We start from the raw sequence: 46,419 nt of genomic DNA on the forward strand, positions 1-46,419 counted from the left end.
GAGAGCTCCTGGCCGACGAAGCGCGAGAGCCCGGTCGTGGGCGCGGCCTCGATCGGCTCGACCGCGGCACTGCCGCCGGAGGCAATCGCCGCCGGGAAGCCGGTGGTGCGCACGGTGATGATCTTGATGGCGTCCTTCGACTGCACGGTCGCCAGCGCATTGCCGGCATAGATCGGCCGGACGAACGTGTCGGGCGAGACGACGGCCGAGATGTCCGAGAGCTGCGCCACGTCGAGGAGCGCCGCCACGCGCGGCATGAAGTTCTTGCCCGACGTGGTCGCCGGCGCCAGCACATGGCTGTAGCCGGGCGCGAGCTTGACGACGAGGGCGGCCAAGTCCTCGGCCAGGCGATGCTCGTAGATCGGTGCCTCGGCCAGCAGCACCTTCGCGACACCGGCGATCTGGGCGGCAGCGTCGGCCGCGGGCCTGGCGTTCGAGCCGGCGACCAGCACGTGGATCTCGCCGCCAATCTTGGCCGCGGCAGCAACCGTGTTGAGGGTCGCGGGCTTCAGTTCCGAGTTCGCGTGCTCGGCAATGACCAGAATTGCCATCAGATGACCCTCGCCTCGTTCTTCAGCTTGTCCACGAGCTCGGCGACCGAACCCACCTTCTTGCCGCCCTGGCGCTTCGGCGGCTCCTCGACCTTGAGCGTCGTGAGGCGCGGCGCCACGTCGACGCCGAGTGCCTCGGGCGTCAGCGCGTCGATCGGCTTCTTCTTCGCCTTCATGATGTTCGGCAGCGAGGCATAGCGCGGTTCATTGAGGCGCAGGTCGGTCGTGACCAGCGCCGGCAGCTTCAGGTCCACGGTCTCGAGGCCGCCGTCGACCTCGCGGGTGACCGCGACCGTGCCGTCCTTCAGATCGACCCTGGACGCGAACGTGCCCTGGGCCCAGCCGAGCAAGGCCGCCAGCATCTGGCCGGTCTGGTTGCTGTCGTCGTCGATCGCCTGCTTGCCGACGATGACCAAGGTCGGGCTCTCCTTGTCGACGATCGCCTTCAAGAGCTTCGCGACCGCCAGCGGCTGTAGCTCCGCATCACTCTGGACATGGATGCCGCGGTCGGCGCCCATGGCGAGCGCGGTGCGGATCGTCTCCTGCGCCTGGGCCGGGCCCATCGAGACCGCGACCACCTCGGTCGCTTGGCCCCCTTCCTTGAGGCGCACCGCCTCTTCGACGGCGATCTCGTCGAACGGATTCATCGAGAACTTGACGTTGGCGGTCTCGACCCCCGTCTGGTCCGCCTTCACCCGGACCTTGACGTTGAAGTCGACCACCCGCTTGACGGCGACGAGAACTTTCATCGGGCAAATCTCCTGGGTGAAGGCGGTTGCGATCTGGTCATTCGCGCCAGACGAGCTCGCGCGACAGGTCGATCAGGCTCGTGCGCCCCGCGAGCGCCAGGCTGCGTTCGGTCTCGGCGCGCAGGATGTCGAGATAGCGGCGGGCCCCATCGGCGCCGGCAATGGCGGCACCATAGAGCACCGGACGGCCGACGAGCACGGCCTTGGCACCGAGCGCCAGCGCCTTGACGACATCCGAACCGCGCCGGATGCCGCTGTCGACCATGACGGTGAGCCGGCCACCGACCGCATCCGCGATCTCGGGCAGGGCGTCGGCGGTGCCACGCGAGCTGTCGAGCACCCGGCCGCCGTGGTTCGAGACGACGATGCCGTCGAGCCCGAGCGCCGCCGCCCGCTCGGCGTCCTCCAGCCGCTGGATGCCTTTGAGCACGACCGGTCCCCGCCACCGCCGCCGCAGCTCGGCGATATCGTCCCAACCGAGATCCGCCGCCACATCGACCCGATCCGACGCCGGCGTACGCGTGACCTCCGTCCGGAACTCCGGCGGATAGTGCGCGAAGCTCGGCAGACCGTTCCGCAGCAGCATCTTGAGCAGTACGCCGGTGAGCCAGCGCGGATGGGTGAGCACGTCGAAACCGGCCCGGACGCTCGGCCGAAGCGGCAGGCCGAAGCCGTTGCGCTCGTTATATTCCCGGTTGGACGACACCGGACAGTCGACGGTCACCACCAGCACCCGAGCCCCCGAAGCCTGTGCGCGGTCGACAAGGCCATAGGAGAGCGCCCGGTCTTTCCAGACGTAGAGCTGAAACCAGATGTCGCCCCCGGCCTCCGCCACGATCCGTTCGATCGGCGTCACGGATTGGGTCGAGACGCAGAATGGAATGCCCATCTGCGCTGCGGCCCTCGCCACGGCGACCTCGCCGTCGAGCCAGACCAGCCCCGCCATCGCGGTCGGCGCGACAATGGCGGGCATCGCCAGAGCGCGGCCGAACAGCTCCGTGCGGATCGAGACCGTCGAGACGTCGACCAGCACCGACGGCAGCAGCTTGAGCGCATCCCAGGCAGCCCGATTCACATCGAGCGCCACCTCGTCCTCAGTGCCCCGATCGATATATTCGAACAGGCCGCGCGGGAGGCGGCGACGCGCGAAAGCTCGGAGGTCAGCATGGTTCAATGGCTTCCGATACAAATTCACCTCAGGGAACACGCGCCAGGCGCAGCCGCTTTGATTATTTTTGATACGACGTATCATTATTTTCGCCGACACCATAAGTCAATGCCGCAGCCCATTCTCGGGCAAAGCGCGGGGCGAAACTCATCCGCCCCTCAATTGCGATAATAATTTTCGCGACCTTATATCGAATTGCAAATCGCTGTATCGAATTATACGATGATGGAATCGACCGAGTGGAGGCCCCATGGAACGCGAGCATTATGACGTCATCATCATCGGCGGAGCGCTCTGGGGCGGCAGCACGGCGTTCCATCTGCTGACCCGCGAGCCTAACCTGCGGATCTGCGTGATCGAGAAGGACGCGAGCTATAAGCAGTCGTCGTCCAGCCTATCGGTCGCCGGCATCCGGGTGCTGTTCTCACAGCCGGAAAACGTTCTCATGTCCATGTATGGGCATGAGTTCTATGGAGATTTCGGCAGGCTGACACAGGTTGACGACACCATCGAGGCGCTGCATTTCGTTCATCAAGGCTACCTGTTCGCCGCCAACACCCCGGAGCAGGCGCGGGAGATGGAGGAGAACTACCGGTTCCAGCTCGGCATGGGCTGTGAGGTGCTGCTGCTCGACGCCAAGGGTGTGTCGGAGCGCTTTCCGTCGCTCCATACCGACGACATCCTCTGCGCTGCCCACAGCCCGAACGACGGCTGGATCGATCCCTATGGCGCCCTGATGGGCTTGCGGCGCAAGGCCAAGTCCCTGGGCGCCACCTATATCGAGGACGAGGTCGCTGCGATCGAGCGCCGGGGCGCACGCGTCGAGAGCGTCACGACGACGGGCGGCCGAACCCTGACTGCCGACTGGGTCGTCAACACTTGCGGCGCCTGGGCACCGTCGGTCTGCGCCATGGTCGGCATGAAGGTTCCGGTCGTGCCGCTGCCGCGCATGCAGTTCTATTTCGAGACCCAGGCCAAGCTCGAGCCATTGCCCCTGACCCGCGACGGCGTCGGGCTGGGCTTCCGCCCCGAAGGCGTCGGCTACACCAGCGGCATCACCAATCACGCGGCCGCCGGCGAATTCTGCTGGGACGTGCATTACGAGCATTTCGACAACGTGATCTGGCCGAAGCTCGCGACCCGCGTACCGGCGTTCGAAGCGCTCAAGGTGAAGAACGGCTGGGCCGGCCACTATGCCCAGAACATTTTCGACGGCAACATGATCATCGGCCCCTGGACCGGGGAGCTCGAGAACTTCCTGATCGCTACAGGCGATTCCGGCCATGGGCTGCAGCACGCGCCGGCGGTCGGGCGGGGCTTGGCTGAGCTGATCCTCGACGGGCGCTTCTCGGCCATCGATCTCACGGCCTTCACCTACAAGCGCGTCCAGGAGAACAAGCCCTACGCCGAGCGCGGCTTTCGGGCCTGAGCCTCAGGTCCGGGCGAGCGTCTCGGCGACGAGACGCAGCCCGCCTTCGAACAGGCGTCGGCTGGCGCTCGTCGTCTTGAACGCCGCATGCGCCGTCAGCGTGACGTTGGCAAGCCCACGGAGCGGATGCGACGACGGCAACGGCTCCTGGTCGAAGACATCGAGAGCCGCATGCCTGAGCCGGCCGGCCTCAAGCGCCTCGATCAAGGCCGCTTCGTCCACGAGTGCGCCGCGAGCGGTATTGACCAGGATCGCGCCGGGCCTCATCAGGCCAAGCCGGTCAGGTCCAAGGAAATGCCGCGTCTCTGGGGTCAGGGCCAGATGGAGCGACAGCACGTCGGCGTGGGTCAGCACGTCTTCCAGCGGCAGGAACCGGCACGGCAGCCCGGGCACCGGGCCCGACCGGTTCCAGGCGACGACGCCCATGCCGAAACCAGCCGCCATCTTCACCAGTTCCGACCCGACACCGCCGGTGCCGACGATGCCGAGCGTCAGGCTCGCGAGCTCGAGCCCCTCCATCGTGGTCCACGCGCCGGCCCTGAGTGCCCGGTCCATCGGCGCGACCTCGCGACAGGCCGCGAGCGCCAGCGCGAAAGCATGCTCGGCAATGGACCGGTCGCCATAGTGGCGCACGGTCAGCACCTCGATGCCGCATCGCTCGGCGGCGGCGAGATCGATATAGTCGGAGGCCCCGGTGCCGAGGAACACGATGGCCTTGAGACCCGGGCAAGCCTCGAGCACGGGTGCGGCGATCTTCGCGCGGCTGACGAGTGCGATCGCGACCGAGCGCAGCCGCCGGATGAGCTCGTCACCGTCCGGGTCGCCCTCGTAAATCACGAGCTCCGGCACGATGGCGTCGAGCCCCGACGCCAGTAGCCGGGCGTTCGTCGAGTGGCAGTCGATATAGCCCGCGACCGGTGCCGGACGTGCTCCGGTCAACTTTTGTAGCTCGCGTCTTTGCGATCCATGAGGCGGAGCAGCGCCGGCCATTCCATCGTGCCGCGAGGCCGATCGTACCGCTGGTATTGCTCCGCCGTATGCTCCGCGATTTCGGGGGCGACGCAGAGAATCTCGCCGCCAGTCGCCATAGTCTTGAGCTGCAGCTGGCAGGCCTGATCGAGGTAGTACATCAGATAGAACGCTTCGGCGATCGTGCGGCCGGTCGTCAGCAGACCGTGATTGCGCAGGATCAGCGCGCGGTGCGGGCCGAGATCGGCCACCAGCCGCTCGCGCTCGGCGAGGTCGAGCGCAATGCCTTCATAGTCGTGATAGGCCAGCCGATTGTAGAATTCGAGCGAAACCTGGTTCAGAGGCAGCAGCCCCTCGCGTAGCGTCGATACGGCAACACCGGCGTGGGTATGGGTATGGCAGACGCAAACGGCATCCTCGCGCACCCGATGGATCGCGCCGTGAATGACGAAGCCCGCCTCGTTGACGGCGTATTCGGTCGGCTCGACGATCTTGCCCTCGAGGTCGATCTTGACCAGGCTCGACGCCGTAACCTCGGAGAAATGCAGGCCATAGGGGTTGATGAAGAAATGGTCGTGTCGGCCGGGCACGCGTGCTGAGACGTGGGTGTAGACGAGATCGTCCATGCCGAAATGCGCGATGAGCCGATAGCAGGCGGCCAGATGCACGCGCGTCTCCCATTCATCGAGCTCAGGCAGCTTGTCGGGCGCGCGAAAGGCAGGCTGGTTCATCAACACTCTCCCCAATCGGGATAAAGACGATTTTCAGTCCTGGCCCACACGCATACGCGCCTCGAGATAGGCGCCGTAACGCGTGAGCGAGTAAGAAACCGCGAAATAGATCAGCGCCACGAAGACGTAAACTTCGATGTAGTAGTCCGACCACTTGCCCGTCTGGATCGCGACCTTGGCCGAGGCCATCAATTCAAACAAGCCGACGATGACCAGCACCGACGTATCCTTGAAGGTCGAGACCAGTTGGTTGATCGTCGCGGGCAGCGCCTTGCGGAACGCTTGCGGCAGAATGACCAGCCACCAGCCCTGCGACGGTGTCAGGCCGAGCGCGCGGGCTGCCTCGCCCTGGCCGAGGCCCACGCTTTGAATGCCGGCCTGCAGGATCGTTGACTGATAGGCGGCGAAGAACAGAGCGAAGCCCAGGATGACGCGATAGACGTTATCGGTATTGAGCCAGCCAGGCAGCACGAAGGGCGCGAAGATCGCGGCACCGAACACGACGGCCAACAGCGGAATCGAACGGATGAAATCGACGACGACACCGGCGAGGAAGCGGAGCACGCGGTCATCCGAGCATCGCATGATCGCGAGGAGAACCGACAGCGGCATGCCGATGATGATCGTCGCGGTGTAGATAAAGAGGGTCAGCGACAGTCCGCCCCATCGCTCGGTCGTGACTTCGCTGAGGCCGAAGACGCCACCCTGCATTAGAACGATGAAGACGGTAAACCCTGAGATCCAGATGCCGATCAGCCATTTGGCCCGCCAAAGCCGTGGCACGCAGCTCGCGGCCACCATGGCCACGACGACCAGGCAGGCCACGAGCGAGCGCCATTGCTCCTCGTAGGGATAGAGACCGAACAAGATGAGGCGATAGCGGGCACCGATGACCGCCCAGCACGCGCCGCTCGCTCCACCGCACGGGTCGGCGCCGGCATCGCTCCAGGCACTATCCCAGAACGCCCATTTCCCGAACAGCACGAGAAGCCACAGGAGAAACGCGGCTGCCAGGATGCTGATGCCGACGTTGAGCCAACTCGACAGGAAGCCAAGGCCGGCAGGACCGCGCTGCATCGGGGGCCTGTCACGAAGCGAAATCGACAGCGGACCGATCATGCGCGCCCGCCTGCCGGCTGCCGGCCGATGCTGCGGGCGCCTTTGAGGGCAACGCGCGCATTGAACCAGTTGATCATGAGGCTCAGGCAATAGTTCACAACGAGATAGAGCCCGACCATCACACCCAGCATCTCGAACGTATGGCCGTTCATGTTGATGCTGTTGGACGTGATGGCGAAGAGGTCCGAATAGCCGATCGCGGCGCCGAGCGAGGTGTTCTTCACGGTGATGAGATACTGGTTGCCAAGCGGCAGCACGATTGCCCGAAGCCCGAGCGGAATCCTGATCTTCCAGTCGATCATCCATTCGTGCAGGCCGAGCGCCCGCCCTGCCTCCACCGGCCCGCGGCCGATAGATTGAATGCCGCCGCGCACGATTTCAGCGACATAAGCCGTGCCGAGCACGCTCAAGCCGATAAGGACCGCGGCGAACTCGGCCGGAACGCGCAAGCCGTTCTCGAAGCTGAAGCCATGCAGATGGGGCAGTTGGATCGTAACGGGCGCCCCGAACCAAAGGGTCAGGGCCACGATCGCCCCGGCTGCGGCAGCCAGCACGGTCCCGCGCCCCCGCCCCAAACGCCGGCCAAGAGGCGAAGCGGCGATGAGCATCGCCATCAGTATCAGGCCCACCGCAAGGCAGAGATTGCCGTTGGTCGCCTCGAGGCCGGGCAGATAGATTCCGCGATTCGAGATGAATGCACCTCCCGGCAGCGGGACGGCTCGCCGCTCCTGCGGCAAGTGCAGGATGATCTGGTACCAGAAGACGATCTGCAGAATGGACGGCACGTTGCGGAAGATGTCGGTGTAGAGCCGGCAGCCGAACGAGATCACGAAGTTGCGAGACAGCCGGCCCAGCCCGACGAGGAAGCCCAGGATCGTGGTCACCACGATGCAGACGAGTGCCAGCACCAGCGTGTTGAGCAGGCCCAGCAGGATCGTCCACCAATAAGGATCGCTCGCAGCGTGGGCGAGCGGTGCCGCCGAGATATCCCAGCCGGTCGGTTGGCCGAGGAATGCCCAGCCATAGACCATGCCCTGCTTCTGCAGGCTGTCCGCGACCTGGACAGCGGTACCGATTACGAGCGCCAGGAACAGCCCGACAGCCGTTGCCTGGAGAATGAACCGTCGGACATTGGTGTTGGAAAGAGAGACGACCATTCACCCGCTTCCACTCGTTCGATACGCCTGGGTACGCTCGAGGCAATTTCGGTCCGGACCGCCTAGTCGAACAGCGGCGCGTAGAGCAGCCCCCCTTTGTTCCACAGCCGGTTCAAGCCGCGTGGCAGTTGATAGGGCGACTTCGCGCCGAGGCTGCGTTCGTAGATTTCGCCGTAGTTTCCGACGCTCTTGATGACGTCCACCGCCCAGGTCTCGCGCAACCCGAAGCGCGAGCCGATGCCGGGAAGGATCCCGAGCAGGTGGCCGATGCGCGGATCCGTGCTCTTGCGCATCTCGTCGACGTTGCTGCTGGTGACCCCTAGGTCCTCGGCCTCGATCAGCGCGGCCGTCACCCAGGTCACCAGGATTTTGAACTTCTCGTCGCCCTGCCGCACCATCCCGGAAATGAGCTCGTTGGTTAGCAGGTCTGGCAGCAGCACAGTCGACTCAGGGTCCTTCAACCCCTTCGCGCGGAAGGTCGCGAGCCCCGGTCCCCAGCCAGCGAGCACGTCGCAGCGGCCGGCGGCAAAATCCTCACGCGCCTTGTCGGTCGTCTCGGCGCCGAGCACCTTGTAGGTGACGTTTTTCGAGCGCAGGTAGTCGAGCGCCACACGCTCCCCCGTCGTGCCCGATTGCGTACAGATCGTGGCCCCGTTCAGTTGGGACGCGTCGGTGACGCCAAGATCCTTCTTAACGATGAACTGCGTGCCCGCGAAGAGATACGGCAGCGTGAAATCGAAGCCGAGCTCCGTATTCCGCTGCAGCGTCCAGGTACTCACCATGAAGGCGATATCGATATCGCCTGACTGCAAGGCGGGCGTACGCTGCGGCCAGCTCAGCGGCACGAAGGCAGCCTTGTCGGCCGAGCCGAAAATCGCGACGGCAAGGGCGCGGCACATGTCGGCATCCATGCCATGCCAGTTGCCCTTGTCGTCGGCTTCGAAAAATCCGAGGTAGCCGCCCGAAGGATAGCCGCACAGCAGTTTGCCGCGCTGCTGGATCTTCGCGATGGTGGGGCTCTGGCTCTGCGCATGGGCAGCACCCGCGCAGGTCAGCATGATGATGAAGGCGCACAGATTCTTGAGAAACTTGCCCATATCCCTCACCTCTTTCGAATTTGCGCCCCTCAGCCGTCAAGCCGAACGATCATCGGAACGATCGCAGCAATGTAAGATACGATGGATCAAATTACAATACGATGATGAACGCGCCCGAGAAGCATCGCGTGCCGCGGCAAATCCGCGCAAATCCTAGAGTATTAAGGCATGGGATTGCTCGAAGCATGACGCGACCGCGCTTGCGGCCGGCATTGGCGAGCCCGGATGAGCGCACATAACATCTCACCGTATCTATATGCGATACGGCCTGTGCGCCGTAGATGCGAACCAGCTCCATTTGGCACGGGAAAGCCACGCTAATAGGCGGCCGCGATGCCGAGCCTCGGCCTTTCGCCCTACGGCGCGTCGCTCGCTGTCGCCGGGTAGCTTCCACCCAGTACGCGCGTCGCCTGCTCGGCAATGGAGATGGCGACGGCGCCGACCCGGTCGAAATCGGACTGCGGCAGGGTAACTGAATCGCTGGTCAGCACGACCGAGCCGACCGGCAGCGCCCCTTGGCCCCAGACGGGTGCCGCGATGCTGCTGATCCGAGCGGCAGCTCCACGTTGCGAGCAGGCGAAGAGCCGCTGGCGGGTCAGCCTCAGCTCGTCGCGCAGTTCCACCGCCGAAGCTCCATCGCCCGCTCCGTTCACCAGGTCGGCCAGCACGCCCTCGATCTGCGCCTCGTCGAAGAAGGCCAGGATCGCCCGCCCGCTCGCGGCGGCATGCATCGGAATGCGCTGCCCCGGGTCCGACGAGTTCGGTCGCCCCTTCTCGCCGTCGATCTTGTCGAGATAGATGATGTCCGGATAGTCGGCCCAGGCGAAATAGGTCGTGAGTTCCGAGCTTTTCGCGGCATAGCGCAGAATCGGATGAATGAGCCGCCTCACTTCGTTCTGCGCAATGACCCGCGAGCCGAGCTCCCAGATCCGGAGCGTCGGCTTGTAGCGGCTCGTATCCGCCGTCTTCTCGATATAGCCCTCCTCGAGCAGCGTCTGGAAAATGCGCTGCACGGCGCTCTTGTTGAGCTTGATCTCGCGCGACAGCTCCGAAATGCCGCGCGGCGTATCGGAAAGCGCCAGCGACTCCAGGATTCGAAGACTCTTGCGAAGGGTTGTGCTCATAGATGCCTGCTACTGGAGCGGTGAAACGATGCGGAAACCGCCGAGACGGGCAAGTCACTCGACCGCCCGTCGTCAACCGTCCCGTATTGATATACGATACACACACGCCTGCACGCGACATAAATGGCAGCCGGCGCGCGATCGGCCTACCGTCCCGGCAGCGTGTCTACCGGCACGACGTAATTGAGCGTGAGCCGGCCGCCGTCGACGTAAAGCGTCTGGCCCGTCACGTACGACGCATCGCTGCTTGCCAGAAACGAGACGACGGAACCGATTTCGTCGACCTCGCCGCAGCGCCCCATCGGCGTGCGCGACAGGATCATCCGGTAGGAATCCTCGTTCGACAACACGCCGCCCCGGGTCAAGTCGGTCAGGATGGTGCCGGGCGCCACGGCATTGACCCGGACGCCCTTCGTCGCGAGCGACAGGGCGAAGATTTTGGTCAACTGGTTGATCGCGGCTTTGGAGACGCCGTACGGCACGCGCGTCGGGATCGCGAGCTCGGCCTGCATCGATGACATGTTGACGATGGCGCCACCGCCCTTGGCGACCATGAGTCGCCCGGCTTCCTGGCAGCCGAACAACGTGCCCTTCAAATTCACCGCCATGACCCGGTCGAACTCTTCCTCCGTAAGATCGAGCGGGTCGGCGGCGACCGTCGTCGCGGCATTGTTGACCATGATATCGACCGTGCCGAACCGTTCCACGGCCTTGGCGATCAACGCCTTGACCTCGGCCTGGGAAGCAACGTCGCAAGCGACGCCGATTGCCGTCGCCGCATCCGGGTCGAGTTGCCGCGCGGCCTCCGCGACCTTGGCCCCGTTGATATCGGCCAGAACGACCCGCGCACCCTCGTCGTGCAGGCGCTGAGCGCAACCCAATCCGATACCCTGAGCCGCACCGGTGACGACGGCGACCTTGTCCTTGTGACGCATCCTGCTGCTCCGCTCGGTTGATCGTCTCACATTTCGACACGAAATATCTCACTCGTGTCGATATAAGACCATATCGAAAGCGCATCGCGGCCCTCGGAATCGACAGTGCCTGGCCGTGAACTCAGGCCGAACCTATTAAAAATCCGCAGAATTTCGGGAAGAACGCCATCGATCAGCCCCCACCTCCATCTCGCTTGACACGACCTGTCACCTCAATAAATAATACGTCGTATTGAATATCGAACCGACAACGAGCGCACAAAGCTTCGCCGCAGCGCCGAGATCCGCAAAAAGGGAGTTCCCATGACATCCGACATGCCATCGCTGCCGACCGGCGCCTGGGAACTGCCGGAGGAGCTTTCGCTTCTGCAGGAGACGGTCGCCCGGTTCATGCGGGCGGAGGTGAAGCCGATCGAGGACCGACAACCGCACGATTGCTACGAACTGCCGGCCGAAGATCTCGCCGTCCTGCAGTCGAAAGCCAAAGAACTGGGCCTCTGGTGCCTGGCCTCGCCGCAGGCCTATGGCGGCGGCGGCGCAGGGCTGCTGGCGCAGGTGATTGTCGCCGAGGAGGCGGCCAAGTGCCGGATGGGCGCCTATGTCCCAGCCTGCGGCGCCTTCGGCATCGACCCGCCGAGCGTCATCTGGCTCGGCAATGCCGACCAGATCAGTCGCTACGGCGTCGCCGGCATCGAGAAAGGCAAGAAATGCTTCGTCGCCATCTCCGAGGCGAGCGGCGGTGCCGACCCGGCACGCTCAATCCGGACACGGGCCCAGCGTATCGGTGACCGATACGTCATCAACGGCACGAAGATGTGGATCACTGCCGCCGGTAAGGCCGACTGGGGTCTGGTGTTCGCCCGCACCGGCGAGGCGAACGACCGCGGCGGCATCAGCTGCTTCATCGTCGATCGTGACACGCCGGGCATCAGCGTGCGCGAGATCCCGGTCATCCGCTCTTATGCCCCGTTCGAGGTGCATTTCGAGGAGGTCGAGGTCCCGGCCGAAAACCGGCTGGGCGGGGAGGGCGAGGGCTTCGCGGTCTGCCAGAAGTGGCTGGTCCACGCCCGGGTGCCCTATGCCGCAGGCGTCATCGGCGTCGCCCAGGAGGCACTCAGGCTCGCGATCGACTGGGTGAAGCAGCGCCAGGTGTTCAAATCGACGCTGTCGGAGAAGCAGGCGATCCAATGGATGATCGCCGATTCCGAGATGGAGCTCAGGGCCGCCCGGCTCCTGACCTACCAGGCGGCCTGGCGGGCGGATCTCGGCCACGACATCAAGCTCGAAGCCTCGATCGCCAAGGTGACCGCGACCGAGACAGCCGGGCGCGTCATTGACCGCTGCGTCCAGATGTTCGGGGCGCTCGGCGTCGCCAAGGAACTGCCGATCGAGCGCTGGTACCGGGAGCTGCGCATCAAGCGCATCGGCGAAGGCCCGTCCGAGGTCCAGCGCATGGTCGTCGCCCGCCATCTCCTCGGCAGCCGGTAAGGCAATCGCCATGGCCATCGATTTCACGCTCGAGGACGGCATCGCCGTCATCACCATCAACCGCCCGGAAAGGCGCAACGCGCTCGATGCCGAGCACTACGCCGCACTTTCCGAGGCCTGGCAGCGCGTCCGGGACGATGACGCGATCCGGGTGGCCGTCATCACCGGCGCCGGCGACAAGTCCTTCTGCGCCGGCGCCGACATCAAGTCATTCGTCGGCCGGGACGTCGAGCTCGCCGAATTGTGGCTGACTCAGAAGGGCCAATTGCTCAATCGCGGCCTCGAAATCTGGAAGCCAGTCATCGCCGCGGTCAACGGCGCTTGCGTCGGCGGCGGCATGACCCTGCTGCTGGCGACCGACATCCGCGTTGCGGTCGAGGGCGCTGTCTTCTCGGTCGCCGAGGTCAAGCGCGGCATCATCGCTGCCAACGGCGGCACGCAGCGCATCATGCAGCAGCTACCCTACGCGATCGCGATGGAGATGTTGCTGACCGGCGAAAGCATCGATGCCGAGACGGCGCTGCGCTGGGGCCTTGTCAACAAGCTCGTGCCAGCCGCGGACCTGCTGAGTGCTGCGCTCGACTATGCCCGCCGGATTGCGGCCAACGCGCCACTGGCGCTCCAGGCCGCCAAGGAACTGGCGATCCGCTCGCGCGACATGGATCTGCCAACCGGTCTTCGGATGGAGCAGCTCGTCAACCGCATCCTGCACCATTCCGAAGACACCGCCATTGCGAAGGCCGCTTTCGCCGAAAAGCGCCAGCCGCAGTTCAAGGGACGGTGACCCGCGATGTCCGACCCAGCCGCTCTCCCGCCCAACGCCCCGCCGCTCGCCGGCATCCGCGTGCTTGACCTGACGCAAATCTACAACGGCCCCTATGCGACCTTTCTGATGGCGATGGCCGGAGCCGAGGTCATCAAGGTCGAGCCGCCGGGCGGTGAATTCCTGCGCCGGCGCGATGCGAGGAGCGGCGCCGGCGTGCCGTTCGCTATGCTGAACGCCAACAAACGCTCGATCTCGCTCAACCTCAAGGCCCCGCGCGGCCGCGAAATGCTGCTGGAGCTGGTGCGCCAGGCCGACGTGCTGGCCGAAAACTACGCGCCCGGCGTCATGGACCGCCTGGGACTCGGCTACGACACCGTCCGCGCCGTCAACCCGCGCATCGTGTATGCCTCGGGCAGCGGCTATGGCAGCCATGGTCCCTATCGCGACTATCCCGCCATGGACCTGACCGTCCAGGCCATGTCCGGCGTGATGAGCATCACGGGCTTCCCTGAGAATCCGCCGGTCAAGTCCGGCGCCGCCCTCTGTGACTTCTTCGGCGGCGTCCATCTCTATGGCGCCATCACCACGGCGCTCCTGCGGCGCGAACGGACCGGCCTCGGCAGCCGGATCGAGGTCGCGATGCTGGAGGCAGTCTATCCCTCACTCGCGTCCAGCATCGGCATGACCTACGGCGAGCGAGATGACATTCCGCTGCGCACCGGCAACCGGCACGGCGGCCTCTCGCTCTGCCCGTACAACGTCTATCCGGCCAGCGACGGCTTCGTCGCGATCATCTGCAACAACGATAAGCATTGGCTGAACCTGGTCGACGCCATGGCGCGCCCCGACTTGAAGGACGACCCGCGCACCGTAACCATGCGCGACCGGGTTCACCATATGGCGGCGATCGACGCGATCATTGCCGACTGGACTTCGTCCCTGTCGCGTACCGAGCTGTTCGACCGGCTCGTCGCCTTCCGCGTGCCTTCCGCCCCGGTGCGCGACCTGCCCGAGGTCCTCGCCGATCCGCACATGCACGAACGCGGCATGCTGCTCGAGGTCGACCACCCGCAATACGGCCGGATCACCGTCTGCCGCAGCCCGATCAACTATAGCGATGGGCCGCAACCCGACTATCAGGTCAGCCCCGCCTATGGCGCCGACAACGACGCCGTCTATGGCCGACTGCTCGGCATACCCGCGGACAGCCTGACCGCGCTCGGCGAGGAGGGGGTGATCTGATGCGTGGTCGAACCGTCATCGCGGGCGTTGGCCACACTGCCTATGGCAAGCATCCCGATCGCGATCGCGTGTCGCTGATCGTCGAGGCCTGCCGCAACGCGCTGGCGGACGCCGGCGTCGCCAAGGACATGGTCGATGGTGTGCTGGTCAAGATGGCCAATGCTGAGCCTTCCATCCTCTACGGTCAGAAGGTCGCCGAGGCGCTTGGAATGAAGCCCAAGATCGGTTGCGCGCTCGACCAGGGCGGCGCGGCGAACATCGCCCTCATCAGCTACGCAGCACTCGCGATCGAAGCCGGCATGCTCGACATCGCCATCGTCTGCTACGGCGACACGCCGCGCACCGGCAGCCGCAAGGTCTATGCCCGGCCGCGCGGCGACGATGCCGTCTACGGCTGGTACTCGACCGCGGCCGGCTACGCGCTGCTGCATCAGCGCTACAAGCAGCAATACGCGCTCGGTGACGAGGGCTTCGGCGCCGTGGCCGTCACCTGCCGCAGCCATGGCGCGCGCAATCCCCACGCCCACCTGCAGAAGCCGATCACGCTCGACGAGTACATGGCCTCGCCCTTCGTCGTCGAGCCGCTGCGGCGCGACGATTGCTGTCTGCTGTCGGACGGTGCTGCAGCCGTCATCGTCATGTCGGCCCGCCGCGCCAGGGAACTGGGCATCGCTCAGGCCGTGCCGGTACTAGGCTTCGGGCAGGCGCAAGAATCCTGGGAAGTCCATCTGCGCGAGGACCTGACCCGCACCGTCGCTGGTGCCTCGGCCGAGATGGCGCTGCGCATGGCCGGCCTCGAGCACCGCGACATCGCGGTTGCCCAGCTCTACGACTGCTTTACCGTAACGCCGCTCATCACGCTCGAGGACTACGGCTTCTGCAAGCGCGGCCAGGCGGCACGGTTCGCGGCCGAAGGCGGTATCGGCCTCGACGGCGGCCTGCCGCTCAACACGAGCGGCGGCCTGCTCTCGGAAACCGGCACGCCAGGCCTGCAGCTCGTGATCGAGGGAGTCCGACAGATGCGCGGCGACGCGAACCTGCCGGTGGGCGGCTCCGGCGCCTGCATCGTCAGCAACCAGGGCGGCACGATGCACACCCATTCCACTCTCATCCTCGGGCGGGCGGCATGAGCTTCCCCGAGCCCGACATCACCCCGCTGAACGAGCCCTACTGGAGCGGCCTTAAGGACGGTCGCCTCATGTTCCAGCATTGCGAGGGCTGCGGTCATAACTGGCTGCCGGCACGGGAGGCCTGTCCTTCCTGTCTCGCGCCCCGGCCGACCTGGCAGGCATCGGCCGGCTGGGCGACGGTTGTCAGCTGGGTCGTCTATCACACGGCCTACAGCGACGCCTTCAAGGACCGTGTGCCGTACGACGTCACCTGCGTGGCGCTCGACGAGGGGCCGCGCCTCCTGACCAACGTGATCGGCAGCGAGGCAGGCCGGAAGCTCTGCATCGGCAGCCGGGTGACGCTTGCCATCCAATACGAGGGTGAGACCGCCCTCGCCCGCTTCAGGCTCGCGGAGCCGGCGTGAAGCGGATCCACGACAGAGCGCGCCGCGGGCGCAGCCAAGACGGAAGGGAATGTGCATGAGCGCGCCGGAATTCATCGTCCTGAACGGGAGCATCATCCCCTACGAAGAGGCGACGACCCACGTCATGTCGCCGGCGGTCAAATACGGCCTCTCGGTCTTCGAAGGACTCCGGGCCTATTGGAGCGATGAAAGGGAAGACCTCTTCGTGTTCCGGCTGCAGGATCATACCGACCGGCTGCTGCAGTCGATGAAGCTGCTGCGCTTCGCCCATGATTTCGACGGCGCGGAGATCAACCGCGTGACCATCGAGCTGCTCCGCCGCAACCGGGTGAAGGCGGCGGCCCATATCCGGACCACGGCCTATCTCGATGGCAAGGGCGAGCAGCAGGTCAAGGGGCCCGTGAGCTACTCCATCTCGGCGATCGAGAAGCCGCGCGCCGCCCGGACCGACAAGGGCATCCGCTGCCAGGTCAGCTCCTGGATGCGCATGGCCGACAATGTCATGCCGCCGCGTATCAAGTGCGGCGGCAACTACGTCAACGGCCGCCTAGCCCGCTACCAGGCGATCCAGGACGGCTATGACGAAGCCATCATCCTCAATACCCTCGGCAAGGTCGCCGAGGGGCCTGGTACTTGCATCTTCCTGGTCCGTCGCGGCGAGCTGATCACACCGGACCTGGCGAGCGGTATCCTGGAGAGCATCACCCGTGACACGGCCCTGAGGCTCGCCCGCGCGCGCGGCATCGCGGTCGCCGAGCGCATGGTCGATCGCACCGAGCTCTATGCTGCAGACGAGGTGTTCATGGTGGGCTCAGCCGCCGAGTTGGTGCCAGTCGTCGACATCGACGGGATCACGATTGGCTCGGGCAGTCCGGGCCCCGTCACCAAGTTGCTGCAGGAAGCCTATTTCGCGGCCGTGACTGGCGCCATCGACGTGCCAGCCGATTGGCTCACCCCGGTGTACAAGAGCGAGCGATGACCGGGATCGCCGAGCGGATCGAAGCTCTCGAGGGGCAGGCCGCCATAATGGTCGCCGAGCTGGCCGCGATCACAGCAGACCTGCTGGCAGCGACCGGCATGCCGGCGAAGGCGGCGGCGGCGGCGGCCGATATCCTCGCCGAATGCCAGCATCGCGGCATCGATAGCCATGGCGTGGCCCATCTGCCGGTCTATGTCCGGCGACTGCTCGCCGGCGGAATCGACGCCGGAGCAGTACCAGCCGTCGTCGCCTCCGGCCCCGCCGTAACGGTGCTGGACGGACGGAACGCGCTCGGCGTGCTGGTCGGCCTCGCGGCAACCGATGAGGCCTGCCGCAGGGCACGCGAGTACGGTGTGGGCGCCTGCGCCGTGCGCAACAGCAACCATTTCGGCGCGGCGGCCCCTCTGGTTGACCGGGCGGCGCGCCAGGGCCTTGTCATGCTCGCCTGCTCGAACGCGGCCCCGACGATGGCGCCCTGGGGCGGACGCGAGGCGATGCTCGGCACGAACCCGCTGTCGGCCGCCTTCCCGCGCGCAGGCGCGGAACCGGTCGTCATTGACATGGCAACAAGTGCTGCATCACGCAGCAAGCTGCGACAGGCGGCCTTGAAGAAGCAGCCAATACCACTGGATTGGGCGCTCGATAAGACGGGCGTTCCGACCAGCGATGGTGAAGCAGCCCTGGCCGGCACCATGCAACCACTGGGCGGCGCCAAAGGCTATGCCCTGACGCTGATGGTCGAATTGCTCAGTACCACGCTCTCGGCGGGGAAATCAGGGTTCGAAGTCGCCAATCCGTATGATTCCCCGGCCACGCCTGCCGGGACGAGCCATTTCTTCGTCGCCTTTGACCCACGCTTCTTCTCGGGCCTCGAGGTGGCGGAAGAGACGGTCGCCCGGCTGGGCGAGCGCATCGAGAGAAGCGAGCCCGCTGCTGCCGGCGATCCCCCACGGCTGCCGGGCACCCGCGCCGCAGCCACGGCCGTCTGCCGCGGGCGCGACGGCATCCCGCTCACCCCAGACCTGACGAACCACCTGCGCCAGGCGGCCCGGCTACTGGGCAAGGCCCCGCGCAACAACTAATTCAAGGAGGCATTCTTGGCTTACCAGATCGCCGTAGACGTCGGGGGAACCTTCACCGACGGTGTCTTGCTCAACGATGCGACGGACACGATCTGGGTCGCCAAGTCTCTGACCACGCCAGCGGATCCAGGTGACGGCATCGCCCGCGTCGTCGAGATGCTACTCGATCAGTTGCCGGCCGGGCCGACGGGTGCGGCCAGCACCGTCGACCGGGTCGTCCACGGCACGACGCTCATCACCAACACGCTGCTCGAGCGCAAGGGTGCCAGGACCGCGCTGGTCGTGACGCATGGCGCCGAGGACGTGTTGGATATCCGCCGCGAGATGCGGTACGACACCTATGATTTGGCCGCCACCTTCCCCGAGCCGCTGGTGCCGCCCGAGGCCCGCTTTCCCGTGGCGGAGCGCATCGGGCCCGCGGGCGAGATCCGCCGGCCCTTGAGCGAGGCCGAGCTCGGCCAATTGGCTGATCGGCTGGCGCAGGAAGATGTCTCGGCGGTCGCGATCTGCTTCCTGCACGCCTGCGTCAACGACCAGCACGAACGCGCCGCCGCCGAGGTGCTGCGCCGCGTCTCACCGGGCCGCAGCTATTCGCTCTCCTCCGAGGTCGCGAGCGAGGTCGGCGAGTACGAGCGCATGTCGACCGTCGTCGCCAACGCCTATGTCCAGCCGGTCGTCGAGCACTACATGCGCGTCCTCAGCCGGCGCTTGGCCGGCCTCGATATCGCCGGGCGGCTCGACATCATGGTGTCGCACGGCGGCTTCACCGAGGCGGAGATCGCCGCCCGCTTCCCGATCCGGCTGCTCGAATCAGGGCCGGCGGGCGGCGTGCTGAGCGCCATCAATTGCGGCCAGGCCGAAGGCATCGACCGCGTCCTTGCCTTCGACATGGGCGGCACCACGGCCAAATCCTGCGTCTCGATCGGCGGCACGCCGGCAATCACCCATGTCTTCGAGTTCGCGCGGGTGCGCCGGTTCAAGCGCGGCAGCGGGTTGCCCGCCGTGTCGCCCAGCATCGACCTTATCGAGATCGGTGCCGGTGGCGGCAGCATCGCCCGCCGCAGCGCGCTTGGCTTGCTGCAGGTCGGCCCCGACAGCTCCGGCTCGGAACCCGGGCCCGCCTGTTATGACCTGGGCGGAACCCAACCGACGGTGACCGACGCCGACCTGGTGCTGGGCTATCTCGACGCCGACAATTTCCTCGGCGGCACGATGAAACTTAGCAACTCCAAGGCACTGGACGCGTTGGCCGCGCTCGGCGCCGAGTTAGGTCTCACTGCCGAGGAGACCGCCTGGGGCATCCATGACATCGTCAATGAGAACATGGCGGCGGCGGCGCGCACCCATATCGCCGAGCATGGCCACGATGCGCGCAGCTTCACCTTCGTCTCGACCGGTGGTGCCGGTCCGGTCCATGCCGTCGACGTGGCGCGCCGGCTGCGCATTCCGCGCGTCCTCTGCCCGATCGCCTCGGGAGTCGGTTCCTGTCTGGGCTTCCTCGCCGCGCCCGCGCGCTCGGACCGCTCCTGGTCGCGGCTCGAACCAGTCCACGGCTTCGACCAACAGGATCTCGATCGGCGGATCACCGCAGCGCGCGGCGCCATCGCGACCGACCTCGCCCGCGCCCAGGTTGCCCCGGACGAGATCCTGTGGCGGACGGCAGCCGAGATGCGCTACCTAGGCCAGGGTGCCAGCATCGAGGTCGATTTCGCCGCCGCGGCCGGCACGGACCTTTCGACCGAGCGGCTGCTTGCGAGCTTCGAGGCGGAATACAGGCGCCTCTACGGCCGGACGGTGCCAGACGGCGTGCCGGAGATCGTCACCTGGCGCATCGCTGGACAGTCGCCGCGCCAGCAGCGGCACTATGCGTTCGCCACCGATGCGTCGACCGAGCTTTCCCGGGAACCCGCAGGCCAGCGCCGGATCTATCTGCCGGGCGAGAAGCGATACGCGACCGTGCCGGTCTTCAACCGCTACCGAGTGCCGCCGGGCACCGTTCTTGCCGGCCCCGCCATCATCGTCGAACCGGAATCGACGCTCGTCGTCGGACATCCCGCCAGGATCAGCGTGCTCGCCAGCGGCACAATCCAAGTCGACCTGGAGTACGCAGCATGAGCGCCATCGATCCCGTGACGCTGGAAATCCTTTGGACGCGGCTGGTGAGCGCCGTCGACGAGGCGGCCGCGACCTTCGTGCGCACCTCCTTCTCGACCTTGGTTCGCGAGGCCAACGACTACGCGGTCGTGCTGACCGATCGCAAAGGCCGAAACGTCGCCCAATCCTCGCAAAGCATCCCGTCGTTCATCTCGACCATGCCGGTGACGATCCGGCATTTCATCGAGACCTTCGGCACCCAGAACATGCGCGAGGGCGACGCCTTCATCACCAACGACCCCTGGATCGGCACCGGGCACTTGAACGATGCGAGCCTTGCCATCCCGATCTTCCGCGATGGGATCGTGATCGGCTTCGCCGGCGTGGTGAGCCACCTGCCCGATGTCGGCGGCCGTCTGCGCAATGCCGCCAATCGCGAGCTATTCGAGGAGGGGCTGCAGATCCCGCCGATGCGCATCCTCGATGGTGGCAAGCCGCAGGAACTCCTGATCCAGATCATCCGGGCGAACGTACGCGTGCCGGACGAAACAATGGGCGACATCTGGGCGCAGATCGCCTGCTGCACCACGCTCGCCGACCGCCTCAACGTACTGATCGACGAGACGGGGATCGATTTTGACGGCTTCGCCGACGAGGTCATCACGCGCACCGGCAAGGCGATGCAGGAGGCGATCGCCGCGGTGCCGGACGGAACTTATCGCTACGTGATCGAGAACGACGGCCCGGCCGAGATGCCCGGCGGCATCATCCGCATCGCTTGCAGCGTCACGGTCGCGGGCGACCGGATCGCAGTCGACTATACGGGCTCGAGCGACCAGGTCAGCCTCGCGATCAACACGGTCGCCAACTACACTTTCGCCTACAGCGCCTATGCGTTGAAGGCGCTGTTCGCGCCCTGGATCCCGAACAACGAGGGCAGCTTCGCCGCAATCGCGGTCACGGCACCGGAAGGCTCGATCCTCAATCCGACCAAGCCCGCCCCCTGCGGCGCGCGCGGCATGATCGGCCATCTGCTGCCGCCGGCGATCTTCGGTGCGCTGGCGCCGGTCCTGCCGGATCGCGTGCAGGCTTCACCAGGATCGCCATCGAACAATGTCCAGCTCGCGAGCTTGCGCGGCAACGTCCGCTACGCGATCAACGCCTTCATCGGCGCGGGGCAAGGCGCCGGGCTCATGCAGGACGGCACGTCGGCGATCAGCTTTCCGAGCAACCTCTCAAACACGCCAATCGAGGTGCTGGAATCCCAGGCGCCGATCGAGGTCAAGCACCGGCGCATCCGTCGCGGCTCCGGTGGACGCGGCGCCCGGAACGGCGGCGACGGCATCAGCTTCGCCTTCGAGATGTACGGCGAGAGCCCGGCAATCGCCTCGTTCATGGTCAATCGCGTCCGGCGGCCAGCCGGGGGGTTGGCCGGCGGCGAGCCGGGGGCCGCGGCCCGGTTCGAGATCAACGGCAAGCCGACCGAGCCGTCCGGGCAATATGTCCTGCGCCAGGGCGACACGGTCCTGATCGAGACGGCCGGCGGCGGTGGGTTCGGCAAGCCGAACGGCTGAGCGCCATCGAAGCCACGTTGCTCATTGAGAGGAAAGCCTATGCAGCCTTGCATCATCACGGTCGCCATCACCGGCTCCGTGCCGCGGAAGAAGGACACGCCGGCCGTGCCCGTCACGGTCGCCGAGCAGATCGAATCGACGCACGAAGCCTTCGAGGCCGGCGCCGTGCTCGCCCATATCCACGTGCGCGATGACGGTGAGAACTCGTCGTCCGATCCCGAGCGCTTCGCCGCGGTCCAGGCGGGGATCGAGAAGCATTGCCCTGGAATGATCGTGCAATTCTCGACGGGCGCCCGCGGCCGCCAGCTGAGCGAACGCGGCGGGATGCTGTATCTGCGGCCGGACATGGCGTCCTTGGCGACGGGCTCGGTCAATTTTCCGACCTTCGTCAACGAGAACCCGCCCGATTTCATCCGGGGCCTGGCGCAGACCATGCTCGACTATGAGGTAAAGGCGGAGTGCGAGATCTTCGACCTAGCGATGCTCTATAACGCCGCCGATCTCGTGCGCGACGGCCTGCTGGCCTCGCCGCCGCACGTGCAATTCGTGCTCGGCGTCAAGAACGCCCTGCCGGCACGCCGGGAGGTCCTCGAGTTCGAGGTGGCGCAGCTGAAGCAGATCCTGCCCGAGGCGACCTGGACCGCGGCGGGATTGGGGCGCCACCAGCTCGAGGTGAACCATTGGGCGCTCGAGCTCGGCGGCCATTGCCGGACAGGGCTCGAGGACAACATCCGCTATGATCAGACCCGCCTCGCGGCGAGCAACGCCGAGCTTGTCGCCCGCGTGGCGGCACTCTGCACAGACTATGGCCGGCGTCCTGCCACACCGGGCGAGGCTCGTGCCATTCTCGGCCTGAGGCCGCACTGAACCACCCGCCCTGGCAAGGAGCGACGCCCATGCCGAACACCACAGACCGCCCGGTCGCGATTGTCACCGCTGCCTCGCGCGGCATGGGAGAAGCCATCGCGCGCGAACTCGCCCGGCGCAACTATCGAATGGCGCTGCTGGCGCGGTCCGAAAGCGTGCTCGAGCTGGCCCAAGAGCTTGGCGGCGTGGCGCTGCAGGGCTCGGTTTCGGATGCGGCGGACCTGGAACGGCTCGTCGCGTTGGCGCTCGACAGCTACGGCCGGATTGACGTGGTGGCGAACAACACCGGGCATCCGCCGACGGGACCACTGCTCGACATCGCCGATGCGGACTGGCACGTCGGCCTCGACATGGTGGTGCTCAACATCGTCCGGATGAGCCGGTTGGTGACGCCGCATATGGTTGCGGCGGGCGGCGGCGCCATCGTCAATATCTCGACGATTGGTGCCACACAGCCCGACGCGCGCTTCCCCGTGTCGGCGGTTCTCAGGGCCGGCCTCGCCAATTTCGCGAAGCTGTTTGCCGAGCGCTATGCCGCCGAGAACGTGCGAATGAACAACGTGCTGCCGGGCCGGATCGACAGCTACCCGCAGCCTCCCGAACGGATCGCCGACATCCCGGCGAAACGCCTCGGTCGGGTCGGCGAGATTGCGGAAGTCGTCGCGTTCCTGGCCTCCGACGCGGCGAGCTACATCAACGGGCAGAGCCTTATTGTCGACGGCGGCCTCGTCCGCGGCACCTGAGGTGCCTCTTAAGACCGAATTGGTCGGAACGACACCCATACAAAGCGGGCGATACCGCTCAAAGATCGTCGGGGCAACGACTGCTTTCGAGCAGCGAAGACCGAGCATACTGGGACCGGAGTGGGCGCTCTGCGGCCTGGCCGCTCTTCGGCTCGGATGGGCCGGGAGCGGAATGGCGGGTTTCGGATGCCGAAGCCCACACTACGGACATTCGCTACGGGGACCGCCCGTCTCTCGTCCGGGAGCCACTGCCGGCTCATCGGGAAATTTGGGGACGACGCGAAACGTTTTTGGTGTTGTCTTTGCACGTTTCGTCGTCGTCATCCCCTGACTCTATAAGGTGCCGGCACGAGGCGATCATTCATACCCCACGTCCGCCCGGACCTTTCCGCGGAACACCCAGTACGACCAGCTCGAGTAGGTCAGGATGACAGGAATCAGGAATAGCGTTCCGACCAACAGGAAAGCCTGGGTGCGCGGCGACGAGGCAGCCTCCCACAGCGTCAGCTGGTAGGGCACAATCATCGGAAACAGGCTGATGGCCATCCCGGCGTAGGCCAGGACAAAGAGACCGATGGCTCCGAAAAAGGGCGCCGCCTCGGCCTGGCTGCCGAGTGCTCGCCATGTCCCGAGCGCAATCACGCCGGACAGCAGCGGTACCGGCGCGAACAGCGCAATGTCGGGCCAGGTAAACCAGCGCGCCGCCACTTCGGAGCTCATGATTGGTGTCCAGATGCTCACGATGGAGATCGCGGTCACTACACCGATGAGGCAGATGCGGCCTTGGCGACGTGCCGCGGCCTGAATGGCACCCTCGGTTTTCAGGATAAGCCAGCCTGCGCCGAGAAGGCCGTAGCCGAACATCAAGGCGACGCCGGTCAGAACGGAGAATGGCGTGAGAAACGCAAAGGACGTTCCGGCGAATTGGCCATCGCGAACCGGGAAGCCCTGGACGAATGCGCCAAGCACGACGCCTTGCGCGAACGTGGCAATGGCGGAACCGTAGCAGAATGCGCGGTCCCAGAATGTTTTGTTTTCAGCGTCGCGAAACCGGAACTCGAAAGCAACGCCCCGGAACACCAGCGCAAGCAGCATCACCAGAATGGGGAAATATACTGCCGGAATGATCACGGCGAATGCAGTCGGGAACGCTGCGAGAAGGCCAAGGCCGCCAAGCACCAGCCAAGTCTCGTTGCCGTCCCAGATGGGCGCAATCGAGTTCATGATGGCGTTGCGGGAACGCGCATCGGGCGCGAAACCAAAGAGCATCCCTACGCCGAGATCGAAGCCGTCGAGCAGCACATAGAAGAATACGGCCAGCCCCAGGATCAGCGTCCAAATCGGAACCAAATCGAGCACTTGGGTCATCGCACGTCTCCTTTCGCGACGCTGATTGCGCGTGCCGGAACTGGCACCGCGGGTCTGCCGGCCTCGATTGCCGGACCCGTTTCGCTGGTTTCGAGCGGGCCTTTGCGAACGAGCCGAAGCAGCAGGATGAGGCCCGAGGGGTAGATCAGCAGATAGACCGCGATGTAACCCAGGAGCGATAGCGTAACGTCGGAGCCCGTCAGGGACGGCGACACCGAGGCTGCCGTGCGCAAGAGCCCATAGATCGTCCATGGTTGCCGGCCGACCTCGGTCACGAACCAGCCGGTGACGACTGCGATGAACCCGAGCGGAATCGCGTACTGGCATGCCGCCAGGTACAGCCGTGCGTCATAGAGCCGCCCACGCCACCGCAACCAGCCGCCCAGAAGTACCAGTGCCAGCATCAGGCCCGCGCATCCAACCATCGCACGGAAGGCAAAGAAGGGAATTGCGACCGGCGGACGCTGATCGGCGGGGAAGTCCTTCAGACCCTTCACCTCGCCGTCGATGTCGTGCGTCAGGATCAGGCTTCCGAGCAAAGGAACTTCGATGGCGAACTTGTTGTGCTCGGCCTTTTCATCCGGGATTGCGAAGAGCGCCAGCGGCACGCCCCTCCCGGTGTCCCAGCGAGCTTCAATGGCCGCCAGTTTTGCAGGCTGATATTTGCGGGTGTTGAGGCCGTGCATATCGCCGAGCACCATCTGCAGCGGCACCAATACGGTCAGCAGCCACAGCGCCATCGACATCATGGTGCGCGCTTCCTGGACGGATCGATTGCGCCTCAACAGGTATGCGCCGACACCGAGAACGACGAATCCGGTTGTCGTGAAGAATGCGACCACCGTGTGCGCGAGCCGATAAGGAAATGACGGATTGAAAATCACCTCGATCCAGTCCTTCGGAAAGAACTGGCCATTGACGATCTCGTAGCCGGCCGGCGTCTGCATCCAGCTGTTGGCAGACAAGATCCAGAACGAAGAAAACAACGTTCCGATCGCCACCATAAGGGCGGCGAAGAAATGCGCCCACGGCGGCACCAGCTTGCGGCCGAGCAGCAGGACACCCAGGAAACCAGCTTCCAGGAAGAAAGCGGTAAGGCCCTCATAGGCAAATAGCGGCGAGAGGATATTGGCGGCGGCGGACGCGTAGCGGCTCCAGTTGGTGCCGAACTGGAATGGCATGATGAGGCCCGTTACGACGCCCATGCCGAACGCGATGGCGAAGATCTTGGTCCAGAATATCGAGATGCGGACATAGACCTCGCGTCTGGTCGCGAGACTCAAGCCCTCCACGACCGCAATGAAGGACGCCGCTCCGACGGTGAACGCAGGCAGCAGGATGTGCCAAGCGATGACCCAGGCGAACTGGATGCGCGATAACAGCACTGGATCTAAGTGCATCGCTGAACCTCTTGTGTTTCGGTAATGGAGAGACCGGCACCGAAGGAGCTCTCCAAGCCGTCTGCAGCATGCAGGCCCGTTGAAATTAGACCGCGCAGTTCAGATGCATCAGTAAACGCTGCCAAATCCCGGCAAATTCTTCAAAAGCAGCGGAATCGACTGCGGGCTCTGTCAATCAGCGCAGAATATTGCCCCCTCTGGGGCAAGCCGCAGGGGTGGGGTCCGGGACGGGAGATTTTCGCGGAGCTGGCTCAGGCGCGGTTCTTGAAGCACTGAAACGCGCACGGCCCGTTCGCCGCCGCTCCGGCCGAGAGGACCGACCGATATGTCTTCGAAAGGAGTGTCTGGATCCCGGCCAATGAGGCATCGTCCCGATCATGACGACATCGCCTGCTCCGCCGTCGATCGGGCCCTACTTCACCATCGGCCATTCCACCCGGACCGTCGACGAGTTCGTGACGCTTCTGAAGGAGGCCGCCGTTGACGTGCTCGTCGACGTGCGCACGGTGCCGCGTTCCCGAACCAATCCGCAATTCAATGCCGACACCCTGCCGGACCGGCTGGCGCAAAGCGGCATCGGCTATCGCCATCTCCCTCGGCTCGGCGGCTTGCGGGGGCATCGGAAGGGTGCTACGCCCTCGCCGAACGGCTTCTGGGAAAACGCCAGCTTCCGGAACTATGCCGATTACGCGATGACCGAGGAGTTCCACGCCGGCCTGGAAGAGCTCCGATCACTCCATCGCGAGCACGTCTGCGCCATTATGTGCGCCGAGGCGGTGTGGTGGCGATGCCATCGGCGGATCATTGCCGATTACCTGCTCTCAGCGGGCGAGCCGGTGCTGCACATCCTGGGCCCCCATCACACCGCCCCCGCAAGCCTTACGCCGGGCGCCCGCCAGCAGGCCGACGGGACGCTCGTTTATCCGGCGGAGGCATGAGGACCGGATTGCCAACCGGCACTGAGAAGCCGAGGCGCTCCGACCTGAACTATTCGTCGAACAAGTCGGGACCGAACACCTCGTAGTGTATGCGGGCCACAGGGATGCCCATTTTTTTCAGCGCGTCATGATGCATGCGCATAAACGGAATTGGACCACAAATATAGTAATCGGCGTCGGGTACCAGTATCGAATTCTTGATCATATCGAGATCGACGAACCCGCGGTGATCGTAATCCCGACCCAGAACATCTAGGGGCAACGGCTCATCGTAAAACACGACCAGATTGAAATTGCCATGCGTCGTGGCGGTCTCGCGCAAGAGTTGACGCATGGCCTGTACTTTGCTGTTGCGAGCACCGTGTATGAACACCACCTGCCGCTCGGGATTCTGTATGGCCTTCTCGAGCATGCTGATCATGGGAGTAAGCCCGACGCCACCGCTGATCAGGACGATAGGTGTCTCGGCGTTTCCGTCTATATGAAAGTCGCCGTACGGCGCGGCCAGCGCAAGCTCGTCCCCGACATTGACATGATCATGCAACAGGCAGGAAACGTAACCTGACGGATGCAGGCCGCCGCCGTCTTCGCGCTTCACCGAGATGCGATAGCTGCGACCATTCGGCCTATCTGACAGGCTGTATTGCCGAATTTGCCGCAGGCCCAGCGCCGGCACATTCACCGCCACGCTGGTGTATTGCCCCGGTTCAAAGTTCGCGACGGATCGTCCATCCGCCGGCTCAAGGACAAACGATGTGATGACGCTGCTTTCCGGCTGCCTCTCGCGCACGACGAAAGTCCTCCAGCCAATCCAGCCGCCCACGCGCTCGGCCGAATGCTCACGCAACTGGGATTCCATCCCCTTCAAAATATCTGCCAGGTTATCGTAGGCCTGAGTCCAGGCGGCGATGATTTCTTCTGTGGCGGCGGCCCCCAGCACGTCCTTTATCGCGCCCAGCAGATGTTCGCCGACAATCGGATATTGGTCCGGCCGCACGCCCAAGCTCGCATGCTTGTTGGCAACGTTGTTCAGCACGGCCATCAAGCTTTGTGGGTCCTCGATGTGTTCCGCGTAGGCGTAGACGGCGCGCGCCAGTGCCTCCTGCTGCTGCCCCTGTTTCTGATGCGCCATATTGAAAATATTTTTCAATTCAGGATGTGTTCCCAGCATGCGCTCGTAAAAACGATGGACAATAGTGTTTCCATGCTCGGCCAGCACGGGCGCGGTGGCCTTTACAATGTCTTTCGTCTTCTGCGTCAGCATGACCCGCATCCTTGGAATGGTGAGACAGCCGGAGTTTCAAGCGGCGATCAGGAATCGATTTGCACGGTGGCGGTCATCCCTGCCGCGAGCACGGCGTCGGTCGGCACTGAGTCGATATGAATGCGCACTGTCACGCGCTGGGCGCTCGCGGCGGCTCAGGGATCAGGCGCGAACTGCGTTGGCCGGTGAAATACGACCAAAGCCACTGGCGCTGGACGCGCAGGCGGTTCTGTAGCTGCGGCAGGGCGAGGATGTGAACGAACGCCCACACCAGCCACGTCAGGAACCCGCTTGTGCGCAGCCAGCCCCGCTCCAGCACAGCGTAATTCTTGCCGACGACCGCCATGTTGCCCTTGTCGAAATAGCGGAACGGACGTTCGACTTTTCGCCCTTTCAGCTCCTTCGCGATCAGCCGCCCGACGAAGCGTCCTTGCTGAATCGCCGCCTGCGCCACGCCGGGCACCGGGTGTTCGTCTTGCATGACCGACGCCGCATCGCCCACGACGAACACGCCGGGCGCGTCCACGACCTTCAGGAACGGATCAACGAGCGCGCGCCCTGCCCGGTCGGTCTTGGTGCCGAGCATCTTTGGAATAGGCGATGCCGCAACCCCAGCGGTCCACAGCACAGTGGCGCTGGGGATCCGGTTTCCGCCGGCGACCACGCCCTCTGCGTCGACGGTCTCGACCTTCACTCCGGTCAAGACCTTCACCCCGAGCTTCGTGAGCCGTCGGGTCGCCCTGCGGGACAGCGGCTCAGCAAAGGTCGGCAGAACCCGCGTGCCCGCGTCGAGCAAAATGATGCTGGCCTGTGCCGGATCGATGTGGCGGAAATTTCCGCGCAGCGTGACCCTTACCATTTGCGCCAGGGACGCGGCGAGTTCCACGCCAGAAGGACCTGCGCCGACCAGCACGAACGTCATCTGCCGCGCGCGTTCGCCATCGTCCTCGGTGGTTGCGGCCGCTTCGAACGCGCCCAGGATTTTGGCTCGGATCGTCTCGGCGTCGCTGAGGCTCTTGAGTCCCGGGGCAAATTGGGCGAACTCGTCGTGCCCGAAGTAGCTCGGGCGCATGCCGGTCGCGACCACGAGATAATCGAACGCGATCTTGCGGACGCCCACGACAGGAGAAGACGCCTCGATCGTGCGGGAAGCAACATCGACGCTGGTGACCTCCGCCAGGAGCACGCTGAGGTTTCGCTGCTTCACCTCGAGCTGACGGATCGGCGCGGCGATCTCCGCAGGCGAGAGGACCGCCGTCGCCACCTGGTAGAGCAGCGGCTGAAAGATGTGGTGGTTGCGGCGATCGATCAGGACGACGTCGACATCGGCGCGCCGCAGCGCCCGTGCCACCGCGATCCCGGCAAAGCCGCCGCCGACGATCACGACGCGCTTGCGCAGCGAGGGTGAGACCGCTCTGTCAGGCCGCAACTCGGCGAGCATGGTGCTCATGGGTATTGTCCTCAGAAATGGAACGGGAGGCCGGCGGTGATCACGTCGGGGCCCAATGTCGCGCGCTGGCCCGCACCGGCGCGCCCGGCAACCGCCCGTGAGCGTTCACGTCGAGCCGGACGCGCTTATAAGGTCCCAGCGGCGGCTACTCCGCCGCTGCGGCGTGCGGAGCGCCGCCTCGATGGCCTGCGGCGCGGAGCTCCAGGAGGCCCATCAGGACCGCGTCCCGGTCGGCCTCCAGCTCTTCGACTGTGCGCGAGCCGACCTCGGCGTGGACGCTGTCGATAAGCTTCTTCTGGACTTCCGGCGTCAGCTCCGGCGAGCCGAGCGTCTTCCACCAGGCCATCATCGGGCCGGCGAACTGCTGGAAGAAGTGCTCGATCCCGCCGGCGCCGCCGCCGAGGTGATTGAGCATCATGTTGCCCATGATGCCCCAGCGCAGGCCCGGGCCCCACGACAGGGCCGTGTCGACGTCGGCGGCGCTGACGACGCCCTCGGCAACCAGGTAGTAGACCTCACGCGCCAGGGCGGCCTGCAGCCGGTTGGCGACGTGGCCCGGCATCTCCTTGCGGATGCGCACGGTCTTGCGGCCGATCGAGGTGTAGAATTCGTCCGCACGCCGGATCGTCTCCTCCGAGGTTTGGGCCCCGCCGACGATCTCGACCAGCGGGATCAGGTGCGGCGGATTGAACGGATGGCCGATGACGCAGCGCTCCGGGTGCGCCGCAGCCCCCGGCTGGATCTGGCTCATCGGGATGCCCGACGAGCTCGAGGCGATGATCACGTCCGGCGGCAGGAGCTCGTCGAGCTGGCCATAGAGCTTCTGCTTGAATTCGATCCGCTCGGGCGCGTTCTCCTGGACGAAGTCGGCGCCCTTCAGCGCCTCGCCGAGGTCGGCCGTGAACGTCAGGTTCGCTTGCGACGCGCCGGGCGCGAGGCCGAGCCGCTCGAGCGCCGGCCAGGCGTTCGCGACGAACTCGCGCAACCTGGCTTCCGCGTTCGGCGCGGGGTCGGTCGCGACGACCTGCAGGCCCTTGGCAAGGTACAGTGCCGCCCAGCTCGCGCCGATGACGCCTGTTCCGATGACCGTGATGCAGCGAATGGGTTTGGTCTCAGCCATGGTGAGGCTCCTTTGGATGGTCAGACTTCGGCGTAGGCGACGCCGGTGAGGTTGCCCTCTCCGATGAGGATGGGGCGCGGGGCGCCGCCATCGCGGTCGGCGACGTAGAGCGAGCCGGCGAGGTCGGTGATGAACATGCGGCTGCCGGGCACATCGAGCGCGAGGCCAATGGCCTCCATCAGGTGCCCGACCAGGATCTCCGGCTCGGCGACCTTTCGGTCGATGGGCGCGCGATTGACGGTGTTGCCACGCGGAGGATCGCCGCGATCGGTCCAATAGAGCAGGCCGTTCACCTCATCGAGCTCGAGGTCGATAGGCTCGGGCAGGCCGTCGAACAGCACCTCGATGTCGGAGCGGCTCGCCGGGTTCTCGCCCGCCGGGATGACGATGCCGGCGCGGAAGATGCGGCCGAGGCCGGCCTTGTCCGGTCCCTTCTGGCTCCAGTAGATCTTCCCGTGCTTCCGATCGACAGTAATGCCGACGCACCACCGGGTCTGGTCGCGCGCATCCGCTTCGCCGCGGCCGCTCTCGACCAGCGTCTCCAGTTTGGAGCCGTCGAGGTTGCAGCGCATCACGCGCATGCCCTCGCGGTCGCACCAGTAGAGCCTGCCGCCCGCCTTATCGAGGTGGAGCTGCTTCGGCGTATGCGTGCCGCCCGGCGGCACGATGACGGTGCGGTTCCCACCGTCCAGGTCGACGCGCTCGATCGAGCCATCGTTCAGGCGGGGAACCCCCATGTTCGTCCAATAGATGTGACCGGCATCGGCATCGACGGCCAAGCCGTCGGGGAAGTGCCCCGTGCCGTTCACGATCGTCTTGACGTCAGTCCCGTCGGGGTTTGCCGAACAGATGCGGTCGCCGCTCAGCTCGAGGAAGAACACTCGGCCGGAACGGGCCGCATCCGACGACGGCGCGATGCTTATGGCTTGGTTTAAAGTCATGGCCTGGGCTTTCGTGGGAGGAAGGGGGCGGCCTATTCGGCCGCGACGGGCTTCTTCGTGCTGTTGAAATTGGGCGGGCGCTTCTCGAGGAAGGCGGAGAGGGCTTCCTTGGCGTCTGCGGAAACCACTCGCGCCGTGAACTCCGCCATTTCGGCCGCCACCGCCTGCCGCAGCGGGGCGATCGACGCCTGCTTGAGGAGGCGCTTGCTGGCGCAGAGCGCGCCGCTGGCCTTGGCCGCGAGCCTCTCGGCGGTCGCTGCCGCGGTCGAGAACAGCTCCGCGTCGGGGACGACGCGCGTGACGAGCCCCAGCTCCGCCGCCCGCGCCGCGGTGAAGCGCTCCGCCAGCAGGATCAGCTCCGCCGCCCGCAGATGCCCCATGCGCGCCGGGATCGAAAAGCTCGATCCGAACTCCGGCACGAGGGCCAGGTCGACAAAGGGCATTTGGAATCGCGCGCTTTCGCCGGCATAGACGAAATCGCAGTGAGTGAGCATCGTGGTCCCGCCGCCGACCGCCGTGCCCTGCACGGCCGCGACCAACGGCTTTGAAAATCCGATGAAGGCGTTCATCAGACGGACCTGTGGCGAGTCGTCCGGCGCCGGCGGATTCTTGAGGAAGTCCTCGACGTCATTACCGGCGCAGAACGCGTCTCCGGCGCCATGCCAGAGCACGACACGGACGTCTTCGTCCTGGTCGGAACTGGTCAAGATCTCGGCCATGGTCGTGTACATGGCGGCGGTCATGGCGTTCTTGCGGCCCGGCCTGTTCAGTTCGACCCGCAGCACGCCGCCGGAACATTCGGTGTTGATGTCGCTCATTATCTGCTCCTTGATCGGTGACCCGCCTAGGCGGCGTGGTCCTTGGCCGACGAGAGGGCGCCGTTGGTCCGCAGGCCGGCGATGGCGGTGGCATCGAACCCGAGCTCCCGCAGGATTTCCTCGCTGTGCTCGCCGAGATCGGGGGCGCGCCGGGCCGGCGTCTTGGCGACGCCGTGCACCTGGAACGGACTGCTGATCGTCGAGGTCAGCTTGCCGGCGCCCTCGAGCGAGACGACGACTCCGTTCGCCGCCAGCTGCGGATCATTGATCACCTCCTGCGGCCCGCGGACCTCGCCGAACGTCACGTGCACGCCGCCGAACACCTCACGCCAGTGCGCCATCGGCTTCGAGGCAAAGAGTTCGTCGAAGATGGCCGCGAGCGTCGGCATGTTGGCGAGTAGCTTCGCGGGGTCGGCGAACCGCGGGTCCGTAAGAAGGTCTGGTCGGCCAATGGCGTTTGTCACCGCAGCCAGCTTGTCCGGCGTGATGACAAGGACGAACCAGGCACTGTCGGCCGACCGATAGACATTCATCGCGGCGCTAGCCGGATGCGTCCGGTCGTGCATCGGCGGAAACTTGGCGCCGGCCAGCGCGGCCTGGATCGACACGCTCGCCGACCACACGCCCTCGGCCAGCAGCGAGGTCGTGACATACGATCCCTTGCCGGTCCGCTCGCGCCGATAGAGCGCCGTGACGATCGCCGAATAGAGGCCGACGGCCGTGGCGTTGTCGCCGCTGCCGGCCACCGGCCAAGTTGGGGGCGCACCGGCGTCGCGGGTCATCGACAGCAGGCCGCTGCGCGCCCAGTAGGCCGTGAGGTCGAAGCCCGGGAGGTCGGCGTCCGGCCCTCTTTCGCCGAAGCCCGTCAGATCCGCGTAGATCAGGCGCGGGTTCCACGCCGCCACGGCCTCGTATTCGAGCCCGAGCTTCTTGCGCGCCGGGTGCGGGGTGTTGACGATGAACACATCAGCCCACTTCACGAGCTCCTGCAGGACGGACTGAGCGCTCGGGGACTTCAAGTCCAGCGTGAGGCTGCGCTTGTTGCGGTTGGCGAGATGCCATTGGTAGGCCTCCTCGGCTTGGGGCTGTATCGCCAGCTTGTGGCTGTATCGCCACGGGTCGCCGTGCGGCGGCTCGACCTTGACCACGTCGGCACCGAAATCGCCGAGGATCACCGCGGCGCCCGGGGCGGCGACGTAGGTCGATAGATCCACGACCTTCAGGCCGGAGAAGATGTTGTCGTCGGACATTGGATTTCTCCGAGTTGGTTGCGTTGGGGCGGCTTCAGCGGCCGCGGAACCGGGGCGCGCGCTTTTCGAGGAAGGCGTGAGTGCCCTCCTGCTTGTCCTCGGTCGCAGCGCACAGGCCGAAGACCGCCGCCTCCAGGGCGAGGCCCTCGGCCTGGCTGGTCTCCACGCCCTTGTTGACCGCCTCGAGGGCGTATCGGACGGAGAGCGGGCCATTGGCGGCGATCTCCTTGAGGATCGCTTCCGCGCGCGGGATCAGCTCGCCGGCCCGGACGACCTCGTTGACGAGCCCGATGCGCCAGGCCTCCTGGGCGTCGATCATGCCGCCGGTGAGGATGAGCTGGAGCGCCCGGCCCTTGCCGACGAGACGCGGCAGCCTCTGGGTGCCGCCGCCGCCGGGGAGCAGTCCCAGCTTGACTTCCGGCTGGCCGAACTTCGCGTGCTCGACGGCGATGCGGATGGTGCAGGCCATCGCCGTCTCGCAGCCGCCGCCCAGCGCAAAGCCGTTGATCGCCGCGACCACCGGCTTGCCGAGGTTCTCGACGAAATCGAGCACCTCCTGTCCGGAGCGGCTCGACTGCTCGGCCTCGACCGCCGTGTATTGTGCAAGGTCGCCGATGTCGGCGCCGGCGATGAACGCCTTGTCGCCGGTGCCGGTGACGATGACCCCACGCACGGCGTCGTCGTCGCGTGCGTCCTCGAAGGCCGCACGGAGTTCGACCCAGGTGGCTTGGTTGAGTGCGTTCAGCACCTTCGGACGATTGATCGTCACGTAGGCGATCGCGTCCCTCTTCTCGTAGAGCACGTTCTCGAGATTGGCAGTGACTGGCGGGCGCACTTCGGGCGCCGACGCCGCAGCGGGCGAAGTCATGGCATCGTTCTCCTGTGAGATGTCCTGCTGGGGCGGGCGCTAAGTGCCCGGTCGAGTCTTCAGGTAACGCACCTGCGCTGCCTTCGCGAGTTAAGGTCGGCAAATCGCGCCAAATCGTTACTAATGGGGATCCGTAGGTCGGGTCCGCCGAGATCAAGGGCGGCTGGGATGTGGAAGTACAGTGGGCGCTGGAGGTAACGGCAGCCATCGCGCCGTGATGATCATTCGACGGTTGCAGCCAATGCTTTCTCAGGGCATGTTCGGCAAGGACCTAGCGCTAAAATATTATTGCGATTCGCGCGAGCAGGCCAAAGTCCTGCTTGAGTTGACCGTGGGCGGCAATGTCATGGTTGACCGATAGCAATCCCTGCAATGTGGGCGTAATGAACTGCATGTAGGTCAATCGGATTTGGTGCTCGTTGGTCTTCACACCCGTAGAAATACCGTCAAGCTTCTGGGCACCGCCGAAAGAACCTGCGTATCCGACCGAAATGGACGCATTCAAGGCGCTTGGAAAAACCCGCTGGATCTCCGGGGTCATGTCGCGGCTCAGCCAGAGATAGCTCGTGTAGGTCGCGCTTTCCTTGAGAGTCTGATGGCCTGTGCCCGCCCTCGTATTGTCGCCGTACCAGATCCAGTCTGCCGCGACGTCGATCGTGTATTTGTCGAGAAACCCCTGGGTGAAATCCACCTGAAGGTCGTTCTGCCATCGATTTCCGCCGAGATTCAGCACCCTGTGGCTGTCATAAGTCCCAATCGGCAGGGTCAGGAAGGTAGCCGCCGAGAGGTAACGTTTCTGCTCGGGCTGATTGATGAACCAATATCCTACCGAGGCGATCGGATCTGCGACGCCAGATGCATCGCCCAGGCGCTTGCCGTCGATCTTGCCGCCTGTCAATGCGCCGAAGGGCAGGATGAAATCGAGCACATAGGGATGCTCGAAGATTTCACCGTAATGGAGGTAGCGTCCAACCCCGATATGACTGTCAAGATTGGCATTGTTCTTTGCCGTGCCGGCTATTGTACCGTTGAATGAGTGTGCGCCAAAATCATAGTAAGCCATGGCAACATTGGTGCCCGGTGCGAACGGGACCCAATCGAATGGCTGGTAGTCGATCGCGAAGCATGAGGATGGGGCTACTGCAGCCAGAGCTGTTGCGGCAGAGGTCCATAAACATGGCTTCCATCGGCCCGCCATCGCGCGCGACCTTTTCGCTCGCCTCGGCGAATAGCCCAGCGGCTTCCTTTGGTGCGGCGAAAACAAGAACTTGAATCGGTCCAACATCAGCGCCATCGGCTGCAATCGAGGTCCCACGCCTTATCGTGCTGACCTCTGGTAAGGCACCCGCGCTGCGGCCCGTGAGTTAAGCCCGGCAAATCGCGCCAAACTGTTGCTAACGGGAAGGCGGATCCACGTCTGCCGGATCAGGCGTGATCGACGGACGGCTGGCATTTCTCAGGCGATGCGGTACGATTTTCAGCAGGGAGGAGAGGCGGCGGGCGCGTGGCACACGCAAAGCCTGGCCGGGCGAACGCAACCCGGTAGCCTCACGCCGGAGTCTGACAGATGGTGCCGCTTTCGCAGAACGGCGCGTACTCGGACGGCTGCTCTGAGGCCTTGTGGGAGGACGGCGAACGCGTTTTCCACCGCGCCTGGCGACTAGACGATAACGGCAAGCGGCGCGCCGTGCTGCTCGTTGCTCCTGCCGCCGACCACCCGTCCCGCTCAAGCCTCGATCGCCTCACCCACGAATACGAACTGAAGGATGAACTCGATGCGGCGTGGGCGATACGCCCGCTGGACCTCGTCCTCGACGCCGGCCGGACTGTGCTGGTGCTCGAGGATGCGGGTGGCGAGCCACTCGACCGGCTGCTCGGCGGGCCGATGGAGGTGGGACGCTTCTTGCGCCTCGCCGTCGCTGTTGCCTTCGCTCTCGGTAGACTTCACCAGCGCGGGCTCGTTCACAAAGATATCAAGCCAGCGAACATCCTGCTCAACGAGGCGACCGGCGAGGTGCGGCTGACCGGGTTCGGCATCGCCTCGTGCTTCGCGCGCGAGCGTCAGTCGCCCCACCCTCCCGAGACGATCGCCGGCACGCTCGCCTATATGGCGCCCGAGCAGACAGGACGGATGAATCGGTCAATCGATTCCCGGAGCGACCTCTACGCGCTCGGCGTCACTTTCTACAAAATGCTCACCGGTGCTTTGCCATTTGTCGCCGCGGAGCCGATGGAATGGGTGCACTGCCATCTCGCCAGGCAGCCGGTGGCGCCTGCCGAGCGGCTGAAGGAAATTCCTGACGCCGTCTCGGCGATCGTCATGAAGCTGCTGGCGAAGCGGGCCGAAGACCGCTATCAAACGGCGGCTGGTCTGGAAAGCGACCTTCGCAGCTGCCTCATCGAGTGGGAGGCGCAGGGCCGGATAGACGATTTTCCGCTCGGCGAACACGATGCGCCCGACCGGCTGCTGATTCCCGAGAAACTCTACGGGCGGCGGCGCGAGGTCGAGACTTTGCTCGCCTCCTTCGATCGCGTCGTCAATGGTGGCGCCCCGGAACTGGTCCTGGTCTACGGCTATTCCGGCATCGGCAAATCGTCGGTTGTCAACGAGCTGCAGCCGGTGCTGGTACCGCCGCGTGGCCTGTTCGCTTCCGGCAAATTCGATCAGCTCAAGCGCGATATTCCCTACGCGACGCTGGCACAGGCGTTTCAGAGCCTGATCCGGCCGCTGCTCGGCAAGAGCGACGCCGACCTTGCGCCGTGGCGCGACGCCTTGCGGAAGACGCTGGGATCGAATGCAGGACTGATGGTGGATCTCGTTCCCGAGCTGAAGCTCCTCATTGGAGAGCCGCCGCCGATCGTTGAGCTTCCGCCGCTGGATGCGCAACGGCGCTTCCAGATGGTGCTTCGGCAGTTGATCGGCGTCTTTGCTCGGGCGGAACATCCCCTGGCACTGTTCCTCGATGACTTGCAGTGGCTCGATGCGGCAACGCTCGACTTTTTGGAAGACCTGTTGAGCCGGTCCGATCTCCGCAACCTCCTCCTCATCGGCGCCTTCCGCGATAACGAGGTCACTGCAGCGCATCCGCTCATGCGCAAGCTGGAGGCGATGCGCGCAACCGGAAGGGTGCAGGATATCAAGCTGGCGCCCCTGACGACCGATGACCTCGGAAACCTTGTCTCGGACTCGCTTCGCTGCGACGCCGAGCAGGCTGATCCGCTCGCTGGACTGGTGCACGCGAAGACGGACGGCAATCCGTTCTTCGTGATCCAATTTCTGCATGTGCTCGCTGACGAGGGTCTCCTAGCCTTCGATCACGAGCAGGCGCGATGGGCCTGGGACATGGGAGGCATCCACGCCAAAAAATATACAGACAACGTCGTGGAGCTCTTGGCTGGAAAGTTGACGCGGCTAGCGCGCGAAACGCAGGACGCGGTACGGCAGCTTGCTTGCCTCGGCAACGTGGCCGATGTTGCGATGCTCTCGATCGTTATGAAGGTGCCCGAGGAACAGGTGCACGCGTCTCTCTCGGAGGCCGTACGCCAACAATTGATCGACCGTATAGAGCGTTCCTACAAGTTCATTCACGACCGGGTGCAGGAGGCGACCTACGCGCTGATCCCGGAAAAGGCGCGCGCCGAGGCCCATCTGATAATCGGCCGGTTACTGCTGGAGCAGACACCACCGGAAAGACGCGAAGAGGCAGTCTTCGAGATCGTCAATCAGCTCAACCGCGGCGCGCCGTTTATCATCTCACGCGACGAACGCGAGCAGCTCGCAGAGTTGAACTTGGCCGCTGGCAAGCGCGCCAAGGCGTCGTCGGCCTATGCCTCCGCGCTGACCTATCTTACCACCGGTGCGGCGCTGTTGCCGGAGGACGCGTGGCAGCGCCGGCAGGAGCTGGCCTTCGAGTCGGAGCTGCACGCCGCCGACTGCGAGGTCTGTACCGGGGCGCTGCAAGCCGCCGAGCAGCGGCTGGCGGCGCTGGCAACGCGCACTGTCGACAACGTTCAACGATGCATCGTGGCACAGCGGCGCGTGGATCTGCAGGTAATCCTTGGGGCGGCCGAGAGAGTGGTGGCTATTGCCCTGGAATGCTTGCGGCACGTGGGCATCGATTGGTCGGCGCATCCCACCGAGGCGGAAGCGCGCCGCGAGTACGAGCGCATCTGGTCATTGCTCGGAGATCGCACGATCGAGGATCTCATTGACCTGCAGCGGCTCCAGGATCCGGAGGCCCGGGCGACGCTCGACCTGCTCACCAGCCTCGTTCTACCGGCACTGTACACCGACCCGAACTTATTCGCGCTCAGCGCTTGTATGGGCGTCAATCTCAGCCTGGAACACGGCAACAGCGAAGGATCACTGTTGAACTACGTGGCAACGGCGATGATCGCCGGCCCCCGCTTCGGCCACTACGTTGAAGGCTATCGATTTGGAAAGTTGGCCTGCGATCTGCTCGAACGTCGCGGATTTACGTACTTTGGGGCACGGACCTATACTGCCTTTGCGATTGTGGTTCCGTGGACACGACCGCTCACGGAGGGCATCGATCCGTCGCGCAGTGCCTTCCAGATGGCGAAAGAGAACGGCGACCCCGGATATGCCGCATTCGCCTCCCGCGGTCTCAGCACCATTCTTATTGCCCTGGGCCATCCACTCGACCAATTCGAGCGCGAAGCCCAGGACTCATTGGAGTTCCTGCAGAGGTACGGATTCTTCCTCGACAGGCTTTCCGCGCCAATCGGGCTCGCACGGACCCTGCGCGGAAGAACCACGAAGTTCGGGTCCCTCGACGATGGCGCATTCACGGAGCGCTCCTTCGAGGAGCGTATCACGGGTCAACCCTCTCGTGTCTTTTTGGAATCGTTCTACTGGATCCGAAAGCTCCAGGCGCGCTTCTTCGCCCGCGACTACGCTTCGGCGTTTGAGGCAGCGGAAAAGGTGGAGGCATGGTACGTGACCTCCCCGGCGCTATCGCTCTTTCCTTTAGAGAAGGCGGAATGTCACTTCTATGCCGGGCTAACTCGCGCCGCGCGGTGCGAGCCCACAGGTCCCGACCCTTACGCCAAACATCAAGAGGCAATCGGGAGGCACGAGCGAGAGCTTCGGGCCCTGGCGACGAATTGTCCGCAGAACTTCGAGGATCGTGCCGCGCTGGTCGGCGCTGAGATTGCCGGTATCGAGGGACGCCCGCTCGAGGCCATGGACCTCTACGAGCGCGCCATCGTGTCAGCACGCGCAAACGGCTTCGTCCAAAACGAGGCGCTCGCCTACGAGCTGGCCGCGCGCTTTTACGCGGCGCGCGGATTCGAGGAGGTCGCGGATCTCTATCTGGGAAACGCACGGCGGTGTTACCTCCGATGGGGAGCCGATGGAAAAGTGCGCCAACTCGATCAGCTCCATCCGCAGCTGAGGCAGCACGGAGGCGCGCCGAGACCATCGGGGACGATCGAAGCGCCGGTCGAACAGCTCGATCTCGCGACCGTGATCAAGGTGTCGCAAGCCGTCTCCGGTGAGATGGTTCTGGAAAAGCTCATGGACAGGCTCATGCGGGCGGCGATCGAGCAGGCCGGTGCCGAGCGAGGGCTCTTGATCTCCTTGCAGGGCGATGCGCTGCAGATCGACGCGGAGGCGACCGCGCAGGGGGAGAATGTAGCCGTGCATGTGCCGGATCGTGGTGCATGCGCAGTCGCAGTCGCCTTGCCACATTCGCTCATACGTTATGCGGCACGTACGCTAGAGACGGTGATTCTCGATGACGCATTGTTGCAGAACGCGTTTTCTGCTGATTCTTACATTGTGCAGCATCACTCCCGTTCCATTCTCTGTTTACCATTGATCAACCAGGGAAAGCTCAACGGCATTCTCTATCTTGAAAACAATCTGGCGCCGCGCGTTTTCACCCCTCTGCGCATCACGGTGCTGAAAGTGCTTGCGTCGCAGGCGGCGATCTCGCTCGAGAATACGCGGCTCTATCGGGATCTTGAAGATCGCGAAGCAAAGATTCGGCGTTTGGTCGATTCCAACATCATTGGCATATTTATTGGCGACCTCGACGGTCGGATTGTGGAGGCCAATGACGCGTTTCTCCGCATCCTCGGATACGACCGTGAGGACTTGGTTTCGAGGCCCTTGAACTGGATCGAGCTCACCCCACCAGAATGGCGGGAGCGCAACATTCGTACTCTGGTGGAACTGAACGCAACCGGCAAAGCTCAAGTCTTCGAGAAGGAGTACTTTCGGAGAGACGGCGGCCGCGTTCCCGTGCTCATTGGCGCTGCATCACTGAAAGAGGGCGGCAACGAGGCCGTCGCGTTCGTTGTCGACCTGACCGAGCCCAAACGGGTGGAGGAGGCGCTGCGTGAAAGCGAGCGAGGCTTGCGCTCGGCGATTGACGGGATACCGGGTTTCGTTGCGGTCTTAGCCCCGAATGGCGACGTCGAAGCTCTCAACCGTCAAATCCTCGAGTATTGTGGCCGGTCACTGGAAGAGCTGAAGATCTGGGGGACGGACGGAACGATTCATCCTGATGACGTCCCCCACGTCGTTGAAGTCTTCACAAGATCAATCGCCGCCGGTGTTCCCTTCGAGTACGAAAATCGCTTAAGGCGCTTCGACGGCAAATACCGGTGGTTTGACGTCCGGGGCGTTCCAATTCGGGATGACTCTGGGCGCATTACCCGTTGGTATCTTCTCCTGACGGACATCGAGGATCGCACGCAAGCACTGGCGCGCTTGCAGCAGATGCAATCGGATTTCGCCCATATGAACCGCGTGAGCATGATGGGAGAATTGGCAGCCTCGCTCTCTCACGAGATCGCGCAACCGATCGCCAGTGCGCGCAATAATGCCCGCGCGGCCCAGAATTTTCTGAAGATGCAGCCGCCGGACCTGGGCGAGGTCTGGGAAGCACTCTCCAGTGCCGTTGGGGACGCAGATCGAGCCGGAGAAATCATTGACCGCATCCGTGAGCAGATGAAGAAAGCGCCGCCGCGAAAGCATCGTTTTGATCTTAACGCAGCAATCAATGAAGTGATTGTGTTGGCGCAAAGCGTGATCCTCAGGAATGGCGTCTCGGTCCAGAACCGGCTTGCGGATGGATTGTTTCCCGTTCAGGGGGATCGCGTTCAGCTGCAACAAGTCGTCCTGAACCTGATCCTGAACGCGGTTGAGGCAATGGGCTCGGCTGACGCTGGTCCACGAGAGCTGTTAATCAGCACCGAGCAAGACGACACCGGCGTTCTCGTGGCGGTGCGTGATACCGGGCCGGGCATCGCGCCCATGCACTTCGAGCGCGTTTTCGAGGCATTCTACACCACGAAACCGAGCGGCGTGGGGATGGGACTGTCGATATGCCGGTCCATCATCGATGCTCATGGGGGCCGGCTGTGGGCCGATGCGAACGAACCGCGCGGCGCCGTATTTCAGTTCACCTTGCCCGGCGCTGAAAGAGAGCTCACGAATCCTCTTCAATCGGTTCGCCGGACGTGAGGACCGCCTGAAGGCACCGTTTCAGATCCTGTTCATCCACCGGCTTGCGAAGGTAACAGACGACCCCGTCATTCACGGCGCGGATCCGGTCAACATCATTGGGGTAGGCAGTCACGAGGATCGTCGGAATCGCGCGGCCGGCATCGACGAGGTGTCGATAAAGTTCGATCCCGGTCATCGCTGGCATGTGGACATCGGCGATCAGGCAGGCCGGTTCGGCGAGACGAGGGGATGCGAGGAAATCGGCCGCCGAGGGGAAAACCTCGACGGCATAACCCAGCGATCTCATGAGCCGTTTCATCGACTCGCGAAAGAACCGGTCATCTTCAACGACCGAAACCAATACCTTTTTCATCATGCCGCCTATGGCCGTTCGCGAGACCCGTCGTGGGGCAGCCAACTATGCGGACGCTCCGCATGGAATTGCTCGATTTGTGCGAGAATGCCATCGGCGCAACGCCGACGTCCCATAAACTTTGGCTTATCTCGACGACAATTGCGGAGCTGAGCCGCCAAGGCTTGTGGTCGAGGACTTCGGCTGAGCGAACGCGGTCGCTGGGATCATAGGCGACCGCTAGGACCAAATCCGAGCGCCGTAAGCCTTCGTATCGACGTCTTGCCACCTTTGGATGGCCGACGTCGACCTACGCTCAATTGAGCCGCTGGTGACGATCCTCTTAGTCTGCATGCGTCTGAAAAGCGCACAGGCCAGAGGAGAGAACAATGTCTCACCACTTGGAAAGTCACGGGTCCGACAAAGCCAAGCGATGCGCAATCTGTGGTGGCAAGTTTGGTCTCGTTCGGCATTATTCGTGGCGAACCCAGCTTTGCTCCAGGAAGTGTGTCGATCGCTTCAGAACTCGCCGCCAAAGGTACGGTAATTGGATGGGCTGGCTCCAAATCACCTTCGTCCGGCTGCCCCACACCGCGCAAGGGCCTTACAGCGTTTCAGAGGCAAAGAATATTTGAAGACAGCGCAGGCTTTGCTCCGTACCGCCAAAACCATGACTTACGGATCGATTGCGGGTCAGCTCAAAGACTTGCCGATGACGACCAGCGGTGAGCTGGGAAGCGTTCGCTCGATGACGCAGCCAAAGCATTGGCTCGATCGGCTGCTATCGGACCAAGCGAAATCGAACTTCAGCCGAAAAATCGACTGTCCGGGGCAAAGGGCCAATGTGGTTGCCTCGAGGGAGATGTGACGGCAAATGTTGTATCAGGCCTATCAAGCGCATGCTGATGTCATGGCGCCGCTGCGGGTTCTGGCGCAGGCGACTGGCGCATTCCTGAAGCAGCCGTGGCCGGGCTTCGGCGACAATCTCATGGTCCGCACTATGGCCGCCGCCTGCGAGTTGGTTTCGCGGGCCGGCATGTCCCACAGACGCCCGCCCTTCGCCATCGAGACGACGGTCGTCGATGGCCGCGAGGTCGCCGTGAGCGAAGAGGACGCAGTCGTCACGCCGTTCGGCAATCTGCTGCATTTCGCCAAGGAGGGCGGCGCCGAGCAGCCGCGTGTGCTGCTCGTGGCACCGATGTCCGGCCATTTCGCGACGCTGCTGCGCGGCACGGTCAAAACGTTGCTCCCTGACCACGACGTCTACATCACCGACTGGAAGAACGCGCGCGCCGTGTCGCCATTGCACGGACGTTTCGATCTCGACGATTTCATCGACACAATCATAGAATTCGTCAATTTCCTCGGCCCGAAGAGCAATGTCATCGCGGTGTGCCAGCCGGCCGTTCCTGTGTTTGCCGCGGTGTCGCTGATGGCGGCCGCCGGCGATCAGAATCAGCCGGCGACCATGACGCTGATGGGCGGTCCGATCGACACGCGAATCAATCCGACGCAGGTCAATCTGCTGGCTACCACACGCGATCTCGAATGGTTCGAACGGAACGTCATCACCTCGGTGCCGCTGCGCTATCCCGGCGCATTCCGCCGGGTCTATCCAGGGTTCCTGCAGCTCGCGGGGTTCATGACCATGAACCTCGACCGCCATGTCAACGCCCATGTCGACCTGTTTCATCACCTGGTGAAGGGCGATGGCGAGAGTGCCGAGGCCACGCGCCGCTTCTATGACGAATATACGGCTGTCATGGATCTGCCGGCGGAGTTCTACCTGCAGACGATCCGCGAAGTGTTCCAGGAGCACTCGCTGTCGCTCGGCCGTCTCGTCTCGCGTGGCCGTAAGGCGGAGCCGCAGGCGATCCGGCAGACCGCGCTGCTGACCATCGAGGGCGAGAACGACGATATCTGCGCCGCCGGCCAGACCTCGGCCGCGCACGCGCTGTGCTCTGGTCTCTCTGCGGCCAAGAAGGCCCAGCACATCCAGCCCCAGGTCGGCCATTATGGCGTCTTCAACGGCCGCCGCTGGGCGACCGAGATCTATCCGGTGCTGCGCGAGTTCATCCGCACCCACGGCTGAGGCAAGGGCCGAACGGCCGATCGCTAGCCGATCGTCTCGCGTGCCTGCTGGGGAAAATGGGGCTATTCAGGTCGAGAGATTAGGACTAGAAAATGCACGGTTGGGCAAAGCTTGCAAACCAAAGGCAAACGCTGGTTTTCGTGATCGTTTAATCCGAGCAGCAGCGATGTCTGACGCAACCTCCACCGTGCTGGTCATTGACGACGATCCGGACCTCCGCGCGTCGGTCGGACGCCTGCTGCGATCGCTCGGCATCAATGCTCAGCTATTTGCGTCCATTTCCGAATTCCTCAAATCCGACCTGCCCGATTGCCCGACCTGCCTGGTGCTCGATGTCAGGTTGCCGGGGCAGAGCGGCCTCGATCTACAGCGCGAGCTCGCTCAAGCCAAAAGGGAACTTCCGATCATCTTCATTACGGGGCACGGCGACATCCCGATGTCGGTGCAAGCGATGAAGGGCGGCGCGATCGAATTCCTGACCAAGCCATTCCGCGATCAGGATCTCCTCGATGCCATTCAGCTCGGCCTCTCCCGCGACCGTGCACGGCGGGAAAATGAGCAGGACATGGCCGCTCTCAGGGAGCGCTTCGGGTCACTGAGCCCCAGGGAGCGCGAAATCGTTATTCAGGTCGCTCGCGGCCGCCTGAGCAAACAGATTGCCCACGATATCGGCATCTCGGAGGCCACGGTGAAGGTGCATCGCAGTCGGGCGATGCACAAGATGGAGGCCCGTTCGCTTCCCGAGCTCGGCCGAATAGCCGACAAGCTCAAGCTGGTATCTGACGAGCCGCAACGCTCCTGAGCTCTACGCTTTGCGCGACGCGCCATTCGCTTGGCCGGATAAGCGGTGTCAAGCACCCCCTCGTTTTATCCGCCATTACCGCCCGGTCGAAGCGGTCACGCGCTGGGGGCCTGTAAATTTAGGTTTAGGAAAGGCATCCGCATCGGTATTTGCGCGCAACCCGCGTGCAATAGCATGCAGGACCTCAAGCCTTCACATTACGTCTCACAAGGATCTTTGCCGAGAAATGGCCCTCCAACGCACGCGAGGCCCCATGCACGCATCAGGATCGACTACAGCTTTCGGGCGTTCGCCCTCATCTGAGTCCTCGGAGCCGGTACAATTTCATCCTGAGCCGCGACTCTACACGGGACGCGCCGTTCAGAACCCGGATACCGACGAGCCATTCTTCGAAGAACGGATTAAGGCGGCTCGCACGGCGCCAACCGAAGTTTCATTCGGACGGTTTCGCCTGTTCCCGACACAGTTTCTTCTGCTTGAGGGCGACACGCCGGCGTCCCTCGGGAGCCGTGCTCTGGAAATCCTGATTGTTTTGCTTGAGCGACCAGGTGCGCTGGTCAGTAAGCAAGAATTGATGGCTCGCGTTTGGCCAAATGTTTTTGTCGAGCCTGCCAATCTCACCGTCCATATTTCTGCATTGCGTCGGACGCTTTGCGACGGACGAGACGGCAATCGGTTCATCATCAATATTCCCGGGCGAGGCTACAGCTTCGTCGCTCCAGTCGCCGTCGCCGATGGCCGATGAGATGGAGCATGACGTGCTGGGGATCGCGCTGCGGGGCGATCGTGCGGCGTTGCTGCGCTTTGGGGTCCGGAACGGCAAAAAACCCCTGAAAGCGGAATGCTTTCAAGGGCTTGATCTGGTTGCGGGGGCAGGATTT

General features: G+C 64.3%; 37 protein-coding genes and 1 pseudogene. 17 read left to right on the plus strand and 21 right to left on the minus strand.

Annotated elements, in window-relative coordinates:
- The 3 genes and pseudogenes from IEY58_RS32270 to IEY58_RS32280 form a co-directional block, all read right to left on the minus strand.
- A pseudogene (locus tag IEY58_RS32270) lies at positions 1 to 551 on the minus strand (electron transfer flavoprotein subunit alpha/FixB family protein); the annotation flags it as partial.
- Positions 551 to 1,300, minus strand: coding sequence for an electron transfer flavoprotein subunit beta/FixA family protein (locus IEY58_RS32275; protein ID WP_189052309.1), 750 nt, complete (start codon positions 1,298 to 1,300; stop codon positions 551 to 553). The pseudogene IEY58_RS32270 and the gene IEY58_RS32275, both read right to left, overlap by 1 nt.
- A gap of 37 nt (positions 1,301 to 1,337) precedes the next feature.
- Positions 1,338 to 2,474, minus strand: a complete 1,137-nt coding sequence (locus IEY58_RS32280) for an alpha-hydroxy acid oxidase (RefSeq protein ID WP_229744131.1) — start codon at positions 2,472 to 2,474, stop codon at positions 1,338 to 1,340.
- A 244-nt stretch (positions 2,475 to 2,718) separates the two neighbouring features.
- Here IEY58_RS32280 and IEY58_RS32285 point away from each other — a divergent pair, with 244 nt between their 5' ends.
- Positions 2,719 to 3,897, plus strand: a complete 1,179-nt coding sequence (locus IEY58_RS32285) for an NAD(P)/FAD-dependent oxidoreductase (protein WP_189052311.1) — start codon at positions 2,719 to 2,721, stop codon at positions 3,895 to 3,897.
- Positions 3,898 to 3,900: 3 nt separating this feature from the next.
- On the opposite strand, the gene IEY58_RS32290 is transcribed toward IEY58_RS32285, so the two are convergent.
- The 7 genes from IEY58_RS32290 to IEY58_RS32320 form a co-directional block, all read right to left on the minus strand.
- Positions 3,901 to 4,836: a 2-hydroxyacid dehydrogenase gene (locus IEY58_RS32290; RefSeq protein WP_189052312.1), complete on the minus strand. Its 936-nt coding sequence runs from the start codon at positions 4,834 to 4,836 to the stop codon at positions 3,901 to 3,903.
- Positions 4,833 to 5,597 carry a class II aldolase/adducin family protein gene (locus IEY58_RS32295; protein WP_189052313.1) on the minus strand — a complete coding sequence of 255 codons (765 nt, stop codon included), beginning with the start codon at positions 5,595 to 5,597 and terminating at the stop codon, positions 4,833 to 4,835. Before IEY58_RS32295 ends, IEY58_RS32290 begins: the two co-directional genes overlap by 4 nt.
- Before the next feature lie 33 nt (positions 5,598 to 5,630).
- Positions 5,631 to 6,674 (minus strand): amino acid ABC transporter permease, encoded by a 1,044-nt coding sequence (locus tag IEY58_RS32300; RefSeq protein WP_189052314.1) that lies wholly within the window; start codon positions 6,672 to 6,674, stop codon positions 5,631 to 5,633.
- A gap of 38 nt (positions 6,675 to 6,712) precedes the next feature.
- The gene (locus IEY58_RS32305; RefSeq protein WP_189052315.1) at positions 6,713 to 7,873 is read right to left on the minus strand and encodes an ABC transporter permease subunit; all 1,161 of its coding nucleotides are present in this window, start codon (positions 7,871 to 7,873) and stop codon (positions 6,713 to 6,715) included.
- A 62-nt stretch (positions 7,874 to 7,935) separates the two neighbouring features.
- Positions 7,936 to 8,970 (minus strand): transporter substrate-binding domain-containing protein, encoded by a 1,035-nt coding sequence (locus IEY58_RS32310; protein ID WP_189052316.1) that lies wholly within the window; start codon positions 8,968 to 8,970, stop codon positions 7,936 to 7,938.
- A 356-nt stretch (positions 8,971 to 9,326) separates the two neighbouring features.
- Entirely contained in the window at positions 9,327 to 10,094 is a 768-nt protein-coding gene (locus IEY58_RS32315; RefSeq protein ID WP_189052317.1) for an IclR family transcriptional regulator, read from the minus strand.
- 146 nt (positions 10,095 to 10,240) lie between these two features.
- A complete protein-coding gene (locus IEY58_RS32320) occupies positions 10,241 to 11,029 on the minus strand; it encodes an SDR family NAD(P)-dependent oxidoreductase (RefSeq protein ID WP_189052318.1) in 789 nt (262 codons plus the stop codon).
- Between the two features lie 303 nt (positions 11,030 to 11,332).
- Here IEY58_RS32320 and IEY58_RS32325 point away from each other — a divergent pair, with 303 nt between their 5' ends.
- From IEY58_RS32325 to IEY58_RS32375, 11 genes are read left to right on the plus strand one after another with little or no spacing between them, the layout of a single operon-like run.
- Positions 11,333 to 12,517 carry an acyl-CoA dehydrogenase family protein gene (locus tag IEY58_RS32325; RefSeq protein ID WP_189052319.1) on the plus strand — a complete coding sequence of 395 codons (1,185 nt, stop codon included), beginning with the start codon at positions 11,333 to 11,335 and terminating at the stop codon, positions 12,515 to 12,517.
- 10 nt (positions 12,518 to 12,527) lie between these two features.
- Positions 12,528 to 13,301: an enoyl-CoA hydratase/isomerase family protein gene (locus IEY58_RS32330; RefSeq protein ID WP_189052320.1), complete on the plus strand. Its 774-nt coding sequence runs from the start codon at positions 12,528 to 12,530 to the stop codon at positions 13,299 to 13,301.
- 6 nt (positions 13,302 to 13,307) lie between these two features.
- The gene (locus IEY58_RS32335; RefSeq protein ID WP_189052321.1) at positions 13,308 to 14,525 is read left to right on the plus strand and encodes a CaiB/BaiF CoA transferase family protein; all 1,218 of its coding nucleotides are present in this window, start codon (positions 13,308 to 13,310) and stop codon (positions 14,523 to 14,525) included.
- A complete protein-coding gene (locus IEY58_RS32340) occupies positions 14,525 to 15,655 on the plus strand; it encodes a thiolase family protein (RefSeq protein ID WP_189052322.1) in 1,131 nt (376 codons plus the stop codon). The genes IEY58_RS32335 and IEY58_RS32340 overlap by 1 nt, the downstream gene beginning before the upstream one ends.
- Positions 15,652 to 16,059: a Zn-ribbon domain-containing OB-fold protein gene (locus IEY58_RS32345; RefSeq protein ID WP_189052323.1), complete on the plus strand. Its 408-nt coding sequence runs from the start codon at positions 15,652 to 15,654 to the stop codon at positions 16,057 to 16,059. Before IEY58_RS32340 ends, IEY58_RS32345 begins: the two co-directional genes overlap by 4 nt.
- Positions 16,060 to 16,114: 55 nt before the next feature.
- On the plus strand, positions 16,115 to 17,038 hold the full coding sequence (locus IEY58_RS32350) for a branched-chain amino acid transaminase (protein ID WP_229744132.1): 924 nt from the start codon (positions 16,115 to 16,117) through the stop codon (positions 17,036 to 17,038).
- Positions 17,035 to 18,120 (plus strand): Ldh family oxidoreductase, encoded by a 1,086-nt coding sequence (locus IEY58_RS32355; RefSeq protein ID WP_189052325.1) that lies wholly within the window; start codon positions 17,035 to 17,037, stop codon positions 18,118 to 18,120. Before IEY58_RS32350 ends, IEY58_RS32355 begins: the two co-directional genes overlap by 4 nt.
- Positions 18,121 to 18,135: 15 nt before the next feature.
- Complete coding sequence (locus IEY58_RS32360) at positions 18,136 to 20,235, plus strand: hydantoinase/oxoprolinase family protein (RefSeq protein WP_189052326.1); 2,100 nt, start codon at positions 18,136 to 18,138, stop codon at positions 20,233 to 20,235.
- Positions 20,232 to 21,788, plus strand: a complete 1,557-nt coding sequence (locus tag IEY58_RS32365; RefSeq protein WP_189052327.1) for a hydantoinase B/oxoprolinase family protein — start codon at positions 20,232 to 20,234, stop codon at positions 21,786 to 21,788. Before IEY58_RS32360 ends, IEY58_RS32365 begins: the two co-directional genes overlap by 4 nt.
- Positions 21,789 to 21,827: 39 nt before the next feature.
- Positions 21,828 to 22,655 (plus strand): BKACE family enzyme, encoded by an 828-nt coding sequence (locus tag IEY58_RS32370; RefSeq protein ID WP_189052328.1) that lies wholly within the window; start codon positions 21,828 to 21,830, stop codon positions 22,653 to 22,655.
- A gap of 29 nt (positions 22,656 to 22,684) precedes the next feature.
- On the plus strand, positions 22,685 to 23,398 hold the full coding sequence (locus IEY58_RS32375; protein WP_189052329.1) for an SDR family oxidoreductase: 714 nt from the start codon (positions 22,685 to 22,687) through the stop codon (positions 23,396 to 23,398).
- A gap of 357 nt (positions 23,399 to 23,755) precedes the next feature.
- Here IEY58_RS32375 and cydB read toward each other — a convergent pair whose 3' ends face one another.
- Positions 23,756 to 24,766: a cytochrome d ubiquinol oxidase subunit II gene (cydB, locus tag IEY58_RS32380; RefSeq protein WP_189052330.1), complete on the minus strand. Its 1,011-nt coding sequence runs from the start codon at positions 24,764 to 24,766 to the stop codon at positions 23,756 to 23,758.
- Positions 24,763 to 26,166 (minus strand): cytochrome ubiquinol oxidase subunit I, encoded by a 1,404-nt coding sequence (locus tag IEY58_RS32385; protein ID WP_189052331.1) that lies wholly within the window; start codon positions 26,164 to 26,166, stop codon positions 24,763 to 24,765. The genes cydB and IEY58_RS32385 overlap by 4 nt, the downstream gene beginning before the upstream one ends.
- A 377-nt stretch (positions 26,167 to 26,543) precedes the next feature.
- Between IEY58_RS32385 and IEY58_RS32390 the strand changes: the two genes are divergently transcribed.
- Positions 26,544 to 27,104 carry a DUF488 domain-containing protein gene (locus IEY58_RS32390; RefSeq protein WP_189052332.1) on the plus strand — a complete coding sequence of 187 codons (561 nt, stop codon included), beginning with the start codon at positions 26,544 to 26,546 and terminating at the stop codon, positions 27,102 to 27,104.
- Between the two features lie 49 nt (positions 27,105 to 27,153).
- Here the strand turns inward: IEY58_RS32390 and hmpA are convergent, their stop codons facing one another.
- From hmpA to IEY58_RS32430, 8 genes are all read right to left on the minus strand, one after another.
- A complete protein-coding gene (hmpA, locus tag IEY58_RS32395) occupies positions 27,154 to 28,368 on the minus strand; it encodes an NO-inducible flavohemoprotein (RefSeq protein WP_189052333.1) in 1,215 nt (404 codons plus the stop codon).
- 130 nt (positions 28,369 to 28,498) lie between these two features.
- A complete protein-coding gene (locus IEY58_RS32400) occupies positions 28,499 to 29,818 on the minus strand; it encodes an NAD(P)/FAD-dependent oxidoreductase (RefSeq protein ID WP_189052334.1) in 1,320 nt (439 codons plus the stop codon).
- A 145-nt stretch (positions 29,819 to 29,963) separates the two neighbouring features.
- A complete protein-coding gene (locus IEY58_RS32405; protein ID WP_189052335.1) occupies positions 29,964 to 30,938 on the minus strand; it encodes a 3-hydroxyacyl-CoA dehydrogenase NAD-binding domain-containing protein in 975 nt (324 codons plus the stop codon).
- 20 nt (positions 30,939 to 30,958) lie between these two features.
- The gene (locus IEY58_RS32410) at positions 30,959 to 31,879 is read right to left on the minus strand and encodes an NHL repeat-containing protein (RefSeq protein ID WP_189052336.1); all 921 of its coding nucleotides are present in this window, start codon (positions 31,877 to 31,879) and stop codon (positions 30,959 to 30,961) included.
- Positions 31,880 to 31,911: 32 nt separating this feature from the next.
- Entirely contained in the window at positions 31,912 to 32,697 is a 786-nt protein-coding gene (locus IEY58_RS32415) for an enoyl-CoA hydratase (RefSeq protein WP_189052337.1), read from the minus strand.
- Between the two features lie 26 nt (positions 32,698 to 32,723).
- Positions 32,724 to 33,947, minus strand: coding sequence for a CaiB/BaiF CoA transferase family protein (locus IEY58_RS32420; protein ID WP_189052338.1), 1,224 nt, complete (start codon positions 33,945 to 33,947; stop codon positions 32,724 to 32,726).
- Between the two features lie 34 nt (positions 33,948 to 33,981).
- Complete coding sequence (locus IEY58_RS32425) at positions 33,982 to 34,815, minus strand: enoyl-CoA hydratase-related protein (RefSeq protein ID WP_189052339.1); 834 nt, start codon at positions 34,813 to 34,815, stop codon at positions 33,982 to 33,984.
- A gap of 277 nt (positions 34,816 to 35,092) precedes the next feature.
- Positions 35,093 to 36,109: a transporter gene (locus tag IEY58_RS32430; RefSeq protein ID WP_189052340.1), complete on the minus strand. Its 1,017-nt coding sequence runs from the start codon at positions 36,107 to 36,109 to the stop codon at positions 35,093 to 35,095.
- A 273-nt stretch (positions 36,110 to 36,382) separates the two neighbouring features.
- Between IEY58_RS32430 and IEY58_RS32435 the strand changes: the two genes are divergently transcribed.
- Positions 36,383 to 42,310 (plus strand): AAA family ATPase, encoded by a 5,928-nt coding sequence (locus IEY58_RS32435; RefSeq protein WP_189052341.1) that lies wholly within the window; start codon positions 36,383 to 36,385, stop codon positions 42,308 to 42,310.
- On the opposite strand, the gene IEY58_RS32440 is transcribed toward IEY58_RS32435, so the two are convergent.
- Positions 42,276 to 42,668 (minus strand): response regulator transcription factor, encoded by a 393-nt coding sequence (locus IEY58_RS32440; protein ID WP_189052342.1) that lies wholly within the window; start codon positions 42,666 to 42,668, stop codon positions 42,276 to 42,278. The two genes, IEY58_RS32435 and IEY58_RS32440, sit on opposite strands and share 35 nt — an antisense overlap.
- 850 nt (positions 42,669 to 43,518) lie before the next feature.
- On the opposite strand from IEY58_RS32440, the gene IEY58_RS32445 reads away from it, so the two are divergent.
- From IEY58_RS32445 to IEY58_RS32455, 3 genes are all read left to right on the plus strand, one after another.
- Complete coding sequence (locus IEY58_RS32445; RefSeq protein ID WP_189052343.1) at positions 43,519 to 44,736, plus strand: polyhydroxyalkanoate depolymerase; 1,218 nt, start codon at positions 43,519 to 43,521, stop codon at positions 44,734 to 44,736.
- Between the two features lie 166 nt (positions 44,737 to 44,902).
- Positions 44,903 to 45,538 carry a response regulator transcription factor gene (locus IEY58_RS32450; protein ID WP_189052344.1) on the plus strand — a complete coding sequence of 212 codons (636 nt, stop codon included), beginning with the start codon at positions 44,903 to 44,905 and terminating at the stop codon, positions 45,536 to 45,538.
- Between the two features lie 226 nt (positions 45,539 to 45,764).
- A complete protein-coding gene (locus IEY58_RS32455) occupies positions 45,765 to 46,283 on the plus strand; it encodes a winged helix-turn-helix domain-containing protein (RefSeq protein WP_229744133.1) in 519 nt (172 codons plus the stop codon).
- The last annotated feature ends 136 nt before the right edge of the window (positions 46,284 to 46,419 follow it).

It is taken from the genome of Aliidongia dinghuensis (assembly GCF_014643535.1).
Taxonomy (GTDB): Bacteria; Pseudomonadota; Alphaproteobacteria; order ATCC43930; family CGMCC-115725; genus Aliidongia; species Aliidongia dinghuensis.

Excerpts from the sequence above, each read along its gene's own strand:
- IEY58_RS32320 (WP_189052318.1), bottom strand. The coding sequence starts at position 11,029 with ATGCGTCACAAGGACAAGGTCGCCGTCGTCACCGGTGCGGCTCAGGGT.
- hmpA (WP_189052333.1), bottom strand. The coding sequence starts at position 28,368 with ATGCTGACGCAGAAGACGAAAGACATTGTAAAGGCCACCGCGCCCGTG.
- IEY58_RS32420 (WP_189052338.1), bottom strand. The coding sequence starts at position 33,947 with ATGTCCGACGACAACATCTTCTCCGGCCTGAAGGTCGTGGATCTATCG.
- IEY58_RS32350 (WP_229744132.1), top strand. The coding sequence starts at position 16,115 with ATGAGCGCGCCGGAATTCATCGTCCTGAACGGGAGCATCATCCCCTAC.
- IEY58_RS32305 (WP_189052315.1), bottom strand. The coding sequence starts at position 7,873 with ATGGTCGTCTCTCTTTCCAACACCAATGTCCGACGGTTCATTCTCCAG.
- IEY58_RS32370 (WP_189052328.1), top strand. The coding sequence starts at position 21,828 with ATGCAGCCTTGCATCATCACGGTCGCCATCACCGGCTCCGTGCCGCGG.
- IEY58_RS32450 (WP_189052344.1), top strand. The coding sequence starts at position 44,903 with ATGTCTGACGCAACCTCCACCGTGCTGGTCATTGACGACGATCCGGAC.
- IEY58_RS32335 (WP_189052321.1), top strand. The coding sequence starts at position 13,308 with ATGTCCGACCCAGCCGCTCTCCCGCCCAACGCCCCGCCGCTCGCCGGC.
- IEY58_RS32410 (WP_189052336.1), bottom strand. The coding sequence starts at position 31,879 with ATGACTTTAAACCAAGCCATAAGCATCGCGCCGTCGTCGGATGCGGCC.
- IEY58_RS32275 (WP_189052309.1), bottom strand. The coding sequence starts at position 1,300 with ATGAAAGTTCTCGTCGCCGTCAAGCGGGTGGTCGACTTCAACGTCAAG.
- IEY58_RS32365 (WP_189052327.1), top strand. The coding sequence starts at position 20,232 with ATGAGCGCCATCGATCCCGTGACGCTGGAAATCCTTTGGACGCGGCTG.
- IEY58_RS32455 (WP_229744133.1), top strand. The coding sequence starts at position 45,765 with ATGGCCCTCCAACGCACGCGAGGCCCCATGCACGCATCAGGATCGACT.
- IEY58_RS32415 (WP_189052337.1), bottom strand. The coding sequence starts at position 32,697 with ATGAGCGACATCAACACCGAATGTTCCGGCGGCGTGCTGCGGGTCGAA.
- IEY58_RS32315 (WP_189052317.1), bottom strand. The coding sequence starts at position 10,094 with ATGAGCACAACCCTTCGCAAGAGTCTTCGAATCCTGGAGTCGCTGGCG.
- IEY58_RS32310 (WP_189052316.1), bottom strand. The coding sequence starts at position 8,970 with ATGGGCAAGTTTCTCAAGAATCTGTGCGCCTTCATCATCATGCTGACC.
- IEY58_RS32425 (WP_189052339.1), bottom strand. The coding sequence starts at position 34,815 with ATGACTTCGCCCGCTGCGGCGTCGGCGCCCGAAGTGCGCCCGCCAGTC.
- cydB (WP_189052330.1), bottom strand. The coding sequence starts at position 24,766 with ATGACCCAAGTGCTCGATTTGGTTCCGATTTGGACGCTGATCCTGGGG.
- IEY58_RS32295 (WP_189052313.1), bottom strand. The coding sequence starts at position 5,597 with ATGAACCAGCCTGCCTTTCGCGCGCCCGACAAGCTGCCTGAGCTCGAT.
- IEY58_RS32325 (WP_189052319.1), top strand. The coding sequence starts at position 11,333 with ATGACATCCGACATGCCATCGCTGCCGACCGGCGCCTGGGAACTGCCG.
- IEY58_RS32405 (WP_189052335.1), bottom strand. The coding sequence starts at position 30,938 with ATGGCTGAGACCAAACCCATTCGCTGCATCACGGTCATCGGAACAGGC.
- IEY58_RS32340 (WP_189052322.1), top strand. The coding sequence starts at position 14,525 with ATGCGTGGTCGAACCGTCATCGCGGGCGTTGGCCACACTGCCTATGGC.
- IEY58_RS32300 (WP_189052314.1), bottom strand. The coding sequence starts at position 6,674 with ATGCAGCGCGGTCCTGCCGGCCTTGGCTTCCTGTCGAGTTGGCTCAAC.
- IEY58_RS32375 (WP_189052329.1), top strand. The coding sequence starts at position 22,685 with ATGCCGAACACCACAGACCGCCCGGTCGCGATTGTCACCGCTGCCTCG.
- IEY58_RS32330 (WP_189052320.1), top strand. The coding sequence starts at position 12,528 with ATGGCCATCGATTTCACGCTCGAGGACGGCATCGCCGTCATCACCATC.
- IEY58_RS32390 (WP_189052332.1), top strand. The coding sequence starts at position 26,544 with ATGACGACATCGCCTGCTCCGCCGTCGATCGGGCCCTACTTCACCATC.
- IEY58_RS32440 (WP_189052342.1), bottom strand. The coding sequence starts at position 42,668 with ATGATGAAAAAGGTATTGGTTTCGGTCGTTGAAGATGACCGGTTCTTT.
- IEY58_RS32355 (WP_189052325.1), top strand. The coding sequence starts at position 17,035 with ATGACCGGGATCGCCGAGCGGATCGAAGCTCTCGAGGGGCAGGCCGCC.
- IEY58_RS32435 (WP_189052341.1), top strand. The coding sequence starts at position 36,383 with ATGGTGCCGCTTTCGCAGAACGGCGCGTACTCGGACGGCTGCTCTGAG.
- IEY58_RS32385 (WP_189052331.1), bottom strand. The coding sequence starts at position 26,166 with ATGCACTTAGATCCAGTGCTGTTATCGCGCATCCAGTTCGCCTGGGTC.
- IEY58_RS32285 (WP_189052311.1), top strand. The coding sequence starts at position 2,719 with ATGGAACGCGAGCATTATGACGTCATCATCATCGGCGGAGCGCTCTGG.
- IEY58_RS32345 (WP_189052323.1), top strand. The coding sequence starts at position 15,652 with ATGAGCTTCCCCGAGCCCGACATCACCCCGCTGAACGAGCCCTACTGG.
- IEY58_RS32430 (WP_189052340.1), bottom strand. The coding sequence starts at position 36,109 with ATGGCGCTGATGTTGGACCGATTCAAGTTCTTGTTTTCGCCGCACCAA.
- IEY58_RS32400 (WP_189052334.1), bottom strand. The coding sequence starts at position 29,818 with ATGAGCACCATGCTCGCCGAGTTGCGGCCTGACAGAGCGGTCTCACCC.
- IEY58_RS32445 (WP_189052343.1), top strand. The coding sequence starts at position 43,519 with ATGTTGTATCAGGCCTATCAAGCGCATGCTGATGTCATGGCGCCGCTG.